This is a genomic window from Desulfosarcina sp. (assembly GCF_046496365.1).
Classification (GTDB): Bacteria; Desulfobacterota; Desulfobacteria; order Desulfobacterales; family Desulfosarcinaceae; genus Desulfosarcina.
Map to the genome: position 1 here is coordinate 1 of NZ_JAWOHB010000212.1, position 42,102 is coordinate 42,102.

General features: G+C 55.9%; 44 protein-coding genes and 2 pseudogenes. 16 read left to right on the top strand and 30 right to left on the bottom strand.

What is annotated here, in order from left to right; genetic code table 11:
* Positions 1-180: 180 nt before the first annotated feature.
* Complete coding sequence (gene tnpA, locus R6V78_RS20515; protein ID WP_410291259.1) at positions 181-615, bottom strand: IS200/IS605 family transposase; 435 nt, start codon at positions 613-615, stop codon at positions 181-183.
* 365 nt (positions 616-980) lie between these two features.
* Between tnpA and R6V78_RS20520 the strand changes: the two genes are divergently transcribed.
* Positions 981-2,249: an O-antigen ligase family protein gene (locus tag R6V78_RS20520; RefSeq protein ID WP_410291260.1), complete on the top strand. Its 1,269-nt coding sequence runs from the start codon at positions 981-983 to the stop codon at positions 2,247-2,249.
* Between the two features lie 22 nt (positions 2,250-2,271).
* Here R6V78_RS20520 and R6V78_RS20525 read toward each other — a convergent pair whose 3' ends face one another.
* Positions 2,272-3,096: a glycosyltransferase family 2 protein gene (locus R6V78_RS20525; RefSeq protein ID WP_410291261.1), complete on the bottom strand. Its 825-nt coding sequence runs from the start codon at positions 3,094-3,096 to the stop codon at positions 2,272-2,274.
* A gap of 174 nt (positions 3,097-3,270) precedes the next feature.
* On the opposite strand from R6V78_RS20525, the gene R6V78_RS20530 reads away from it, so the two are divergent.
* The 3 genes from R6V78_RS20530 (at position 3,271) to R6V78_RS20540 (ending at position 6,131) form a co-directional block, all read left to right on the top strand.
* Positions 3,271-4,356: a glycosyltransferase gene (locus tag R6V78_RS20530; RefSeq protein WP_410291262.1), complete on the top strand. Its 1,086-nt coding sequence runs from the start codon at positions 3,271-3,273 to the stop codon at positions 4,354-4,356.
* Between the two features lie 7 nt (positions 4,357-4,363).
* Positions 4,364-5,371 carry a glycosyltransferase family 9 protein gene (locus R6V78_RS20535; protein ID WP_410291263.1) on the top strand — a complete coding sequence of 336 codons (1,008 nt, stop codon included), beginning with the start codon at positions 4,364-4,366 and terminating at the stop codon, positions 5,369-5,371.
* A 64-nt stretch (positions 5,372-5,435) separates the two neighbouring features.
* Positions 5,436-6,131, top strand: coding sequence for a lipopolysaccharide kinase InaA family protein (locus R6V78_RS20540; protein WP_410291264.1), 696 nt, complete (start codon positions 5,436-5,438; stop codon positions 6,129-6,131).
* Positions 6,132-6,246: 115 nt separating this feature from the next.
* On the opposite strand, the gene R6V78_RS20545 is transcribed toward R6V78_RS20540, so the two are convergent.
* The 6 genes from R6V78_RS20545 to R6V78_RS20570 all read right to left on the bottom strand — a co-directional run bounded on the left by R6V78_RS20545 (position 6,247) and on the right by R6V78_RS20570 (position 12,307).
* Positions 6,247-7,221 (bottom strand): glycosyltransferase family 9 protein, encoded by a 975-nt coding sequence (locus R6V78_RS20545; protein ID WP_410291265.1) that lies wholly within the window; start codon positions 7,219-7,221, stop codon positions 6,247-6,249.
* Positions 7,222-7,318: 97 nt separating this feature from the next.
* Positions 7,319-8,269 carry a UDP-glucuronic acid decarboxylase family protein gene (locus tag R6V78_RS20550; RefSeq protein WP_410291266.1) on the bottom strand — a complete coding sequence of 317 codons (951 nt, stop codon included), beginning with the start codon at positions 8,267-8,269 and terminating at the stop codon, positions 7,319-7,321.
* Positions 8,270-8,351: 82 nt separating this feature from the next.
* On the bottom strand, positions 8,352-9,428 hold the full coding sequence (gene lptG / locus R6V78_RS20555) for an LPS export ABC transporter permease LptG (RefSeq protein WP_410291267.1): 1,077 nt from the start codon (positions 9,426-9,428) through the stop codon (positions 8,352-8,354).
* Positions 9,425-10,603 (bottom strand): LPS export ABC transporter permease LptF, encoded by a 1,179-nt coding sequence (lptF, locus tag R6V78_RS20560; protein ID WP_410291268.1) that lies wholly within the window; start codon positions 10,601-10,603, stop codon positions 9,425-9,427. The genes lptG and lptF overlap by 4 nt, the downstream gene beginning before the upstream one ends.
* The gene (locus R6V78_RS20565) at positions 10,603-10,737 is read right to left on the bottom strand and encodes a hypothetical protein (protein ID WP_410291269.1); all 135 of its coding nucleotides are present in this window, start codon (positions 10,735-10,737) and stop codon (positions 10,603-10,605) included. Before R6V78_RS20565 ends, lptF begins: the two co-directional genes overlap by 1 nt.
* A 79-nt stretch (positions 10,738-10,816) precedes the next feature.
* Complete coding sequence (locus R6V78_RS20570; RefSeq protein ID WP_410291270.1) at positions 10,817-12,307, bottom strand: helicase HerA-like domain-containing protein; 1,491 nt, start codon at positions 12,305-12,307, stop codon at positions 10,817-10,819.
* A gap of 244 nt (positions 12,308-12,551) precedes the next feature.
* Between R6V78_RS20570 and R6V78_RS20575 the strand changes: the two genes are divergently transcribed.
* Together R6V78_RS20575 and R6V78_RS20580 are read left to right on the top strand one after the other, a co-directional pair.
* Positions 12,552-13,148, top strand: coding sequence for a GNAT family N-acetyltransferase (locus R6V78_RS20575; protein ID WP_410291271.1), 597 nt, complete (start codon positions 12,552-12,554; stop codon positions 13,146-13,148).
* Positions 13,141-14,259 carry a M20 family metallopeptidase gene (locus R6V78_RS20580; RefSeq protein ID WP_410291272.1) on the top strand — a complete coding sequence of 373 codons (1,119 nt, stop codon included), beginning with the start codon at positions 13,141-13,143 and terminating at the stop codon, positions 14,257-14,259. Before R6V78_RS20575 ends, R6V78_RS20580 begins: the two co-directional genes overlap by 8 nt.
* Here R6V78_RS20580 and R6V78_RS20585 read toward each other — a convergent pair.
* From R6V78_RS20585 to R6V78_RS20610, 6 genes are all read right to left on the bottom strand, one after another.
* Complete coding sequence (locus R6V78_RS20585) at positions 14,241-15,827, bottom strand: NAD(P)/FAD-dependent oxidoreductase (protein ID WP_410291273.1); 1,587 nt, start codon at positions 15,825-15,827, stop codon at positions 14,241-14,243. The genes R6V78_RS20580 and R6V78_RS20585 overlap by 19 nt on opposite strands.
* Before the next feature lie 3 nt (positions 15,828-15,830).
* Positions 15,831-17,447: a glutamate formimidoyltransferase gene (gene ftcD / locus R6V78_RS20590; protein WP_410291274.1), complete on the bottom strand. Its 1,617-nt coding sequence runs from the start codon at positions 17,445-17,447 to the stop codon at positions 15,831-15,833.
* Positions 17,448-17,523: 76 nt separating this feature from the next.
* Complete coding sequence (locus tag R6V78_RS20595; protein ID WP_410291275.1) at positions 17,524-18,306, bottom strand: IclR family transcriptional regulator; 783 nt, start codon at positions 18,304-18,306, stop codon at positions 17,524-17,526.
* A 35-nt stretch (positions 18,307-18,341) separates the two neighbouring features.
* Entirely contained in the window at positions 18,342-20,609 is a 2,268-nt protein-coding gene (locus R6V78_RS20600; RefSeq protein ID WP_410291276.1) for a TRAP transporter permease, read from the bottom strand.
* A 38-nt stretch (positions 20,610-20,647) separates the two neighbouring features.
* The gene (locus tag R6V78_RS20605; RefSeq protein WP_410291277.1) at positions 20,648-21,127 is read right to left on the bottom strand and encodes a DUF1850 domain-containing protein; all 480 of its coding nucleotides are present in this window, start codon (positions 21,125-21,127) and stop codon (positions 20,648-20,650) included.
* Between the two features lies 1 nt (position 21,128).
* Positions 21,129-22,100 carry a TAXI family TRAP transporter solute-binding subunit gene (locus R6V78_RS20610; protein ID WP_410291278.1) on the bottom strand — a complete coding sequence of 324 codons (972 nt, stop codon included), beginning with the start codon at positions 22,098-22,100 and terminating at the stop codon, positions 21,129-21,131.
* 701 nt (positions 22,101-22,801) lie between these two features.
* Between R6V78_RS20610 and R6V78_RS20615 the strand changes: the two genes are divergently transcribed.
* Entirely contained in the window at positions 22,802-23,002 is a 201-nt protein-coding gene (locus R6V78_RS20615; protein WP_410291279.1) for a hypothetical protein, read from the top strand.
* Positions 23,003-23,034: 32 nt separating this feature from the next.
* Here R6V78_RS20615 and R6V78_RS20620 read toward each other — a convergent pair whose 3' ends face one another.
* From R6V78_RS20620 to R6V78_RS20640, 5 genes are all read right to left on the bottom strand, one after another.
* Entirely contained in the window at positions 23,035-23,925 is an 891-nt protein-coding gene (locus R6V78_RS20620; RefSeq protein ID WP_410291280.1) for a hypothetical protein, read from the bottom strand.
* Between the two features lie 56 nt (positions 23,926-23,981).
* On the bottom strand, positions 23,982-24,338 hold the full coding sequence (locus R6V78_RS20625; protein WP_410291281.1) for a hypothetical protein: 357 nt from the start codon (positions 24,336-24,338) through the stop codon (positions 23,982-23,984).
* Between the two features lie 254 nt (positions 24,339-24,592).
* Positions 24,593-24,901 (bottom strand): DUF6794 domain-containing protein, encoded by a 309-nt coding sequence (locus tag R6V78_RS20630; protein WP_410291282.1) that lies wholly within the window; start codon positions 24,899-24,901, stop codon positions 24,593-24,595.
* A 23-nt stretch (positions 24,902-24,924) separates the two neighbouring features.
* The gene (locus R6V78_RS20635; protein ID WP_410291283.1) at positions 24,925-25,194 is read right to left on the bottom strand and encodes a hypothetical protein; all 270 of its coding nucleotides are present in this window, start codon (positions 25,192-25,194) and stop codon (positions 24,925-24,927) included.
* A gap of 264 nt (positions 25,195-25,458) precedes the next feature.
* Positions 25,459-26,469 (bottom strand): alpha-hydroxy-acid oxidizing protein, encoded by a 1,011-nt coding sequence (locus R6V78_RS20640; protein ID WP_410291284.1) that lies wholly within the window; start codon positions 26,467-26,469, stop codon positions 25,459-25,461.
* Between the two features lie 207 nt (positions 26,470-26,676).
* On the opposite strand from R6V78_RS20640, the gene R6V78_RS20645 reads away from it, so the two are divergent.
* Positions 26,677-26,865 carry a hypothetical protein gene (locus R6V78_RS20645; protein ID WP_410291285.1) on the top strand — a complete coding sequence of 63 codons (189 nt, stop codon included), beginning with the start codon at positions 26,677-26,679 and terminating at the stop codon, positions 26,863-26,865.
* A gap of 36 nt (positions 26,866-26,901) precedes the next feature.
* Here R6V78_RS20645 and R6V78_RS20650 read toward each other — a convergent pair whose 3' ends face one another.
* The 5 genes from R6V78_RS20650 to R6V78_RS20670 all read right to left on the bottom strand — a co-directional run bounded on the left by R6V78_RS20650 (position 26,902) and on the right by R6V78_RS20670 (position 31,700).
* Positions 26,902-28,212: a nucleotide sugar dehydrogenase gene (locus tag R6V78_RS20650; protein ID WP_410291286.1), complete on the bottom strand. Its 1,311-nt coding sequence runs from the start codon at positions 28,210-28,212 to the stop codon at positions 26,902-26,904.
* Between the two features lie 166 nt (positions 28,213-28,378).
* Positions 28,379-29,254: a radical SAM protein gene (locus R6V78_RS20655; RefSeq protein ID WP_410291287.1), complete on the bottom strand. Its 876-nt coding sequence runs from the start codon at positions 29,252-29,254 to the stop codon at positions 28,379-28,381.
* Between the two features lie 9 nt (positions 29,255-29,263).
* A complete protein-coding gene (locus R6V78_RS20660; protein WP_410291288.1) occupies positions 29,264-29,974 on the bottom strand; it encodes a pseudouridine synthase in 711 nt (236 codons plus the stop codon).
* Between the two features lie 232 nt (positions 29,975-30,206).
* Positions 30,207-30,494, bottom strand: a complete 288-nt coding sequence (locus tag R6V78_RS20665; protein WP_410291302.1) for a ribose-5-phosphate isomerase A — start codon at positions 30,492-30,494, stop codon at positions 30,207-30,209.
* Positions 30,495-30,578: 84 nt separating this feature from the next.
* Positions 30,579-31,700, bottom strand: coding sequence for a PQQ-dependent sugar dehydrogenase (locus R6V78_RS20670; protein ID WP_410291289.1), 1,122 nt, complete (start codon positions 31,698-31,700; stop codon positions 30,579-30,581).
* A gap of 295 nt (positions 31,701-31,995) precedes the next feature.
* Here R6V78_RS20670 and yedE point away from each other — a divergent pair.
* From yedE to R6V78_RS20690, 4 genes and pseudogenes are all read left to right on the top strand, one after another.
* Positions 31,996-33,096 (top strand): annotated as a pseudogene (gene yedE, locus R6V78_RS20675) (YedE family putative selenium transporter); the annotation flags it as partial.
* Positions 33,097-33,131: 35 nt separating this feature from the next.
* Entirely contained in the window at positions 33,132-33,350 is a 219-nt protein-coding gene (locus R6V78_RS20680) for a sulfurtransferase TusA family protein (RefSeq protein ID WP_410291290.1), read from the top strand.
* Between the two features lies 1 nt (position 33,351).
* Positions 33,352-33,918, top strand: coding sequence for a DUF3343 domain-containing protein (locus R6V78_RS20685; RefSeq protein WP_410291291.1), 567 nt, complete (start codon positions 33,352-33,354; stop codon positions 33,916-33,918).
* On the top strand, positions 33,903-34,775 hold the full coding sequence (locus tag R6V78_RS20690; protein ID WP_410291292.1) for an NAD(P)H-hydrate dehydratase: 873 nt from the start codon (positions 33,903-33,905) through the stop codon (positions 34,773-34,775). The genes R6V78_RS20685 and R6V78_RS20690 overlap by 16 nt, the downstream gene beginning before the upstream one ends.
* Positions 34,776-35,298: 523 nt before the next feature.
* Here R6V78_RS20690 and R6V78_RS20695 read toward each other — a convergent pair.
* The 6 genes from R6V78_RS20695 to R6V78_RS20720 all read right to left on the bottom strand — a co-directional run bounded on the left by R6V78_RS20695 (position 35,299) and on the right by R6V78_RS20720 (position 39,727).
* Positions 35,299-35,718: an ATP-binding cassette domain-containing protein gene (locus R6V78_RS20695; RefSeq protein WP_410291293.1), complete on the bottom strand. Its 420-nt coding sequence runs from the start codon at positions 35,716-35,718 to the stop codon at positions 35,299-35,301.
* Between the two features lie 93 nt (positions 35,719-35,811).
* Positions 35,812-36,585, bottom strand: a complete 774-nt coding sequence (locus R6V78_RS20700) for an acyl-CoA dehydratase activase (RefSeq protein ID WP_410291294.1) — start codon at positions 36,583-36,585, stop codon at positions 35,812-35,814.
* A 202-nt stretch (positions 36,586-36,787) separates the two neighbouring features.
* Positions 36,788-38,065, bottom strand: coding sequence for a double-cubane-cluster-containing anaerobic reductase (locus tag R6V78_RS20705; RefSeq protein ID WP_410291295.1), 1,278 nt, complete (start codon positions 38,063-38,065; stop codon positions 36,788-36,790).
* A gap of 10 nt (positions 38,066-38,075) precedes the next feature.
* Complete coding sequence (locus R6V78_RS20710) at positions 38,076-38,642, bottom strand: C-GCAxxG-C-C family protein (protein ID WP_410291296.1); 567 nt, start codon at positions 38,640-38,642, stop codon at positions 38,076-38,078.
* A 28-nt stretch (positions 38,643-38,670) separates the two neighbouring features.
* Positions 38,671-39,210 (bottom strand): rhodanese-like domain-containing protein, encoded by a 540-nt coding sequence (locus R6V78_RS20715; protein ID WP_410291297.1) that lies wholly within the window; start codon positions 39,208-39,210, stop codon positions 38,671-38,673.
* Positions 39,211-39,226: 16 nt separating this feature from the next.
* A complete protein-coding gene (locus R6V78_RS20720) occupies positions 39,227-39,727 on the bottom strand; it encodes a MauE/DoxX family redox-associated membrane protein (protein WP_410291298.1) in 501 nt (166 codons plus the stop codon).
* A gap of 434 nt (positions 39,728-40,161) precedes the next feature.
* Between R6V78_RS20720 and R6V78_RS20725 the strand changes: the two are divergent.
* The 4 genes and pseudogenes from R6V78_RS20725 to R6V78_RS20740 all read left to right on the top strand — a co-directional run.
* A pseudogene (locus R6V78_RS20725) lies at positions 40,162-40,500 on the top strand (4Fe-4S dicluster domain-containing protein); the annotation flags it as partial.
* A gap of 53 nt (positions 40,501-40,553) precedes the next feature.
* Entirely contained in the window at positions 40,554-40,685 is a 132-nt protein-coding gene (locus tag R6V78_RS20730; protein ID WP_410291299.1) for a hypothetical protein, read from the top strand.
* Positions 40,686-40,697: 12 nt separating this feature from the next.
* The gene (locus tag R6V78_RS20735; RefSeq protein WP_410291300.1) at positions 40,698-41,150 is read left to right on the top strand and encodes a hydrogenase iron-sulfur subunit; all 453 of its coding nucleotides are present in this window, start codon (positions 40,698-40,700) and stop codon (positions 41,148-41,150) included.
* Positions 41,147-41,635 carry a hypothetical protein gene (locus R6V78_RS20740; RefSeq protein ID WP_410291301.1) on the top strand — a complete coding sequence of 163 codons (489 nt, stop codon included), beginning with the start codon at positions 41,147-41,149 and terminating at the stop codon, positions 41,633-41,635. The genes R6V78_RS20735 and R6V78_RS20740 overlap by 4 nt, the downstream gene beginning before the upstream one ends.
* Positions 41,636-42,102: the final 467 nt, after the last annotated feature.

Here is a 42,102-nt window from a genome sequence, read left to right on the forward strand (position 1 = left end):
CTCAACCTTTCCTCAGCAGTTGCTGCCCGTAAAAGGCTGCGCCCCAAAGGCCGCTGTTCTGGTCAGCCAGTAAAGATCCACACCCAGAGGGTGTGGCTTTGAAAAATCCCCCCATAGGGGGGACAAGGCCCTGCCCCCCAATAGGGGGCGGGCCAGGAAGTTGCGCCGCGGCTATGTTCCCTAATCGATTAACTGCAACTGTTCCATCAACTGCTCTTTCTTTTCCTGGTAGCGGACATACTTGCGTATCATGTCCGCATCCAAGCCTACCGTGTCTACACAGTAACCCTTCGACCAGAAATGATTGCCCCAGTATACCTGCTTGCGTAAATGCCGAAACTGACGGAAAATCCGCATCGAGCTCTGACCTTTCAACCGACCCATCAATGTGGATATCGCAAACTTGGGTGGAACCATCACGATCAGATGAACATGCTCCGGCTGCACGTTCAGTTCCACCACCTCGCGGCTGGAAAACCCGCATATTGCATGAATACTGGCTTCACAAGCCTCCTTTATCGCGCCGGTCAATACTCGGTAGCGGTACTTCGGAACCCATACAATATGATACTGACAATGCCATATCGTGTGTGATAACTTACGGAATCTGCTCACTGCTCCCTCCTTACGGTTCGATGTTGCGGCAACAACTCGATGTAAGGATAGCAGTGAGTGGCCTTTTCGGCCAGACCCATCCGGGACCGGCATAGCCAGTCCCCTTTACCCCACCCAAAGGGTGGGGGGTTTCTACAGCGATCTGAATGTGAGTTCCTTTTTTTATGCCCAATATTTTTAAATTCTCTTCAACCGGCCGATGAACAAATCAGACCTAGTGCGCCGGTATTCAAAGGAATATTGAGGTGGAAGGGTGAGTGGCCGCTGGTGTAGGAAAATCAGTTGACTGATCATCCCGATTCAAGAGATCATCAGCCAACCGAACGTTGACCCGGAGCATCGAATAAACGCAGGGCAAAACCGTTATGGCCAATAAATTTCAGATTACCGCACTTGTCAGCACGCTGCTCTTTTTATACCTGTCTACCGTCAACCTCGTTGCTCACGTGGGAAGCACCCTCTCCGTCCTGTTTGCGATTGCCGGCATCGTGCTCTACGCACGGTTGCCTTCCGGCATCACCATCGCCAAAGACGAAAAATGGGTGCTGGGCATGTTCGTTCTCTACGCCTTCGTTTACCTGCTTTCATTGGCAATCAACTATTTTACCGGCAACCTGCCGCAGTCCAGTCTAAAATATGTCGATGACGAAGCAAGGATGCTCCTGATCGTCCCCGTTTTCCTGTTGTTCCGAAGTATCCGCCTATCCGACGTTGCCATCTGGAACGGCATCGTCACCGGGGCGATCCTTTCAGGCATCCATGCCGTTGTCTTCTTTGTGGCAACCGATGGCAACCGGGCCAGCGGCTCGTATGATGCCATTGCTTTCGGTGACCTTTCACTGGCGCTGGCAGTCATGAGCGTGGCCGCCTATGACCCCCTGATTCAAAAACATTCAATCTACAAACCGATCATCGCCGCAGCATTCGTGCTCGGTGTGACCGCGTCGATCCTGTCCGGGTCGCGGGGCGCATGGGCTTCCATCCCGCTGCTCTTCGTCATCCTATTCTTATTTACGGCGAAATACATCGGTCGGGGACGGCGCATCTTCTTTGTCGCCTTGCTCTGCGGGATCGGCGTTGTCGCTTACCTGACACCCGCAACCCAGGTCGCACAACGCGTCGATTCAGCCGCTTCAGAGATCTCCGACTATTTGCGGGGGGATGTACACTATGGCGGGGCAACGGTACGGCTGCTGGGGCTGCAGGCATCCATGGCCATTTTTGCTGATTATCCCTTGATCGGCGCCGGACCGGGAAGCTACAAGCCAATGGTCATGCAGATGATCGCCGAGGACAAATTAGATGCGATGGCGGCGCGACACAGCCAACCGTCGAGCACCCTCTTTGCTGCGATGGCTTCCTGCGGCAGTTTGGGGCTGCTTGCATTCCTGGGCATGTTTGCCGCCCCCTTTTTGGTATCCCTCGCCTGGATCAGAAGACATCTCGCCTACAGAAATGTTGGCTATGCTCTGATGATGCTTAGCGCCGCCTTTTTCCAATTCGGGTTGTCGGAAGATATTTTCCGCCGCAGCCTTTTCACGAGTTTCTACATAATTATGGTAGCCGCCTTCATGGCCCTGGTCGCACAAATCAGAGACGTACACGATGGGCCATGCATTGATTCCCAGCGGTGATGCCGGCGCAACCATGGCAGGGTCATCGATCGGGTCGTCTTTTTCTTGCATATAGCGATGTAGAGAGATTGCTGGGTGTGTCGGTATCCAGGCGATCCAATTCGAACAGTTTGGCCTCCTTGAGAAACGAGGAGTAGGATGAACTGACCGCGATGATGAACCCCTGCATGCCGTCTAAAAAACCGGCCTTTAGAAGGTACATCTCGAAAAATTTACTGATCGGTTTGAATATCAAGCGCCACAGGTAAAAATGTTTACCCCTGTTAAAACGCATCAAGGCCGCAATGCTTGAAAATTTATTGATGGTATCCACTTGATGGGACAAATCCCTGGCAGTCAGGTGAATCAAGTCCCCTTTTATGCGTTTGACCTTTCCGTTTGCTATCAGTTTGTCATGCGGATTCTCCCCGCCCCAAACGGCCATGCCTCTGCGCACAAGCCGGCAACGTGCATTGGGATACCAGCCTCCGTGGCGAATGTTGCGATGCATATGATAGGTCAAGCGGGGGAATTTCACGCCGGCCAGATCGGGGTCGCGATCCAAGAGCGCTTCGATCGAGGCGCGCAGTCGGGGGGTGACCCGTTCATCGGCGTCGAGGCACAGGATCCATTCGGAGGTACATTTTGCAAGCGCCCTGTTCTTCTGCTCGATGTGGCCGTCGAAAGGATGCTGCGAGAATTGAACCTTGGGGTTGGCAAGGCAGATGCTTTCGGTGGCATCGGTACTGAACGAATCCAGCACAATGATCTCGTCTACGAAATCGCTGATGGAATCGAGGCATGCCTGAATGTTTTTCTCTTCATTGTATGTAATGATGGCAGCCGAGAGCGTTGTTTGATTGCGCATTGATCTTTTTCCAATTTATTGCGGTCGATGGGCCTTTGAATCTTTAAGGCAAGGTTTTCCTTTATAAAAAGCCGGTGATATTGTAAATACTTTTCCCGACGATGCAGTTCAAGGCAAGCGCATCGCCCTTTTGCATGGGTCGTATTGAAGGGATCAAACCGACAGGAAGTCGACATGCGCGTGCTTTGCATTACCAATCACAGTGATCGGCCGGAAGCCGAAACCTTCATCGGCCTTAAACAGCAGGGGGTCAACATCCAGGTGCTTTGCCCTTCCACGGCGCCCCATTTTCAACGGTTGCAAAAGGCGGGTGTACCGGTAACCGATTTCAAGCTCTCCGGCCGCATCGATGTACGTGGCATCCGGTTTATCAGGAAGGTGATCAATGATTACCGAATCGATATCCTTCACCTTTTCAATAACCGTGCGGTGTCCAACGGCATTTTGGCGGCCAGGCACCTGAGCGTCAAGATCATCGCCTATCGAGGAACTGTGGGCAACGTCAGTTATTTTGATCCGGGCTCCTGGATGACCTATCTAAATCCCAGAATAGATCGGATTATATGTGTATCCGAAGCCGTACGACAATTTTTCCTGCAAATGGATTGGATGGGACTGCGGCTGCCGGCGCAAAAACCGGTGACCGTTCACAAGGGGCACGATTTATCGTGGTATGCACAGCCGCCGGGGGATATCCGCCAACTGGGCATACCGGACGGTGCATTCGTGGTCGTTTGTACAGGAAGATTCAGACCACACAAGGGGATTCACATCCTCATCGAAGCGATGCGCTACATTCCCGCATCGCTTCCGATCCATTTGCTGCTCATCGGCGACATGAATACCCGCCCCCTGCATCGCTTGATTCGAAGGGATCCCCATGCAGAGCGCATCCATCTTGCGGGCTATCGAACCGATGCGCCGGCCCTGCAGGCAGCCTGCGATGTTGCCGTGCTGCCCGCCCTGCGGCGCGAAGGACTGCCCAAGGTCGTGATCGAGGCGATGGCCTATGGCGTGCCGCCGATCGTTACCGATTCCGGCGGCAGCTCAGAACTGATTGAAGAAGGGGTCAGCGGATTGATTGTCAAGTCCGGTGAATCCAAAGCCCTGGCCGATGCGATTCTATCTCTTTACCATAACCCTGAACAACGCGCCGCCATGGGGCGAAAGGCGCAAGATAGAATCGGAACCTGCTTTCGCATCGAAACGACAATAGCAAAAACGCTCGATATTTACGCGGATTGTCTATCGCGATGTTAAGGAACACATGAGGATTTTGCTTGTACAGACCAGCTTTCTCGGCGACACGATCCTTTCGACACCGGTGATTGCGGCCATTAAGAATCTATTCCCCCACGCTGAATTGTGGATGATGACCACGCCCTTGTCCGCCGACCTCGTCAGGCGGGATCCGCTGCTGGCCGGCGTCATCCGAATGGACAAAAGAGACCGTGACGCGGGCCTTTCTGGGTTGCTGCGGATGAGTCGCCGGCTAAAATCCATGGCCTTCGACCGGGTCTATTCGCTGCATCGTTCCTACCGCACCTCCCTGCTGCTCTGGTTGGCCCGCATCCCGCTGCGCATCGGGTGCCGGGATGCCAAGGGCAGCTTTTTCTACCACCGTTTGAAAGCACGCGATTTGACGCAGCATGATGTGATGCGCAATTTGTCGATCCTGTCTGGAGAATGCGAGATCGATCAAGCTTTTGCTCAAATGAGACTGTTCCCGCCCAATGCCACCGAGGTCAATGCAGAATTGAAACACGCGCTGCCCCCGGTCGGCCGCTATGCCGTGCTAGTGCCGGGCAGCGCCTGGCGAACCAAGATGTGGCATTGGGAAGGCTACCGGGAGGTGGCCCGCTACCTGTTGGACAGAAAAATCGGGGTTGTGATTCTGGGGGGCGCATCCGAGAAAGCGGTTTGCGACCAGGTTGCACGAAATCTTGACGTGGTCAACCTGGCTGGTTGCGGCACCATCTCGGAGGCGCTCTTTGTCATGCAACATGCCTGCGTCGTGGTGTGCAACGACAGCATGGCCTTGCACATGGCCTCAGCGCTCAAAATTCCCACAGCGGTTATCTTTTGCGCGACATCTCCGGCTTTCGGCTATGGGCCGTGGCAGAACCGTGCCACCGTTATCGAAAAAAAAGAGCTGCCCTGCAAACCTTGCAGGCGGCATGGATCGCTGCGCTGTCCCACCGGCACGGAAGCCTGCATGCGGGGCCCGGACGCATCGGCAGTGATCGACGCCGTCCGGCAGTTGATGGGCCGATAGGGTTCATTTCATGACGGACGGAAACGGTGACGACCACTTTCGGCTTTCCAAGGTGTAATACAGATTGGCTGCTTTTTCGCAATTATCACTGAACGGCTACGAGATCGGCGCCAAACGACCGATCACGCCGGTACAGGCGTCGCAGCTGCTCGCGGCGCTGCGGATCCAACCCCCACCGGCCGATCCGTTGCTGGGCGGCCGGCGCTCCGCATGGCGGATACATCTGAAAGACATCGGCCCCGTCATGGTCAAACATTACCATCGTGGAGGGCTTTTGGCCAAATTCATCTCGCGCCATTATCTGAGAACCACCAAGACACGCGGTCAGCGTGAGTTCGAGCAGATGGAGCTGGCCAGAAGTGTGGGTGTCGAGGCCCCGGAGCCGGTGGCCTATGCCTATCGCGGCCGCATTTTCTATCGGGCCTGGCTGATCACCCGTGAAATCGAGAACTCCCAATCCATGGCGCAATTGAGTCGCACCGCGCCCCATCGCACAGCTGACGCCATGGCAGCGCTGTGCCATCAAACACGTTTGCTGATAAAGCACCATATCATGCACGCCGATTTTCATCCCGGCAACGTTCTGGTCGATGAGGCCAATCGGGTATACCTCATCGATTTTGACAAAACCGGGGTATGCCGCCGCAACCATGCGCGACTGGCTTTGAAATACAGTCAGCGCTGGTGCCGGGCGGTGCACAAGCACGGACTTCCCCCGATGCTCCGCACACTCTTGGATCTGGGAACGCCCGGGGATTGATCAAAGGAGAAAAAACCGACGGCCCGATTGCGCCCACGACTGCGCTGAACGTCAGGTCGGCGCTGCTTTCAAGTCCATCGAAGCGTTCCGATGGTATTCCCAATTTTGGCCCTGTTCAACGAAAGGACGCTTTTAAGTGGTTTTCCAATGCGGCCATCACCTGCGCGGGACGAATGGCCTGCATGCAGGTGGGAACGGCGCACGCTTTGCGGTTGCACGGTGCGCAAGCGCATGTGGCACGGACCACGGTTCCCCTGAAGGGGCCGGTACGGCGGTGGTCCGATGGCCCGAACAAGGCGACCACCTTCTTTTCCAGCGCCACGGCCAGGTGCATGGGGCCGGTGTCACACGTGACGACCACGGCAGCGGCGGCAATCACATCGATGAGTTCCGGCAGGGAGGTTCGCCCTGCCAGGCTGTAAACGTCGTCGTTCGCCAAGGCCTGGATCATGGCGGCCATGGCCACATCTTCCGCTCCGCCGGTCAACACGCAGGGCAGCTGGTACGTTCGCCGGATCGAACGCACCAAATCGGCAAATCCTTCGACCGTCCAACGATTGGCCGGTTTGGTGGCGCCGATATTCAGCACCACGAATCGTCCGGGCAGCGTTTTCGGAGGCAGACCCGAGGACTTGATCCCCCAGCTGATTTCAGTATCATCAATGTTCAGATAGGCCCCAAACTCCAGGTATTGAATAAGCATATGTGCATTTGGATCCGCCGGCGGAATCCTTTCAAAAGGCAATAGCCAGGTCATCTCCTTGCATCGCTTGCGATCAAACCCGATCCTTCTGTCGGCAGCAGCAACCCAGGCGATCACGCCGGATTTCAAAATGCGCTGCAGATCCAAGACGATATCGAATTGTCGGCACCGCAGCCGGTGCAGCACCTCGAGCCAATTTTGCTTGCTGCCTCTGATATCAAAACGGATCGGCCTGTCAACCCAGGCATGGTCCGACAGCATCGGATAACTGAGCGGCGCCACCAGCCAGTGAATGCGGGCATTCAAATGTTTTTTTAACCGCATGGCCAAGGGAAGCGTATTGATCACATCTCCCAAGGCCCCCAACTTGACAATCAAAATATCCATCCAGCCTTTTCCATTTTTATGCGGTCTTTTTCAATACGCTTTGACGAGTCCTTGACCCTACGCCGAGGCCGGAACAGCGCGAGCGCCAGTGGGACGGCTATTCCGACAGCAGCAGTTGATCGAAATATGAAATGGTTCGTTTAAGGCCCTCTTCCAACGGAACTGCAGGCTCCCACTGGAGTTTTTTTTGTGCCAGGCTGATGTCAGGTTTGCGTTGCCTGGGATCGTCCAGAGGCAGCGGTTTGAAAACGATTTTGGATTTGGATCCGGTAAGGGCAATGATTTTTTCCGCTATCTGAAGAATGCTAAACTCCGTCGGGTTGCCCAAGTTTATCGGGCCGGTGATTTCATCAGATGATATCATCAATCGAACCAAGCCATCCACCAAATCATCCACAAAACAAAAAGAACGGCTCTGCCGGCCGTCGCCATAAATCGTAATGGGGCTCTCCTTCAGCGCCTGAACGATAAAATTGGAAACCACGCGTCCATCGTTGGGATGCATGCGCGGACCATAGGTATTGAAAATGCGGGCGACTTTAATTTTCAGGCTGTGCTGGCGGTGATAGTCGAAAAAAAGCGTCTCGGCGCACCGTTTGCCCTCGTCGTAGCAGGATCGCAGGCCAATTGGGTTTACGCGGCCCCAATAACTTTCCGGTTGCGGATGGACTTCAGGATCCCCGTAAACCTCGCTGGTTGACGCCTGGAGGATTCTGGCATTGATCCGTTTGGCCAGTCCAAGCATGTTGATGGCACCATGGACGCTGGTTTTAATGGTCTGCACCGGGTCATGCTGGTACTGAATCGGTGATGCCGGGCAGGCCATGTTGTAAATCTGGTCTGCTTCAATGTAGAGAGGAAAGGTAATATCATGGCGTAAAAATTCGAAAAGCGGATCATCCAACAGGTGCCGGATGTTTTGTTTCGTTCCGGTAAAGCAGTTGTCCACACAGATAACCTCGTGACCTTGATTGACCAGCCGATCGCATAAATGCGATCCCAAGAAACCGCATCCTCCCGTCACCACAACACGTTTATTTAAATGCATGACCCACCATCCTTATTGGAGGCGCCAACCGATCATCACGCTGCATTGCCTGGTTGCCATCGGCCGGCCACCTGAAATCGTGTCAGTTCACATTGAGCAACAACACCCCGGAAACGCAGGAAAAAACAAAATTGGCCATCCAGGCGGCTACCACGGGTGGCATCAATTCAGCATACCCCAGTGACAGACAAAAGCTATTCAAAATCCAAAATAAAAAAGCGACTCCCAGCCCATAGGTGATGCTCACCGGCATCCCTTCGCGCAGTTTTCCCCGCAGGACGATGCCTGTGCCGAGGGCACTGAGGAAAATGCACACGAACGGTGCGGCAATCTTGCTGTGATAGTCGACCCGATAGCGGGTGGCACTGTATCCCTCCCGCTCCACTTTTTCGATATAGCGCCCCAGTTCAGCCAGGCCCATTTCATCGGACCGTTGGGTCGCCTGGGCCAGATCATCCGGATTCAGGTCGATGTCGGCGTCAATCATCTCGTGCAGCTTGATCTGATGGGCGCCGGAAGCTTGTGTAAACAGCTGCTCGACGGCATCATCAAGCTGCCAGCGACCATTTGCGAACCGGCCAGACAGGGCGTCGACCCGCTGAACCAATCGGAAGTTGTCGTCGAAAGTATGAATGGTGATACCCTGGATGCGTTTTTCTGAGGGCGCATATCGCTTGATATGGATGATCTGCCGGGGGGCCCGCATCCAGATATCATTGGTCCGGGAAGCAAAGATGTTCTTTTTGCGCACCTCCTGAAGCCAGATCTGATTGGCATTGGCCATAAAGACCGGCACCAGCATTTCGGCAACCACAAACAACCCTGCACTAAAAATAACGCCGAGCGTCATTGTGGGTTTGAGCAGTCGACCGTAGCCGATACCGCAGCTTTTCAAAGCAAGCACTTCATTGTTTTTGGTCATCAATCCCAGAGCAACCAGAATGGACAGCAAAAAGCCCACCGGCGCAATTTGAACGAAAATAAACGGAAGCTTATATAACAGATAGACGACGCAGCGCGTTGCCGAGACGCCGGCATCCATGAAATTATCTATTTTTTCGATGAAATCGATGGCCACATAAATACTGAGCACCGCCATCAGCACAATCATAAAGCATGTCAGGATCTCCCTGACAACGTAGCGGTAGAGTATCGTCATTTTTTAACGATCCGTCGCCAGGCGGTGTTAAACAAAAGCGCCACGCCATTGAACAGGATCGGCCTTTCCCTGGCCGATCGAACCAGAAGATAAATACCGAAGCCCCCGAGAATCACGTTGGGCATCCACATGCCGAGCACCGGCGGATACTTTCCATTTTCTCCAAAGGCCGTACCCACTGAAAGCAAAAGATAGTAAAGCAGAAAAAAAAACAGGCCCAACCCGATTCCAAATGCCTTGTTGGAATTGCGGGTCTGAATGCCCAGGGGTACGGCCAGCAACCCCATGGCCAGACAGGCCACGGGAATCGAAAATTTCTTTTGATATTTCAACAGGGCACCCAAATAGGCCGATTGGTCAGCTTGGATCCGCTTCAAATAGGCCTTCAGGTCGGGCAGGCTCATTTCATCCGGCTTCCTGCCGGACGGGTCGCCTGGCGCCATGACATTCTTGAGATCCAAGCGGATGTCGTAGGTCTCGAAATCAATCGTGTGCGATGACCGATCATGTATGTCCAGCTGGTTGATCGTTCCGTCAAACAGCCGCAGATGATAGACCATTTCCTTGGGTTCGCCAAACAGCCTGCCCCTTCGGGCGACAACGGTGTTATTGACCCCCGAAGTGCGGCTGTCTTCAATCAGCACATTAAGCAGGTCGCCGCTTTGGGGATCAATTCTATTGACGTAAAGCATGATCTGTTTGAAATTGTCATTAAACGTCCGCTCCTTCAAACTGATATTCAGATTGGAGGTGGCCACTTCGAATAGCAGCGTCTTAAAACGTCCAGCCCCCGAGGGTACACCAAACAGGGTCATATAACCGGTGGCCAATGTCCCCAGCAAACTGAATACCAGCACAGGCGGCAACAGTCGGTAAATGCTTACGCCCCCGGCCTTGAGTGCCATGATCTCATTGTCGCTGGACATCCTTAAAAATGCCATCAGGACAGCCATCATAACCGACATGGGGATAATATACTGGAGAAAATAGGGCGTGGTATAAACCAGCAGCAGGCATACCGGCACGACACCGACCTTGTAATTGACGATCATGTCGGTGATGTCGAGGATCTGTTTCATCAGAAAAATAAACGAGAAGAATGCCAGGTTGATAAAAAAAGGCGGCAGCATCTCCAGAAGCAGGTAGCGAAAGAGAATTGAAAAAGGGTTAAGCATCAGATGTTCTCGCGGGGAGAGCCGGTCGCGTCATTTTCATGCAGGATGGCGTCATTCTCATCATCCGATTCTGCCTCTTCGGGTTCTGCATCCATCGGTCCGCCCGCCTCCAACTCATTACCGTCGTCTGCCATGTTTCTCCTCCTTTTCAGATGCCATAGACAAGTCCGCAGGCGGTCTTTTTTCCTGTTGGTTGGATCCTCAATTCTGGTATCAGCGTCTGCCGAATAGGGAGCCCAAAACACCCCGGATGATCTGTCGGCCGATGGTGCTGCCAATGGAGCGTGCAGCACTTTTGAACATGGCTTCTCCGACAGTCTGGCGCCGACCACCGCCGGAGGAGTGACGCCGCTGCTCATGATGCCGCATTTTTTCCGCCTCCTGGTCTTTGAGACGTTGCGTCTCGGCAACCTGAGCAACCGCTGCCCGCTGTTTAAGCATTTCGTAGGCTGATTGCCGGTCCAGGGCCGCGTCATACCGCCCTCGCATGGGGGATCGCTGCATGACCGCCACGCGTTCAACGTCTGAAAGCGGACCGATACGTCCTTCCGGCGGTGCGATAAGGGTTTGCTGCACCGGAAGGGGCCTCCCGTCATCGCCCATCACCGACACCAGGGCTTCACCGATGCTTAAGGTGGTGACCTTGTCCACGGTGTGGAACTGTGGATTGGGCACAAACGACGCAGCAACGGCCCGGATGTTTTTTTGATCTTTGGGTGTAAATGCACGCAGTGCGTGCTGAATTTTCAGTCCCAGTTGGCCCAGCACATTCTCCGGAAGGTCCATGGGGTTCTGGGTCACGAAATAGACCCCGACACCCTTGGACCGGATCAAACGGACCACCTGTTCGATTTTTTCCAGCAACGGTTTCGGCGTACCGGAAAAAAGCAGGTGGGCCTCGTCAAAGAACAACACCAGCTTCGGAACCGGCGGATCACCCGCTTCGGGCAGCTGCTCAAACAGTTCGGCCAGCAACCAGAGTAAAAAGGCCGCGTATAGGCGCGGTGCGTCGTGAATCAGCCGGCCGGCGTCGAAAACGCTCACCACCCCACGGCCGGAAAAGTCGGTCTGCATCAGATCAGCCAGCTGCAGGGCCGGTTCGCCGAAAAAGCGTTCGGCCCCCTGTTCTTCCAGCACCAGCAGCCGCCGCTGAATAGCACCAAGGCTGGCAGTGGTGATGTTGCCGTAAGCCGACCTGAGGGTGTCTGCATTTTCCCCCATCCATGCCAGCAATGCCCGCAGATCTTTCAAATCCAGCAGCAGCAGACCCTGGTCGTCTGCCAGGTCGAATCCGGCGTAGAGCACCCCTGTCTGGGTGTCATTGAGTTCGAGCAGGCTGCCCAGAAGCAGCGGGCCCATTTCCGAAATGGTGGTGCGCACCGGGTGCCCGGCTTTTCCATCCATATCCCACAACAAGGTGGGACAAGGCTGGCGGCGGTAATCGGGCAGCGCAAGGATAGCCAACCGTTCATCGATTTTGGGGTGGGGTGAACCCGCAGCGGCGATGCCGGACAGGTCTCCCTTTACATCCACGGCGAATACCGGCGTTCCCATCCGGGAGAAACCTTCGGCCAGGATTTGCAGGGTGACCGTTTTGCCGGTGCCGGTGGCGCCGGCCACCAGACCGTGCCGGTTGCACATACGCCCGGATTGGGTGACCAATGCGCCGTGCGCTCCGCCAATTGTCAGCATTGCAGGTGTCATCGGGGTCTCCATGGAAAAATAGCGTGCATCTACCCAATTGATGTCTTGGACTCTAAAGCATCCCGCGTCAAAAGAAAATGGAAAATGTGCCCGCCTAAAAGCCGTTTGGCATACCGGCCGGGTTATGATAAATTACCACGAATAAACGCGGCAGACGCATACCGGCCGCAGGAAATTGAATCCTCCCCGCCGCGAGCAGCGGGGGATGCGCTCGCTATCGCGGTTCATACAGGAGCAAACCAGCATGGAAGACGACCAGCCACCGACGGCGCCCCATCCCACTGACCTGACCGGTGGGCAAGGTGCGGCCATCCGTCAAATGACCATCGACGACATTCCCGCCATTTACCATTTGGGAGAGCGGCTGTTTACGGCAAGAAACGCCCCCAATGCCCATCGGACCTGGGACGAATACGAAGTGGTGGGGTTTTTTCAGACCGATTGCGAATTCTGCTTCGTAGCCGAAGATGACCATAAAACCGTGATCGGGTTTGCCTTGGGAACGGTCATCGAGAAGCACCATTCATGGACCTACGGATATCTGATCTGGCTGGGAGTTCGTCCCGATTATCAGAAGACCGGCATTGCCCAGCGGCTGTTCCGCCAACTCAAGTCCGCCATGATCGACGCTGGTGCACGTATCGTCATGGTGGACACCGATGCCGAGAATGCCGCATCCCTGCGGTTTTTTCGTAAAATGGGATTCAACAATTCCCGGCAGCATGTATACCTGACCATGAATGTGGACGACGACCGCCGCCGTCTGGAAGGCAGGCGTAAGGACCGGATCATCCGCTATACGGTCGACGATCATGAAGGGGAGCGCAGCGACCATGGCTAAACCGCAGAAACTCGAAATCAACCCGCGACGCCTTCAACAACTGCTGCGGAAAATGGTGAATATCTACAGCCCTCCTGGAAAGGAAAAGGACTTGGTGGATTTCCTTTACAGCTACCTGAAGCGCCATGGGCTGCCCGTGGTGCGTCAGACAGTGGATGAGGACCGCCACAACCTGATCGTGGAGCCCGACGACCTGGAGGCGGAACTGGTGCTGGTGGGGCATCTGGACACAGTTGAGGCCTACGATCTGGAGTCCTATGAATACAGTCTGGATGGCGATACGGCCGCCGGATTGGGCACCGCAGACATGAAAGGCGGCTGTGCGGCCATGATAGAGGCCTTTCTCACCCTGTGGGAAAACGGCCACACCAGCCGACCCGTTGCCCTGGCCCTCGTGGTGGGGGAAGAGGATTACGGGGACGGGGCCCAGCGCCTGGTCAGAGAGTACGACTTTTCAGCCGCCATCGTGGGCGAACCCACCGACCTGCGGCCCTGCCTGAGCCATTACGGTTATCTGGAAATCCAGTTGACCACTCAGGGTCAGCGGGTCCATGCCAGTCTGGCCCCCCAGGCCAACAATGCCGCTACCGCCATGCTCAGACTGTTGCTGGAGTATATTCAGCACTTCGACCGTGAACTGTTGGACGGGGTTTACAACCTGCGGGATCTGACCAGCGCCCGGTCCGGTTTTGCGGCGCCCGACAGCTGTGAGGCCTGGATCGATCTTCACCTTCCCGCGTTGACCCACATGGGGCAGATCACCTTTCAGTTGGAGGAGCTGCACACCAATTATCTGAAGACCAATACCCAGTGTAACGCCGCCATCCACTTCAACACCATCCACGCCGGCTACGAATTGCCCCAGAAGGGGCCCCTGGTGGATCTTTTGAAAATGGTTTACGACCGGCACCGGCTCTCCTTTTCCCCGACCAGCTTTCCTAGCCACAGCGACGCCAATACCCTGTGGGCGGCCGGGATCAAGCCCATCCTTTTAGGCCCGGGGCAGCTTGAAAAAGCCCACACCGCGGAAGAATCCGTGCCCCTGACCCAGGTGAAGCTCGCCTCCCAGATCTACATGGACCTGATTCTGGATTACGCCAGAGAAGCATAACACCGCTTGGTCGCGCGGCCAGCGTACCGGCCGACGGCCTCGGCGGCGCGCTCCCCGTCCACGGCGCAGGAGACAATACCGCCGGCATACCCGGCGCCTTCACCGCAGGGAAAGAGCCCCTGAACCGAGATATGCTGCAAGGTCTGCGGATCTCTGGGGATTCTCACCGGTGAGGAAGTCCGCGACTCAACCCCCACCACCAGCGCTTCGTTGGTCAAAAAGGCCTTCATTTTGCGATCAAAGGCCGTAAACGCCGCCTGCAGCCGCCCAAGAAGGGAATCCGGCAGCCACTGGTGCAGGGGCGAGGCTGCCACGCCTGGCGGGTAAGAGCAGGCCGGCAGACTGCTGGACGGGTGATCGTTGACAAAATCGGCCAGGCGCTGGGCCGGAGCGATCACCCCGCCACCGCCGTGGCGATAAGCCGCCTGCTCCAGGTCCCGCTGATAGTTCAAGCCGGCCAGCGGATCCGCTGCTCTCAGCCGGGGAAGGTCCGCCAGTCGGATCTCAACCACGATGCCGGCATTGGCGTAGGGGGAATTTCGTTGGGAGAAGGACATGCCGTTGACCACCACAGCACGGTCGTCCGTGGCCGCCGGTACGATGAACCCGCCCGGGCACATGCAAAAGCTGTAAACACCCCGGCCGTCCACCTGCTGGACAAGGCTGTATTCGGCGGCCGGCAGACCATCGCCCCGAGCTCGCCCATGGTATTGGATCCGGTCGATAAGCCCTTGGGGATGTTCGACCCGCACCCCCATGGCAAAAGGCTTGGCCTCCAGGCAGACGCGTTGCGCCATGAGCATCTCGTAAATATCGCGTGCACTGTGACCGGTGGCCAGAATCACCGCACGACCCTCAACGCGCCGCCGGTCCTCGAGAATCACCCCTGTCGCCCGACTTCCGGAAACGGACACCCCAACAATTTTTTGCTGGAAATGGAACTCACCGCCGTGGCCTTCAATGGTGGTGCGCATGGCGGATACCATTTCCGGAAGGCGATTGGAACCGAGATGGGGATGGGCATCACACAGAATACGGCCGTCGGCGCCGTGCTGGTGGAAACGGTGCAGCACCCGGCGGTGATCCCCCCGTTTCCGAGATCGGGTGTAAAGTTTGCCGTCGGAGAAGGTACCCGCCCCGCCCTCGCCGAAGGCATAGTTGGATTCGGGGTTCAGCAGGCCCCGCCGATTCAAGGCAGCCACATCCCGCCGGCGGCCCTTGACAGGCTTGCCCCGCTCGATCACCACAGGCTTAAGACCCAATTCCAGCAATCGCAGCGCGGCAAACAGGCCCGCCGGCCCGGCCCCCACGACGATCACCGGCGCTGCGGTGTGGACATCCCGGTAGTCGAAAACCGGACGATCCGGCAGCAGGGTTTCGTCGTCGGCATAAACACGCACGCCCAGGTGCACCTGGACCGCTCGCTTACGCGCATCGACGGAGCGGCGCACGATCACAAAGCGGTCGGCGGCAATCTGGCGGCCCATCTTGCGGGCCAGGGCACGACGCGTCGCCTCCGGGTTGGCCGCCTCCTGGGGCGACAGGCTAAGAAAAACCTCCTCAGGCATCGTCTATCTGGCTTTTAAAATTTCAAGCACGTCGGCAAATTTTTGGGCGGCCCGCTTCACAATGGCTTCCGCCTCCCGGGTGACCTGGGTTTTAAACGCATCGTCGGTGATGTCGGCCATGTTGATCATCACATTCTTATACGCTCCCCAGATCCCTGTCTCCAGGGCCTTGGCCCCGACCTCCACATCCGACCGCGATGCCGGATTGCCGTAGCGGGCCACTTCACAGAGAGCATCCCAAGCCCTGTCCCCCAGTTTCATGGTCGTCAGAGGAATGTCAATGGCTTTTTTGAGTCCGGCCTGCATCCGTTCGGCCCGATGCGTCCGCTCGGCCTCGGTGGCCCGGGGCAGACGAAGCGCCTCCATGAAGTCGTTGAAAGCCGTCGTGTCCGCGTCAATCATGGGAATCAGCCGAGCCGCCGCGTCATGCAAAGGCGGGATATTTTTTCTCATCTGAGCATCCACCGATTCAAACTTGCGCACCCCGTAGGTGAGTTTGCCCACCATGGCCCCCAGTCCGACACCCATGGCAGCCACGGCGGCCGAAACGGATCCGCCGCCCGGTGCTGACGAACGTGAGGCCACTTCCTCAATAAAGGCTCTCAGACTCAGGTCGGCCAGCGGTTCGCGCCTCTCTCCGGCCACACGATATTCAATGATCTTCTCTTGTGGGTCGAAAGGCGCCACACTGTTAAGACCCAGCCGTTCGACGGCCAACCGCACTTTTTGGTCTTCGTCAAGAATGAACAGGTTCTCTTTTTCCATGTAGTGTTCGGCGGCCATGAGAATCGAAGCCAGGGGGATCAGCCCGACAACTTCCGAGCCGGCAACACCGACATTCAATGCCGCGGCTTCCCTTTGCACCTCCTCGAAAAGGACGTGCATGGGGGTCACCTGGTAGTCGGTCAGGTTGACCGTTACCTGAGCCATGTTGTACTCATCCACGAACCAGCCCATACCCTTGACCTCTTTCAGCCGCCCGGGTGCATCCGGCCCGCGGCCGGCCTCGCGCAGGTTCAAGGCAATGCGGTGAGCCTGGTTGCTGGTGCCCAAGATGTTGACATTGTAGGCAATCAGAAAAGAACGCGCACCGGTGGCCGTTGCCCCCCACTGGGGCACAAATTCAGCCGGCCCGAAATCGGGTTTCCATTCGGGTTCCCTCAGGCGGCGGGCCAAGCCTTCATATTCTCCCTGCCGGATCTGGGGCAGCTTGCGGCGGTAGTCTTCGACCGCTGCCGCCTCGTAAAGAAAAAACGGTACGTCCAAGGCTTCCGCAGCCAGGCAGGCAAACGTTTTCGAGATCTCCACGCACTCGTCCATGCTGACATTGGCCACGGGTATGAACGGGCAGACATCCATGGCGCCCATGCGAGGATGCTCGCCTTTGTGCGTGCGCATGTCGATTCTTTGCCTGGCTACCCTGGCGCTGTTCAGCGCCCCCTGGATCACCGCCTCCGGATCGCCCACAAATGTGTATACGGTCCGGTTGGTGGACTTGCCCGGATCTACATCCAGCAGGGTACAGCCCGGGGTCTCTTTGATGGCAAGGGCGATGGCGTCGATGGTTTCACGGTTATTGCCTTCGGAGAAATTGGGGACACATTCAACAATTTTTCTCATATTCCACTCGCTTGAAGTTTATTGAATAGGCATCGATCTACCGACCCGCTGTCAGGGTCGGAACAATCGGTTGGATTCAGATGCCTTTTGACCACCCCATGTCACTTGAAATGGTTCCGGCGGTCCTGATCAGGCACGCTGTCAGGTGTTCACGAACGCCTGGCGGTTCAATGATGAAGTCTGGAACGGAAACGTTGACGGCCGCCGCGACATTGCCTGAATAATCCCTCACCGGGGCGGCGATGGCCGTGGAAAAATCCGACCCGCTGATGCTGACCCCGGTCTCCCGGACCGCAGCGACGGCGGCCAAAAGCTGGGGCACGGAGTTGATGCCGCCGCCGGCGTATCCGTCCAGGTGAATACCGGAATAGTGTTTGCGCAGGCTTTCGTCGCTGAATCCGCAAAGCAGCGCCCGGCCGATGGCCACGGTATGACAGGGGAACCGTGAGCCCACCGGAACATTTACCATCATGATTTGTGGTGACGCGGCCCGATAAATATATATGGCTTCGACCCCTTCCCGAATGGCCAGATGACAGGAGGCGCTGGTTTCATCACGCAGTTCATCCAGATGGGCGGCCGCGGTGTTGAGTATGTCTCTTGAAGCCAGAAAGCAAAAACCGCGTGACAGCACCATGGGGCCGAGTTCATAGGCATTGCGGCCGATTTTTTTAAGATAGTTCATCTCAGTCAGTGTCACGACCGCACGGTAAATGGCGGACGTGCTGACCTGCAAGTGTTCGGAGAAATCACTGATGGTCAGAACACGCTGGCGGGCTGAAAACATTTCCAGAATCTGAAGGCCTTTTTTCAGGGCCGGCACCATATATTCTGAATTCATTTTTTGGTCGTCATCCACTGATAATCTCCCGCATGCGCCGCGTTTCACCACCGTCAGTCCGAGACGGGGATCGCTCGGCTGGTCCTCATGAAATTGGGTATCAGAATCAAAAGCACCAGGCCGGCACCCACAAGAATAACGCCATGGCTGCTGGAAACCAGCAACAGGCCACCAATGGTCAGGGCGATCTTGCCCATGAGTCCCACATGGTTTTTGAAATAACCGATATAGGCAGCGGAAAGTGAAATAATTCCCAGGACCCCGCTCGTCGTGGCAATGGAAAACTCGGTCCAGGAAAAATCGATAAAAAGCATGCTCGGCGCATAGACGAACATGAAAGGCACCAACGCCTTGCCCATGGAAAGCCGGAAGGCGGTCATGCCGGTGGCCATGGGATCCGCCCCCCCGATGCCGGCACCGGCATAAGCGGCCAGGGCCACCGGCGGTGTCACATCGGCCAGCACACCATAGTAAAATACAAAGAAATGCGTCGCCACCAATGGTATGCCCAAGTTGTTGAGGGCCGGACCGGCGATGGAGGCCAGGATGATGTAGCATGGGGTCGTTGGAATTCCGGCCCCCATGACGATGCAGGCGATCGCGACGAGCACGAGACCGAAAAAGAGGGTCCCCCCCTGGACGGTCAGAATTTGGAACGGGTCGATGGCGGCCATCAGTTTCCCGAGGATTGAAGCAATCTGTAGAACTGCACCGGAAAATTTGAAGCCCAATCCGGTCAGGGTAATCATTCCCAAAATGAAACCCACGCAGGCGCAGGCCGCGCCGATGGCCAGGGCATAGCGGGCACCCTGATCCAGACCGTCCACCAGTCGACGGGGCGTGAGGGTCTTGGAGTCATCCAGTTGTCCAATCCCCACCCGCTTGGTGAGCAACGGGATATAGCTGCACCCGATGGAAAGAATGATACCCCAGAATGCTGCCAGATAAGGGGTGTATTGCATCAGCAGCAGGGCCACCATGACGCCCAGGGGTATCATCAGGTGCCAGGAGGTCTTCATAATTTTCACGAACCGGGGTATCTGTTCCCGCGAGAGTCCCTTCAGCCCCAGCCGCTTGGCCTCCAGGTGCACCATGCTCAAGGTGGCCAGGTAGTGAAACAGGGCCGGAACGATGGCGATCAGAATAATCTGGTTGTAGGGAATCCCCAGCATCTCGGCCATGACGAAGGCCGACGCACCCATGATGGGCGGCGTTACCTGTCCGCCGCAGGAAGCCGATGCCTCTACCGCCGATGCGAACTGCGCGGAAAAGCCGTTTTTCTTCATCATGGGGATGGTAAAGGAGCCGGTGGTGGCCGTATTGGCGATGGGTGAACCGGAGATCATGCCGAAAAAACCGGAGGAAACAACCGAAACCTTGGCCGGCCCGCCGGAATATCGGCCGGCCAGAATCATGGCCAGATCGATGAACAGTTGGCCCAGGCCCGATGCCTGGGCCAGAACGCCGAAAAGCACGAAGTGAAAGACATAGGTGGCCACAACGCCCACGGCGATACCGTAGATGCCCTCCGTCCCCAGGTAGAGATGTTCGACAATCCGGACGATGTCATACCCCCGGTGGCCCAGCATACCTGGCAGGTAGGGTCCCAGCAGACCGTACATCAGCGCCAGGGCGCCGATGACAGGCAGCGTCTCACCCATGACCCGTCGGCAAGCCTCGGTGACCATGATAATGGCCAGCAGGCCCATGACATACTCTTCAATCTGGGGAAAACCGATGTTTTCGATGAAGATCTGTTTGAAAAAAACAATCAGATACAGAGATATTCCCGATGCGGCGATGGCCAGGGGCCAGTCCGCAAAGGAGAGCCGGTCGCCTTTGCCTTTAAATCGATCAAGGGGAAGCGCGGTGGCGGCGATGAACAGCACCATGCCGATCAAGGCCGGCGGCCCCCACACCGGCAGATCACCCTGGAACCGGTCGCTGAGCTGCCAGGCAAGAAAGAGGTAAAACAGGGCAAAGCAGGTCCCGAATCCCCAGGCGATCCCCATGCGTACCGGCTGGCGCCTGGGAAATACCAGAAACACCAGGCCCAGCACGAATGAAAGATGCACGGTTCGATGCATCACCTCGTTGAGCAGACCGAACCCGGCGGTGTAGATGTGAAACAGGCTCAGCATCACGCATAAAACGACGGTGATCTTGGCCGTGACACCTTTCAGATTTCTGAAATTTGACTCCGCATCGTACTTTTTGACGATGGCATCCACGTCGGGTATGGTGAATTCCTTCTCCTTGCCGCCTGCATCAGGGGAATTCGGTCCATGGGGTATGCCGGTGTCGGCAGACTCAATAACCATTTGGATCGTCCTTCATGTCTAAAAAATCAGGTGGCTGTTCATGGGGCCGTGCATGGCACAATGGCAAGTTCAAGGGCTTGATCCACCCAATCGTTGAGGTTGATTTCCTGGCCCTCGAGGATCAGACGATTGCGGTAGTTCCGGTCGGTTCGCACAACCAGCCGGGAAATGGACCGCTGCATGTGGACGACAAAACGGCCGTCGCGATGTTCCCACGCGGTGACGCCGGTTTCATCGCTACCGGAAGGCAGTCCCGCACCGTGGGCCTCAAACGTCTCGCCGGTCTGGATGATCCGCAAACCGATCGCCTGGTAGTCATCCCGGACCGGTGTATCAGAGACCGAATGGATGAATGCAAGCGAAAAACCACCGTCTTCCGATAGCGGATATTGGCCAAGTTGGACCTGGGAGGGGAATCGGCTGATGGTCAGGCAACGCTGTGCCCTGTCCGATCGCGGGCCGGAAGCGCTGCAGGCGGCCAGCACCAGGGCCAGCACGCCTGCGATCGCCGGTTTCATCTTATTTAATCAGGCCTTTTTCCCGATAGTAGCGCTCTGCACCGGGATGAAGGGGAATGGATATGGATTCCAGGGCCTTTTCCAGAGAAATTTCCTTGCCCTTGACATGCACCTGGGCCAGGGTTTCCGTATTTTCGTAAAGGGCCTTGACGATGGCGTAAGCCACCTTGTCATCCAGCTTATCGTGGGTCGCCCAGATGGCCCGCACCGCGATGGTCTTCACATCTTCGGTCTGACCCTCGTAGGTGTTGGCCGGCAGAATGGTTTCCGCGTAATAGGGCTGCACCTCACGAAGCTTGGCGATGGGTGCGCCGCTCAGCGGAACGATCTTGATGGTGTGGTGATTGGCCAGTTCCATCACCGATGCCGTTGGCGTACCGGCCGTGATCAAGGAGGCGTCTAGGTTGCCGTCCTTAATTTTCTCAACAGACTGTGAAAACGAGGAGTAATCTTCAGACAGGTCTTTGCGGTCCATGCCGTGGGCAACCATGAGATCGCCAAGCAGCTGCCACTGTCCTGAGCCTGGAGAGCCGGAGGAAACCGATTTGCCTTTTATGTCCATGAAGGTGTTTATGCCGGCATTTCCCCGAACCACCAACTGCACCGTCTCGGGGTAAAGTGCGCCGAGCGCGCGGATGTTTTTGATCGCCTTGCCATCGAATTGTTTCTCCCCCTTGTAGGCCGCATCGAGAATGTCGGCTGCCACAAAGGCGGACTCGATGCCTTCTCTGCCCAGCAAGGTTGCGTTGGCAACCGAGGCGTTGCCGGTTTCCGCGGTGGCCGACAACTTATTACCGTCGATTTCAACGGCATTGGAAACCAGCTGAGCGAGCATGCCGCCCAGGGGATAATAGGTTCCACCGGTTCCACCGGTGGCGATTCCGAAAAAGATCCGTCCGGCAGCCAAGGCGCTTCCGGCCGTAATCATCGTGAACACCAAGGCCAAACAGATGGATAAATGCATTTTTTTCATCTACAACCTCTCTTTGTAAATTGTTAGGATATAAAATTTAATTTTCACATACGAATAAAATGATCCCAAAAAGAGGCACAATATGACCCTAAAGGGTCAATTTTGTCAATAAAATTTTGTTGATGAATATAACCGCCATCAGTAGGGTGTTATATATGCAGCCCCCATTTCATGGATGGGCCGCCCCTGGCGTATACCTTCCTGACACCACCTGACGATGGCCAGCCCCATTGACCGCAGTTGGACCTGAGCACCAGCAGGCGCACGCGGATATTTCTCCGCGGATGCACGGAAGATGATGGTGGTACCAGGTTTCAAGGGCCGATGGCAGTAAAAACTAATGCCCTGTTGGCTGAAATTACGCAGACCCGCCTCAAATTGCCTGGATTGGCTATGGGCTAACAGCAAGGTAATCTGACCTTGACAATTTTGCCGGGTATCGGTTCGTTTTTCCTGAAGCTGGGTCATATTCACGTCCTTTGCGGCAAGGTGCTGTGTGCATGGGTGCGGAAAACCACATCAGGGAAACAGAACAGAAAAAGGAGGCGGTCGCAGTCGAACGGAGGCGACCAATGGTTTCCGATGACGACGGATGCCATCAGGTTACCTGGTCAACTGCAGGTGGGTCAAGCCTTTTCGAAACCGTTGGCAATTAACGGTTGTAATTTTAGGCGGTTTGCTATATGGGGTGTTCTTAAATCATGGCAAAAACCATCTTCATCGACGAGATAAGGCAGCGCAGGAATTCACCGGATGCGCAAGGCTGCCCGGTGCAAAAAGGCACCATCGCCTCATCTCCCTTGCCGTATATCATTCTGCTGGATGAAAACGATCAAACTGCAGCCAAAGCAACCCCCCAGGTCACATTAGCCGGGGATCTTCCGAAGCCTCCCCACGGATAGCATAAAGGAACATCCACGGCATGGATGAACTTTCAGGCTTTATGGCTGGCCGCTGCCGCATATAATGGCATGAGGGTTTCAAACAGCGCCACCAGGTCGCCGGCGATGTTTTGTTTTTTTTCTATGGCAACCTCTTTTCCCAGCCGCTTTTCAATGCGCAGATCCAGGGCACCCGACTGACCCGCATCCGATAGAAACGCGCTCAAGGAATCAATGCCAGCCTCTTTTTTATCCGAATCCCGCTGCACCCATTGATCTTTTTGGGTTTCCACGGTGCCGCTGAACCCCTGCACACCCGAATCGTACAAACACAGGTCATGTGAACTGCATTGTTTTTTGAGCCAGGCGTCGTTTTCCGGCTTAGCCAACCAAGTCATCAGCGCCTGCCAGTCACTCGTGCCCGAGCCGGTCGGATCGGGCGCGGGGATGTGAACGCCAAAAACGAGGAAATCTTCTTCGACCCGGGCATAAAACTTGGCTTGAAGCGGGAGGTTTTCCTGCTTTTGCCGCTTTACGTCCAGCCAGTTGACCTCAGGCCTGCGCAACACGGCCCATGAATTGAACTTGAACAGTTTGGTTTTAAACCGCTGGGCAACCGCACCGCCCAGTTGGCCTCGTCCTCGCCAGACGGTTTTTGAAACCAAATCGCTGAAATCACCATCCTCCAGACCGGAAAACTGTTTGCCTGATTTGGAAACAGACGTCTTCGCTTTGCGGGCATCTTGGGATGACTGCACCTCTTCCATCGCCTTCTCGTGCTGCATTCTTTCAATAATGCGCTGCTGCAGCTCGATGGTCGTCGATATCTCTTCTCCGTTTTCCCAGCGAATATCCATGGAGTCTCTTCGTATGGCGATCACCTCAAAGACCCCTTTCATGTTTTCGTACTTTTCACCAATTTCAAAGTGTTTCTCTTCTATCATGCGGTTCTCCTTGATGCTGTATTTCTTGATCAGGCAAACCCTGCGGTATCGCCGAATCAACGGGGCATGGGAATATCGACAACAAACAATTCGTTGTCATCAAAGAAAAGGTCGACGCAGCGGTCTTTTCCTTCTCCTAAAAGGTTAATCACCGAATCGGCGATTTTTGCTGCGTAGGGGCCGATGGGAAACAGATTCGGCGTTCTCAATGTTACCACCAAGTCATCATGGCCCACGGCAGCGGATCGGGCAATGGTCTCCCCATCGTAGTCCTGCTCACAAATCAGATCGAAGTGGTCTTCGCGAAGCATCGATGAATCCACATTTTTCGTATCTTTTTCAAGCACGGCAAATTCCTTGATGTTCAGTTTCTTTTCCTTATGGGACTGACAAATGCGGTATTTCTGTCTCATGGTATGGTCTCCATATAAATCCTGAACCGGTTGTGTCCAACACAATATCTTGGCATCGCCCGATTGCGATGCACACGAAGAAAGCGTCACTGGCCGGCTTGAGCCTTCATTCAAAGCGGGAAGGAAATTTTACGCTGACAGGCAGGACCGAAAATGGTTCAACAAGCCGAATCTCTGTTCCAAGCCTATAGGGATCCCACGCAATTGTCAAACTGCTGTCTGGCAGGCATGTTGGGTGTTGATCGCACCGGGGTTCATTTGATCACCTTCAAGGTGTTTCCGGCAAGCAGTCGAGCTCGAAGTTCCTTCAGAATCACATAGGACGCCTGTTCGGGGGTGATGATCCGCATAAACGCGGTGGACATGCACGATTTCATCAACGGTTCGTTGCCGGGCAGACGAAATTCGTTGCGCAGGAAGATGCCGTAGGAGTTGTGGAAGCGAATCAGAGCCGCCTCATTCATGTTGGCCAGACGGGTTTTGTCCGCAAACGACATATCCGCGGCGAGCTTATCAACCGCTTTTTCAACCGTGGGTGGAAATTTATCAAGCAGATAATTCAAGCTCATCCCCTGCTCGGAACCCATCAACCCGCACAGGTAAAGGGATAGAAGTGATAATAACAATACCCGCCGGGGTCACCATACATCACTTCGGTCTCCATCATGCAGGTCCCGATCATTTTTTTGGACGCCTCGGCATAGTCAGGCTGTTTTTCTTCCGCCTGTTTGCAGGCCAGGCAAATGGGCTGGTGATCGAAGACAGACAGAATCCGCTGGTCCCTGACGGCCAAGGCGCCGTTGCACCTCGCGCAGGCAACAGCACAGGACAGATCACGTTCCCACTGTTTTTTCATTGATTCCCCCTTGCCGCGTGTTTTGCATCCGCGGGGCTGCCTGCCTATAATAATAACGCCGATTTGGCCTTTTTCAACTGGTTGGAGACGATTGCGCATCCAGCCCAGCCGGTGGGTGCGTAAATACCGCGCTGCAGAAAACCAGCAACATCAGAAAAAAAAGCAGCGAAAGGCCTTTGGGCCATTTTCCTGTCCCTCTTTTGAGTGGCTGCGGGAAACAACAGCTGCCTTAAAAAAGTCAACCTGAAGGCAAACCATTTTTCATCAGACCCTCAAGATGGTCCGGTTGACTTGATCAGCCCTCGCCGTGCCGGTGAGCACCATGGCGGCCTTAAATTCCCCGGTGATGCGCTGAATATACTGGAGGACGCCGGCTTGCAGACCACCCATGGCGGCAACGGAAACGGGTCGACCGATCATGACCGCGTCGGCACCGAGGGCCAGCATTTTAAGGATGTCCCCACCCGAACGGACCCCCCCGTCGACCAGGATGGCGATTTTACCTTTCACGGCATCCGCAATCTCGGGAAGCACTTCGGCCGCCCCGGGGGTATGGTCGAGCACCCGCCCGCCGTGATTGGAAACCACGATGGCCCGTGCACCAGCATCCACGGCCATTTTGGCGTCCGCCACACCCATGACCCCTTTCAAGATAAAATGCGCCTTGACCCGACTGATAATCTCGCCGAGCTTTTTCGGGGATTTCGGGGAGACCGGCCGCCCCATCTGTTTCAAGGTAATCAAACCGGCCGCATCGATATCCATTCCGATAATTGAGGCGCCAGCTGCCAGCGCCTGATCCACTTTATCGAAAAACGCCGCTTCCTCCCAGGGTTTGATGAACGGGATCGCCCTTCCCCCGAGGGCCTTCATGGCCGCATATCCAGCCTGGTGAATAAAGTCCGGCACCCCGTCGCCCACACAGCCCAATATGCCGGCCTGTATACATCCACCCAAAACCGCAGCGATATATTCTTCCTCTGTGATCTTTCCGCCCATGTTAAAGGAGACGCCACCAATGGGCGCCGCCAGCAGGGGCAGTGCCAGAGACGCTCCCAGGATGTCGACACGGGTTTCCGGATCCGACACATCATGCACCAGGCGCATGTTAAAGCGCCATGCCGCCAGGGATTTCAGGTTGGCCCGAAACGCACTCCCTGTCCCCAGACCGCCCATGCCCGGGACTTCTCCTGCGCAGGCGCGGCCATCGCAGACCGGACACACCCGACAATATCCTTTCATCCGTTCACGAGCCACATTTCTGATAGCTTCCATCTTTGCGTCCCTTCCCCGATACCCTTTCCTGCCGGCAGTTCAGCCTGATTAAGGTTCATTTTGGATTTAAAATTCGATCGACCACCACCATAGCGACCATTTTTTTTAACTACAACGAAAAAAAACAACGCGCCGTGACCGGATCTGTCACAACCCGATGTTATGCTCCAACCCTATCATCGAACAACCCTTATGCGGAGAGATACCATGAGAAAGCACGAACTGACCACCGAGTACCATGACTACTTCGAGTATTTCGGAAACACTGAGATCGAAAGAATCAGGCAACGGGCCGGTCGGACCCTGAGGCGAGATTGGATCATCTTCGATACCGTGGAAGAGGCCATGGATTTCTTCAACAGCAAATGCGGCGAATTTATGGGCTATTACGCGTAGTTGATCCTGACTGCCGCACACGAAGGCGGCTTGGAATTACAAACGCCAGTAGGTGATGCCCGCTTTCCGGGCAATGTCTGCATCAAAAACGCTTTTGACGTCCACGACCACGGCCCGTTTTCCGCCGCACAACCCGGCCAGACGAACCAGCCCCATATCCCGGTAGGGTTGGTGGGAAACGGCCACCACCACGGCGTCAACACCCTCGAGCTGCTCCAGGGCCTTCATCTCGACACCGTAATAGGTCCTGGCTTCGCTGGGGTCTGCCAACGGATCGTGGACCAGTACATCGATCCCGTAATCCTCCAGCTCGGCGATAATGTCGACGACCCGTGTATTGCGCAGATCCGGAACATCCTCTTTGAAGGTGATGCCCAGCACGCCCACACGCGTCTGGTTGATCTGTTTGCCTTCCTGGATCATCAGCTTTACGACCCGCTCGGCCACATACTTGCCCATGCCGTCGTTGATCCGCCGGCCGGCAAGGATCATCTCCGGATGGTAGCCGATGGATTCGGCTTTGAAGGTCAGGTAATAGGGGTCGACGCCAATGCAGTGACCACCCACCAGTCCGGGCCTGAAGGGCAGAAAGTTCCATTTTGTGCCCGCCGCGGCCAAAACCGCCATGGTGTCAATGCCCATGATGTCGAAAATCATGGACAGCTCGTTCATCAGGGCAATGTTGAGATCCCGCTGGGTGTTCTCGATAACCTTGGCCGCTTCGGCGACCTTGAGGGTGGGCGCCACATGGATGCCGGCCTTGACCACGCTGCCGTATACCTTTTCAAGCAGTCGGGCCGTACGCGTGTCGGAACCGGAAACGATCTTCATGATCTTGTCCACCGTGTGCACCTTGTCCCCGGGATTGATCCGTTCCGGCGAATATCCGACCGTAAAATCAGTGCCGAAGCGCAGCCCCGACTCCTTTTCGAGGATGGGTACGCAAACCTCTTCGGTGGCCCCGGGGTAAACCGTGGATTCGAATACCACACAACTGCCCTGGGTCAGATAACGTCCCGTGGATTCGGATGCGCTGCGCAGGGGCGTCAGATCCGGAATACGATACTGGTCGATGGGGGTGGGAACGGCGACGATGATCAGCCGGCACTCGCCAAGGACCGTGGGATCGTCCGTATACGTGACCCTGGCGACAGCCATCTCTTCATCGGAAACCTCCAAGGTGCGGTCTTTGCCTGACTTCAACTCGGCGATTCGGCTGGACTTGAAGTCATAGCCCACTACATTGAAATGCCGCGAAAGATGAACGGCCAGGGGCAGCCCGACATAGCCCAGGCCGACCACCCCGATCTTTTCCTGTTTCGCCGTCAGCGCATCAAAGGTCAACATCACCCGCTTCTCCTTGGTTTCAATCGGTTGGTTTTACATTCCGGCATTCGCCCGCATGGCTTCGACCGTTTGCAACGGTGAATCTGTATACACCATATCCAACCGGGATAAAATAACAATCACATGGCCCAGCACCAGCTACAGCATCCAACCCATCACTTTTCAGCTACTGATCACCGATAAAAAACGGCCGGTAGTCCGTTTCCGGCCGTTTCAGGGCATCGTCGATCTGTGCCAGCAGTCGGTTGCGGCAACCGGGCAGACGGCCTTCAAGGTTAATGTAGTTGGTGTAGTGGTCGCTGGTCAGTCGCGAGGGGGCGTCCAGCAGCCGGATCATCGTGGCCGCTTCTCTCAGCACCCCGTGGGGTCCCAGCATCTCGAAGGCGCCACTTTCAACCATCTTGAGCAGGGGTGTCCGGATCTTGGGCACGAAGGTACGCAGACGAATAAAATCTGGGGCGATGCGGTTGAGCGCATCGGCTGTCCGGGAGGCATGCGCCAGGGTTCTTGATAAACCGCCGATGCCCAGGACGACGTATAGGCTCAACTGGATGCCGGTGGCCATGGTCCACCGCCCGGCTTCCACCTGCTGCCTGACCGAGCAACCCTTCTTGATCAACCTCAGGATCACGTCGTCGCCGGACTCCAGACCCACATGGATGCGGCTCAACCCCGCATCGGCCAGACGTTTGAGATCATCGGGGCCTTTTTTGTGGATGTACTGGCTGGAGCCGTAAACGGTAATGCGTTCGAGATGCGGGAAGATTTGTCGGGCATGGGCACAGATGCGGCATAGGGCATCGGTTGGCATGGCAATGGTGTTGCCCGCCGGAAAAAAGAGTGCACGGACGCCGCTGCCATGAAGCGTCCGGGCTTCATCCAGGTCGGCGACGATATCCCCGACCGGCCGCTCCCGGTATCTGGGACCGTTCTTGTAAACCATGCAGAAGGTGCAGCGGTTATGCGGGCAGCCGACGGTGGCCTGAACCAGCAGCGAGTTGGCTTCACTGGGGGGGCGATAGATGGGGCCTTCGTAATACATGGACAGGGCCTATTTCAACTCGAGTTGTTTCAGCAGCTGCCGCGTTTCGCGCGGGCTCAGATGCCGCCAGGCTCCCGGTGACAGACCGCCCAACTTTAAATCAGCCACGCGGATTCTTTCCAGAGCGACCACCCGGTTGCCCACCTTTTTGACCATTCTGCGAATTTGACGGTTTTTCCCCTCCAGCAGTACGATGCGGAACCGGCGGTTGGAGACGCGGTGAACCTTTGCCGGACGGGTCATGGCACCGGAAAGCGGCAGGCCTGTTCCCATGGCCGCAAGGGCTTCGGCACTCAACGGCCACTGCACCGTTACATCGTATTCTTTTTCATGATCGAAGGACGGGTGGGAGAGTCGGTGGTGAATGCGGCCGTCATTGGTCAAGAGCAGCAGACCGGTTGACGCTTTGTCCAGCCGTCCCACCGGAAAAAGCCGCTGGGGCAGGTTTACCAGATCCGTTACCACTGCTTCGCCTTGGTGCTTGCAGCTGGTCACGACGCCGGCGGGTTTGTTGAGCATCACATATACGTATCGATCCGATTTGCCTACCGGCAAGCCCCTGAGATGCACCGCATCGCCATCGGGATCCACCTTGGTCCCGAGTGCGACCACCACTTTGCCGTTGACGGTGACGTCTCCGGCAAGGATGTGGGCCTCGCCCCTGCGCCGGGAACATGCCCCGGCTTCGGAGAGAAATTTTTGCAGGCGAACCAGTGCCATGACAGAATTTTCAGCCGGAGCGGTAGTTGGGGTTATGCAAACAATTTACTTGTTTTTCAAATAATTGCGTCAAGCTTCAGATCGGTGTCCCTTCTGCTATTTTGGTTCTGTTTTATCTCAGTTTAATTTCCATATCAACCGTAGATGGGCACCCCTTTGCCGCGTCAGTTGTCGATGAAAGGTTTGCGCTCGTTTTCCGCCAATGCGTCATCCTTCGTTTTTCCCATTTGCGTCAGGTCCGGTGTCTGTTAGCTGCGGTGCGGTGATCGATGCCTTGGGGCCCGGCAACGATCAGATCGGTCGCCATCCCCGGAAACAGTCCGTGTTCTACGATTCCGCACCTGCCTTTGAGTCGTTCAGCCAAGGCGGCGGCATCCCGAACCGGTCCGAATCGACAATCCAGTATGCATTTGCCCTGGTCCGTCACAACCCTCTTTCCATCCTTACCGCAGCGAAGTGAACCGCCCAGATTGCCGTGCTGCCGGTTCCCAAGCCAACAACCATGCCCGGTTGGACAAATTCAACCGCCGCCTGGCCGGCTTTTTGTTTCAACAAGAATTCGGCGCCTTCCATTTCATCTCCGGTTTTTTCAGGCCTGCTCGGTTTAACGGCTGGGCGTCAACTTTAGAAGACGGCCTCCGGAACCGTCTTCGAGCACGTACAAAGCCCCTTCGGGTCCCTGTTCAACCTCGCGTATGCGCTCACCCCATTTAAAGCGTTCGGCTTCTTCGGCCGTGTCTCCTTTTAAATTAACATGAATAAGGGCTTTTGATATCAGGCCACCGATAACCGCGCTGCCTTTCCAATCGGCGAACATGTCACTGTCATAAATTACAAAACCGGACGGTGCAATGGAGGGTACCCAAAACTTCCGAGGGGCTTCGAATTCAGGACGGGTATCATGATCGGGGATCGGCACACCCGAGTAGTGGTCACCGTTCGATACGATCGGCCAGCCATAATTTTTGCCGGCAATGATCAAATTCAACTCATCACCGTGGCGCGGACCCATCTCATGGACCCACAAACGTCCATTGGCATCAAAATCGATGCCCAGCATGTTGCGGTGGCCAATGGTCCAAAATTGCGCGGCAATCTCGCCACGATCCTGCCACGGATTATCATTGGGCACCGTTCCGTCGTCGTTTAAGCGCAACACCTTGCCAAGATGCCCGTCAAAATTTTGGGCCGGTGTAAGTTTCTGGCGGTCTCCGGAGGTGATGAACATTTTACCGTCAGGGCCGAACGCGATGCGATGGCTGTAATGTCCTTTTCCAGTAACTTTTGGTTCCTGAACCCACAGTTTTTCCACTGATGCAAGCGTGAGCGGCCTGTTTTTTAGATCGAACCTTGCACGAACCACCACCGCACCGATTGTGGCGTCATCATCCGCACGTTCGGCATAAGACAAATAGACCCAGGAGTTGCGTACATAATCAGGATGCAGCACCACATCGCCCAAACCGCCTTGACCGCCATAGGCGACTTTCCACAAGCCCTGCACTTCTGTTTTCGATCCGTCGTTGGTAACATGCCACAGCACCCCTCTCTTCTCGGTCACCAAAAGCGTGCCATCGGGAAGGAAAGTCATGGCCCAGGGCTCATCGAAAGTAGCAACCTGCACGGCTGAGAGTTTGGTGCCCTTCGTGCCCTCGATTGGAAATTCTCCGGCCATAACCGGTGATGCAATTGTAATGATAATCAGCAAGCGGATAATAAAGCACATAGATGTGAATCCTTTTTCTGTTTTTACCGAAATTTAAAGACGAAAGTTGCCTTCAGCAGTTTATACCACCATTGAATCTTTCCAAGGTTTTTTATCATCGCCGATTATACGCATTATGACTGAGCACGGTCAAAGAAAATGATGGAAAGATAAAAGCCTGCCATTGACGCATTGAATCATTGGAAGTCTCAATACCACCTTGGCGACGCATCCAAATTATGTATTAGACTTCAGCAGTGTTTCGTGAAAATGGGTTAATGCTCACAATAAACAGCCGCCTGCAACTCGTGGAAAGGAGAATGCGGACATTATGAAAAACTTTTTTGCCGGTCGTTGGGGAATGGTCAGTGTGGGAGGGGTTATCGGCATTTTGGCCGCATTGCTGCAGAAACTGGGCAATCCAGGAAACATGGGCATCTGCGTCGCCTGCTTCGAACGCGACATCGCCGGCGCCCTGGGGCTGCACCGGGCTGCGGTGGTGCAGTACATGCGTCCGGAAATCATCGGTTTCGTCATTGGGTCGATGATTGCCGCCTATCTCTTCAAGGAGTTCCGGCCCCGGGTGGGGTCGGCCCCCATTGTACGCTTCGTTCTCGGTGCGTGGGCCATGATCGGCGCCCTGGTCTTCCTGGGATGCCCCTGGCGGGCCGTGCTTCGGTTGGCCGGCGGCGACGGCAATGCCATCCTGGGCCTATTGGGGCTGACCACCGGCATCTGGATCGGCACCCTTTTTCTCAAAAAGGGCTACAACCTGGGGCGGACCCAAAGCACCCATACCACGGTAGGGTGGATGCTGCCGCTGATCATGCTGGGTTTTCTGGTCCTCATGCTGGTTTTCCCGCAGGTCCAGGACCAGCCAAACAGCGGCATTCTGTTCTACAGCTTGAAAGGGCCGGGCGCCATGCACGCCCCCCTGTTCCTGGCCCTGATCGTGGGGCTGGGCATCGGATTTCTGGCCCAGCGCAGCCGGTTCTGCACCATGGGCGCCATCCGGGATCTGGTTCTGTTCGGCCAGGTTCACCTGCTGACCGGATTCATCAGCCTGGTGGTTTTCGCCTTTCTCACCAACCTGGCCGTGGGGCAGTTTCACCCGGGCTTTGCCGGTCAACCGGTGGCCCACACCATGCACGTCTGGAACTTCGCCGGCATGATGCTGGCCGGTCTGGCCTTCGCCCTGGCCGGCGGCTGCCCCGGCCGGCAGCTGTTTCTCTCCGGCGAGGGCGACGGGGATGCGGCCGTGTTCGTGCTGGGAATGATCGTCGGCGCGGGGTTTGCCCACAATTTCGGGCTGGCCAGCTCGCCCACGGGGGTTGGCCCTCATGGGGTGGCGGCCGTGGTCGTGGGCATGGCGGTGTGTCTTTTCATCGGGTTTAGCATGCGTCAAACCGCCAGATAGAATTTGACTTCAATGCCAGTCGAGGGAGGTGTACAATGTCAAAAATTGTCGATGCCCGCGGGCTTTCCTGCCCGCAACCGGTGCTGCTGATCCTTGACGAAATCAAGGCGGGCGCTGAGAAGGAAATCGTCGTGTTGGTGGATACCGATACATCCAAGGAGAATGTGAGCCGTGCGGCTGTCAGCCAGGGTTGCAGCGTCAAAGAGATCCAGCCCGACGGAGCAGGCTACAAGATCACGGTGATGAGGAAGTAAAATGGGCTTTTTCTCGTTTTTTAAAAACGGCGCCAGGGGCGGCCAAGGGAAAGTCTCGACTCCGCCCAGGGCTGACCGCGGCATTCTGGTCTTTGAAAACACCAGCGAGGTGATTCAGGCCGAAAACTGTCTGAAAGCAGCCGGCTGGCCGGTGCGGGTAATGGGGCCGCCGCCGGAGATACGGCGCGGCTGCGACCTGGTGATCGAGTTTCCCCTCATCGAGCGGCTCGAAATCATGCGTCTGCTGGACAAGGCCGGCGCGCCGCCGCTGGAGATGGTGCCGGTGACCGGGCCGCTGCTGGCGCCGGTGGATCTGTTTCAGACCGTCGACTACGGGGCCTGGCTGATGGTGCGGGCCGCCAACATGAAAATCTGCATCGAAAAGCGTTCGCAAACCATCGTCAACATTTCCGGGGGCGGGTGTCCGGATGTCCCTTATCTGGCGCAGGCAATGCTTGGCAAATCCCTTTGGGAGGCCCCGAAACCACGCGATATTGGCCACACCCTCTGCGGCTACGCCCTGGCACTGGCCCATGAGGAGATCTGCCGCCAATGCTCTGCATCGTAGGCACGGTTCCGGATGCCGGTTTTCCACTGGTCAGCGGACCGGTGCGAATGAAAGACAACCGACTATCGGTTGCTGGCCGCACTATCGAAATCCATCGCGGCACCCCGGCCCTGGTGGGCGCTGTCCTGGCGGCCGGAACGGTTTTGCACCTGCCGCCGGTAGAAGCATGGTTGGTGGGCGACATCGGCCGCGGCGATGGCAGCCGCACGCTTTACGCCCACATGGAACGGTCATTGGCCCGGTTTCCCTGGACGGTGCTGGTCTTCCATTACCTGCAGCCGGACGTGGACTGGCACAACCGCGTCCTGTTCGCCGTTGAAAAAATTCTCCCCCGGCCGGTCCTGATCGCCGACGCCGGGTTCATGTACGCGGCCAAGATGAGCGGGCAAGCCGAAAACTACGATCTGTTCACCCCTGACGCAGGCGAGCTGGCCTTTCTGGCGGACGAAGAGGCGCCGCATCCATTCTACACCCGCGGCTTTATCCTGCATCAGGAGGACAAGGTGCCCGAACTAATCGCGCGGGCCTACCGGAATGGCAATGCTGCCCGATGGTTGTTGGTCAAGGGTCACACGGATCATCTGGCCGATGCCCGGGGGATCCACGAAACCGTGGATGCTCCGGCCTGCCCGGCCATGGAAGCCATGGGCGGCACCGGCGACACCCTGACCGGCCTGGCCGCTGCCTTGGCGGCCACCGGAATGTCCATCGACCGGGCCGCCATCCTGGCTGCCCGGGCCAACCGCCTGGCCGGGCAATTGGCCAACCCCACGCCCGCCACCCAAATCGAGGCCATCGTGGGCAAAATCCCGGCCGCGTTGAAGCGTGTGCTCGACGCCGGCGACGAGTCGAGATGAAACGATTCACCCATGCCGGCAACAAAATCGGCGACCAACTTAAGATAAGAAATGTTAACGGATTGGTAAAAAACCGAAAAATTAGATTACACCTGGCTCATTAAGATCTATGTTCTACCTTTGTCTGACAAATGGGGTCTCACCCGTTGTAGCTGAGTGGCTTCACAATTGGAAAATAATGGACGTTCTTTGGCTGATCCGGCCCGATTATCGCGTTCGTAAGCCATGTCAATACATCCGGGGACCTGAATCATCCTGTTCCGCACACTCGAAAATGAAATCCGAAATTAACGATTAAATAGAAAAAGAATTACGGTGAGATCAAAAAATTGGTGCGGATTATTGATGGTTGTATTTTTCTTTATGATTGCTGCAAATGGAATCCGCGGACCACTCAGTCATTTTGTCAATAGTAGAAAAAGAGAAGATGAACACCGGCACAACAACAGAAAATGCTCATACCATGTTGTTGCGCTTTTCTATTGGTCATTGGATTGCGGACGAGTAAAGGTTCAACCCGTTGTTAAAATTGGGGATGGGATGGTGATGCGCAGGCGTCGCATCCGGCTGTACCTTGCGGTACCTGTGTCAACCGGCCATCCCGGAGCATCAGGATGCGGTCGGCAATCCGACCGACCTGCTCCGGGCGCCAGGATCGTACACTGTTTTTTGAGGTGCACGAGAAGATCTTCGATAACCCCGGCGGCTTTCGTGTCCAGGGAGCGGAGCTGGTGGGTTCGTCGCACAACAGCACCTCCGGCTCCAGAATCAACGCCCGGGCGATGCAAAGCCGCTGCTTCTGCCCGCCGGAGAGTTCCAGGGCGCTCTTTTCCAGTCGGTCTTTCACCTTTTCCCATAAAAAAGTCTGCTCCAGCGCCGTTCGTATCCTTTCCGCGATGACGGTTCTGTCGCGCAGGCCGGCCAGTTTCAAAGGAAAGGCCATGTTCCTGAAGCAAAATGACTACCAATCGAAACCATTTTTTGCCATCGTCTCTTCTCTCCTCGACATGAGTCTCCATTACTCTTTTACTTCGCTTCATGGCGTATCCGCAGTCGACTGGTCGCGGGCCAGCAAGGCCGCACCCAGGGCACCGACCCGTTGGGGATCGTCGGGGATGCGGATGGTTCGGCATAGCTTGGCTTCCAGCAGTGTTTGCATGCAGGGGTTCTTGGCGACGCCGCCGGTAAAGACGATGTCCCCTTGCGACGAGACCCGGTTGATCATCCCGGCGACCCGGCGGATGACGCTGGCGTGCAGTCCCCGGGCAATTTCCCGGCGGCTTTCTCCCTTGGCAATCAGGGAGGTCACCTCGGATTCGGCAAACACCGTGCACATGCTGGAGATGCTAAGCTCTCTATCGGCCAAAAGGGCTTCCTGCCCGAAGTCCTCGATTCCAAACCTCAGGGTCCTGGCCATGATTTCCAAAAACTTTCCGGTGCCGGCGGCACAGCGGTCGTTCATCTCGAATTTTTTGACCTTGCCGGTGTCGAACAGCGTAATGGCCTTGCTGTCCTGCCCGCCGATATCGATCACCGTCCGGATCTCGGGGAACAAGGCCCGCGCACCGCGGGCATGGGCCTTGATCTCCGTGACCGTCGCCGCCTCGAAGGAGATCTCGAACAGGCTGCGACCGTACCCGGTGGCCATGATGCGATCATAAGCCATCCCGTCGATGAGATTCCTGGCCTGGGTCATGGGGTCGAAACCGGTATCAGTCTGAACGCTGTCGACAATTTTCCCTGCTTCATCGACCACCACCAGCTCGATGGTCCGTGAGCCGATGTCGATGCCGGCAAAACGAATACTCACTTGGAAATCCTCAGGCAATATCATGTCAATCCGGAAGTTGAGGCTGGTTGACCCGAACTATTGTCCGTCAAAAAGTGGTGGATTTTGGTTCAGGCCAAGGCCGCAACGAGTTTGCAACCGCAGGCGTCGCGGCGTTACGTCGAGGATTGCAAAGGAGCGAGAACGCCGACCTGGACCAAAAGATGCCATTTATGGATGGACACTAACGAAGTTGTTCGACAAACGCCTCAACCCTTGTCGTCAGCTGGCCGACATCTTCCATGCTGTAATCGGTCTCGATGCGCAGGCAGGGAATATTCTTTTCCTCAAGGACTTTTTCGACCGGGATGGACTCCATCAGATAGGGTTGGCAAAACTGCAATCCATAATGGATCACGCCGTCGGCATTATAATCGGTCACCATCTGCTGGATATGCGCAAGGCGGTCCGGGTTGGGCGTGAAAATGGCGCAGTCCACCTTGAAGTAACGATCGACGATGGCGTCGAGCATCTCGTCCACGGTCTGCCCCGAGGCGTCCGTCAGATTGCGGGTACCGCGTTCGCCCACACAGGATTCCTCGCCGACAATCACGGCACCGGCGGTTTCAACAATCATGGGCAGCTTCCAGTTGGGCACCGCCTGGGGGCAGCCGGAGACCAAAATACGGGGCGTCTTTTCCGGAAAAACGCCCTGTTTGGCCGCTATCGGCTTCTCCAGTTCATCGCATATCTTGTTCACCGAATCGGTAAACCGGGCCGGATTGTCGTAAAAGAACACCTGATTGGCTAAAAGGGCGTCCAGGCCGGAAATGGGCGCCGGGTCGGCCTTGCGCAGCAATGAGAGCCGATGAATGGCCGCGCGTTTGGCATTGACCGTCCGGATTGCCAGCTTCAGCGATTCGGTGGTAACGGCGACACCGGTAAGAATTTCGACCGCCGCCTTGAAGCGCCGGTATTCGGCTTTCAGCAGTGCGTTGCCGTTTTCGGATTTAACCTGCGGCAGGTCCATGACATAGAGATTGTCGACCAGGGTGCCAAGGGTTTCATAGGCCTTTTTCTTGCCGTCGCAGGTGTTCTCACCAACGATCATGTCGGCGCTTTCGAGATACGGGCAGACTTTGCCGATCTTGAAACCGAAGGAAGACTTGATCAGGGCGCAGGTGTTGCGCTGCAGCAGTTTTTCCACATCCTCCGTAGCGAAATCGGCCCCTGAACAAAGGCCGACCAAGGTGGCGTTGGCCGCCAGAACGATCTCTTCGGGCACAAACACGCAGTAGCTGCCGACGATCTTGCGACCGGCCGCTTTCTCGTCCAGCAACTCCTTGATGCGCAGACCGTGGACCTCACTCATGACGAAGTCAAAATAGGCCATCCCCTCGGGACGATCCTGCTGGGACAGAAACACCTGCTGATACCCTTGCCCCAACACGCCGAGCAGGGCATCATGGGCATCGAGATCCAATCCCAAGTCTTTCCACATCTGCCTGTAATCGTCGCTCATGCTGTTCTCCTTAACGTGAAAACAAATGCACCAGACGCGACAGTACACCTCCGATAGACGACTGCCGCCGATTGATAAATGCGTTATCCGCTTGTTTGACCAATTCGGGACGCTTTTCCAGAACCAGACGCGCCGCCATTTCGGCTGCCTGGGCGGTCAGACCGGCACACTGCTGGAAATGCTCCTTTTTGTTGTGTTTGACCTTCCTGGACAATACCCGGCAGCAGGTGGCGCCATTGGCGAATTTAAACCGGTCATGCAACTGGCGGGCACTGTCGCGCATACTCTGACGGTGCAGGAAAGCACCATCTTTGCCCAACAACAAGCCGGTGGCCATGACGGCACCGCTTAAAGCGCCACAGACACAGCCACTTTCTCCCATGGCGATACAAAAGGGTGCCGACACCGCCGTGGCCTGGGCTTCGGTCAATCCCCCGCCCAGCCCCTGGTTCAGGGCCGCCACCACCGCCTCGGTGCACAACATCTGCCGAGTCTCATAAAAGTTGCGGGCGCGATCCGCGATAGCAGCGATCACCGCCTCGCTTGCAGGGTCGCGCGTTTGTCTCGCATCACTCATGAAATTGCTCACTGGTTCCAAATGGCGGCTACTCGACTTTCTCTACCGGATACTTGGCTCCCTTCCAGGCAAAGACACCTCCGGAATAGCGGTACACATGCTTATAGCCCAGTTTGACCGCCCAGGCGGCACCGTTGTGACTGCGCGTGCATTTGACGAAACCGCAGTAAATCACGATGGCCTTGTCTTTGTCGCTGCCCAACAGCTGAATAAAATCATCCTGGGATTTGCCGTCAGTCTCCTTGGTGTCCCATGCGTCCATGTCCGGAATGGGAAACAAAAACTGAACCGCTCCCAGCACATGCATCTTTTTGTAGCTGTCCTCATAGGGCATGGTGTCCACGACAACCATATCCCTGCCGCTGTCCATCCAGCCCTTGAGTTCCTCTGTCGTAACCAGATCGTAACCGCCACGCTGGACTTCCCGGACGAGCTTAACCGCACCGGCCTCTTTCTCCACTTCCTTTTCGAATTTGTTTTCGAGCAAGGCCATTGCGGGACACGACAGGCCAATCACCAGAACACCAATCATCGTCAGTTTCAGCATCCATTTACCCGTAAGCATCATCCGTTCTCCTCATGGTTTAATGTTCATCAAAAATATGTCGATCGAAACGAGTTAACCATTTTTCCATCAACAGGGATATTTTTGTGGTTTGCACACGACGGTATCGACGCCATCCATATAAAAAAACGACTGCCGCCAGCATGACCATATCCCGGTAGAAGGCCGGCCTGAGTCCGTGGAATGCCTCTGCTTCCGGATCCCCGGGGCCGAAGCAACCGCAATCCACATCCAGGCCCATCCAGATGCCGTATCCCAGGATAGCGACAAACAGCAGCAGCAAACCGGCAACCACGGCAAGACTGCCGTGGATGTCGAAAAGCAGCCCGACGCCGGCAAGCACCTCCAGTGCCGGCAGGATCACGGCCACAGGCATGAGCAGGCCTTCAGGAACAATTCCATAGGCTTCGATCAGCACGGCAAAGAGTTGGGGTGTCAGGAGTTTGGTCGCACCGGAATAGATAAAAAGGCCGCCAAGAAACCAGCGCAGGAGTCGATACATCCAAATAAGCAGAGGCATTATGGGCTTTCCGGCATAGATGATCAAAAGTGGTCAGATTGATTAGATTAGGATACCTGATTAGTCAAACAGTTAATATCTATACAAACACCCTGAAGCATTGAAACAATAAATTGGACTTTTTACTTGGGTTGAGAGATTGGGTGGCTGATATTCAACCGCCTACCCCGAGGATTCATCCATGTTTCGGTTTTTCGGTTTTACATGACGGTGCCCAGGTTCGCTGCCCGGGTTGGTATGCACTGTATAAAACCGGAATGCCGCATTCCTGCGCACCATGTCGGTAGCCCAAACGTTCTCAAGACTAGTCTGAATTCGGCAAACACGCTCAAATGACAGGAGATAAATGAGCACTCGAGCCGGATTTTAACGCCGTATCGTCAAACGCCATCGTTTTTCGGCAGCCTGACAACAAACACCCGAAAGGAGTGACCATGGATGAAGCCAAAGCCATAAAAATCCAACCCCACCGCCAAAGCGCCTTCATTGAAAAGGTGAAAAAACTTCTCCCCAAAGGAGGCAACCTGAACCTGTGCCTCACCTGCGGCGCCTGCGCTTCGGGCTGTCCGGCCACCGGGCTTGAGGGCATGGACCCACGCAAATTCCTACGCATGGCAGCTTTGGGGCTGGATGACGAGATTGCCGGTCATCCCTGGGTGTGGATGTGTTCCATGTGCACCCGCTGCACCTATGTATGCCCCATGGAGATCAACATTTCCGCGTTGGTTTTCGAAGCCCGCAAGCTGTGGCCCCGGGAGAAGCGGCCCAAAGGGACTGCCACGCCCAGATTCACGATCTGGCCGACCATTTCGGCGGCAACTATCATGTGACCCACCTGTGGACGATCATCGCGCTGTCGTTGGGCATCCTGGCCGAAAATGAACGGGAGTATCTGGGCGATGACTTGAAAGACGCATGGCTGCCCGGTGAGCCGGGAACGCCCAATCCGTTTGCCTGAAAAGGTGGCGCAGTGACTTCACGTCCATTGGAACCCCAGATCCTCGCTTTCTTCTGCAACTGGTGCACCTATGGCGCTGCTGATCTGGCCGGTGTCAGCCGATTTCAGTATCCGGCCAACATTCGCATCATCCGCCTGCCCTGCAGCGGCCGTGTGAGCCCCAAATTCATCCTGGCCGCCCTGCGGGAAGGCGCTGACGGCGTCTGGGTGTCAGGCTGCCACCCGGGGGACTGCAACTACATCGAAGACAACTATTACGCCCGCCGCAAATTCGCCCTGCTGGTCAATCTGCTCACCTTCATAGGCGTCGAATCGGGCCGGGTGCAATTTTCGTGGATATCGTCCGCCGAGTCCACCAAATTCGTCCGGGTGGTCAATGAAGTGACGGATGCGATCCGGGCGTTGGGTCCGGCAGCCCGCTTTGTCAAACACCCGCCCCAGGCATTGGAGGGACAATCATCATGATTGAACGCATCCATCTGGACCCGAAGCTGGAAAAAAATCTGGCCGCGCTGAGAAAAGGCGGCCGGAGAGAAAGCCTGGTCGTCGACCGGGTGGAGGCCATCATCGCCGAAGCCGAATGTGGCCGGCTGCCCTCGTCAAACGTCTGTAACTTTACCCGCAACGGCGAGGATCGCATCAAAGGCTGTCGCAAGGTTGACTTGGGCGGCGGGTATCGACTGGTTACGCTGAAACAGGGCAAAGATCTTTACCTGCTCTTCGTCGGCACCCATGACGAATGCGGGCGTTGGGTGGAAAACAATCGCCTGCACCTGCCCCTGGAATTGATCGCTGAACGCTGCCGTACAATCAGCCGCTCGATCACGGATGCAACCTCGTCCGCACATCCCTGTCTGAAAAATCGTCAGGAACAGGAGGAGGACTGGATTCCGTCGCTGAGCGATCAGGATTTGCGGGTGGTGTTCAGTGGGCTGCTGGGCAATAAATAAGTACGGTTTCGTAGGAAGGGCGATATCTGCGTTACACTTCATCCTTCGTCGCTCGGAGTACTTCCATGTACACCTCGCTCCTCGGGACTCGCAAGCCTTGATCTCGACTTTCTTACAAAACCTTTCAAGCATGCAGATTTACACAAGATCAAAGTTTTGATATCCATATAAAGAGCTTGTCGAACCGAGACGATTGAATGACTTCCCGGTTTACTTTTCAAGCGTGACATTTTCCTGCGGAGAAATGTCACTACCGCCTGAAAAGTTTGAAAAGAACACCTCCAAAATGTATAAATAATGGAAATCGCCATTTTCATTATTTATACCCGTTCACAGGAGGTGCTCGATGAAACTATACGCCGGAATAGATCTGCATTCAAGCAATTGTTACCTTGGGATTATCGACCAACAATTGGAAAAGATTCTGGGGAAACGATTGAGAAATTCTCTGCCACTGATTATCGATT

Excerpts from the sequence above, each read along its gene's own strand:
- R6V78_RS20740 (WP_410291301.1), top strand. The coding sequence starts at position 41,147 with ATGATTGAACGCATCCATCTGGACCCGAAGCTGGAAAAAAATCTGGCC.
- R6V78_RS20580 (WP_410291272.1), top strand. The coding sequence starts at position 13,141 with ATGGCTAAACCGCAGAAACTCGAAATCAACCCGCGACGCCTTCAACAA.
- R6V78_RS20650 (WP_410291286.1), bottom strand. The coding sequence starts at position 28,212 with ATGTTGACCTTTGATGCGCTGACGGCGAAACAGGAAAAGATCGGGGTG.
- R6V78_RS20565 (WP_410291269.1), bottom strand. The coding sequence starts at position 10,737 with ATGGCAGACGACGGTAATGAGTTGGAGGCGGGCGGACCGATGGATGCA.
- R6V78_RS20635 (WP_410291283.1), bottom strand. The coding sequence starts at position 25,194 with ATGAAAAAACAGTGGGAACGTGATCTGTCCTGTGCTGTTGCCTGCGCG.
- R6V78_RS20620 (WP_410291280.1), bottom strand. The coding sequence starts at position 23,925 with ATGATAGAAGAGAAACACTTTGAAATTGGTGAAAAGTACGAAAACATG.
- R6V78_RS20660 (WP_410291288.1), bottom strand. The coding sequence starts at position 29,974 with ATGGCACTGGTTCGCCTGCAAAAATTTCTCTCCGAAGCCGGGGCATGT.
- R6V78_RS20585 (WP_410291273.1), bottom strand. The coding sequence starts at position 15,827 with ATGCCTGAGGAGGTTTTTCTTAGCCTGTCGCCCCAGGAGGCGGCCAAC.
- R6V78_RS20605 (WP_410291277.1), bottom strand. The coding sequence starts at position 21,127 with ATGAAACCGGCGATCGCAGGCGTGCTGGCCCTGGTGCTGGCCGCCTGC.
- R6V78_RS20535 (WP_410291263.1), top strand. The coding sequence starts at position 4,364 with ATGAGGATTTTGCTTGTACAGACCAGCTTTCTCGGCGACACGATCCTT.
- R6V78_RS20680 (WP_410291290.1), top strand. The coding sequence starts at position 33,132 with ATGTCAAAAATTGTCGATGCCCGCGGGCTTTCCTGCCCGCAACCGGTG.
- R6V78_RS20720 (WP_410291298.1), bottom strand. The coding sequence starts at position 39,727 with ATGCCTCTGCTTATTTGGATGTATCGACTCCTGCGCTGGTTTCTTGGC.
- R6V78_RS20710 (WP_410291296.1), bottom strand. The coding sequence starts at position 38,642 with ATGAGTGATGCGAGACAAACGCGCGACCCTGCAAGCGAGGCGGTGATC.
- R6V78_RS20655 (WP_410291287.1), bottom strand. The coding sequence starts at position 29,254 with ATGTATTACGAAGGCCCCATCTATCGCCCCCCCAGTGAAGCCAACTCG.
- R6V78_RS20520 (WP_410291260.1), top strand. The coding sequence starts at position 981 with ATGGCCAATAAATTTCAGATTACCGCACTTGTCAGCACGCTGCTCTTT.
- R6V78_RS20550 (WP_410291266.1), bottom strand. The coding sequence starts at position 8,269 with ATGCATTTAAATAAACGTGTTGTGGTGACGGGAGGATGCGGTTTCTTG.
- lptF (WP_410291268.1), bottom strand. The coding sequence starts at position 10,603 with ATGCTTAACCCTTTTTCAATTCTCTTTCGCTACCTGCTTCTGGAGATG.
- R6V78_RS20570 (WP_410291270.1), bottom strand. The coding sequence starts at position 12,307 with ATGACACCTGCAATGCTGACAATTGGCGGAGCGCACGGCGCATTGGTC.
- ftcD (WP_410291274.1), bottom strand. The coding sequence starts at position 17,447 with ATGAGAAAAATTGTTGAATGTGTCCCCAATTTCTCCGAAGGCAATAAC.
- R6V78_RS20645 (WP_410291285.1), top strand. The coding sequence starts at position 26,677 with ATGAGAAAGCACGAACTGACCACCGAGTACCATGACTACTTCGAGTAT.
- R6V78_RS20610 (WP_410291278.1), bottom strand. The coding sequence starts at position 22,100 with ATGAAAAAAATGCATTTATCCATCTGTTTGGCCTTGGTGTTCACGATG.
- R6V78_RS20695 (WP_410291293.1), bottom strand. The coding sequence starts at position 35,718 with ATGGCCTTTCCTTTGAAACTGGCCGGCCTGCGCGACAGAACCGTCATC.
- R6V78_RS20640 (WP_410291284.1), bottom strand. The coding sequence starts at position 26,469 with ATGGAAGCTATCAGAAATGTGGCTCGTGAACGGATGAAAGGATATTGT.
- R6V78_RS20575 (WP_410291271.1), top strand. The coding sequence starts at position 12,552 with ATGGAAGACGACCAGCCACCGACGGCGCCCCATCCCACTGACCTGACC.
- R6V78_RS20530 (WP_410291262.1), top strand. The coding sequence starts at position 3,271 with ATGCGCGTGCTTTGCATTACCAATCACAGTGATCGGCCGGAAGCCGAA.
- lptG (WP_410291267.1), bottom strand. The coding sequence starts at position 9,428 with ATGACGATACTCTACCGCTACGTTGTCAGGGAGATCCTGACATGCTTT.
- R6V78_RS20600 (WP_410291276.1), bottom strand. The coding sequence starts at position 20,609 with ATGGTTATTGAGTCTGCCGACACCGGCATACCCCATGGACCGAATTCC.
- R6V78_RS20715 (WP_410291297.1), bottom strand. The coding sequence starts at position 39,210 with ATGATGCTTACGGGTAAATGGATGCTGAAACTGACGATGATTGGTGTT.
- R6V78_RS20670 (WP_410291289.1), bottom strand. The coding sequence starts at position 31,700 with ATGTGCTTTATTATCCGCTTGCTGATTATCATTACAATTGCATCACCG.
- R6V78_RS20685 (WP_410291291.1), top strand. The coding sequence starts at position 33,352 with ATGGGCTTTTTCTCGTTTTTTAAAAACGGCGCCAGGGGCGGCCAAGGG.
- R6V78_RS20690 (WP_410291292.1), top strand. The coding sequence starts at position 33,903 with ATGCTCTGCATCGTAGGCACGGTTCCGGATGCCGGTTTTCCACTGGTC.
- R6V78_RS20625 (WP_410291281.1), bottom strand. The coding sequence starts at position 24,338 with ATGAGACAGAAATACCGCATTTGTCAGTCCCATAAGGAAAAGAAACTG.
- R6V78_RS20615 (WP_410291279.1), top strand. The coding sequence starts at position 22,802 with ATGGCAAAAACCATCTTCATCGACGAGATAAGGCAGCGCAGGAATTCA.
- R6V78_RS20545 (WP_410291265.1), bottom strand. The coding sequence starts at position 7,221 with ATGGATATTTTGATTGTCAAGTTGGGGGCCTTGGGAGATGTGATCAAT.
- R6V78_RS20705 (WP_410291295.1), bottom strand. The coding sequence starts at position 38,065 with ATGAGCGACGATTACAGGCAGATGTGGAAAGACTTGGGATTGGATCTC.
- R6V78_RS20525 (WP_410291261.1), bottom strand. The coding sequence starts at position 3,096 with ATGCGCAATCAAACAACGCTCTCGGCTGCCATCATTACATACAATGAA.